The organism is Novosphingobium sp. AAP93, assembly GCF_001296055.1.
Classification (GTDB): domain Bacteria; phylum Pseudomonadota; class Alphaproteobacteria; order Sphingomonadales; family Sphingomonadaceae; genus Novosphingobium.
Window position 1 is genome coordinate 1 of sequence record NZ_LJHZ01000065.1, and the last position, 54,087, is coordinate 54,087.

At 66.5% G+C, this 54,087-nt stretch carries 59 protein-coding genes (1 of these 59 only partly in view); 24 read left to right on the plus strand and 35 right to left on the minus strand.

Features of this window, described 5'->3' with window-relative positions:
• Nucleotides 1–201: 201 nt before the first annotated feature.
• Nucleotides 202–729 carry a hypothetical protein gene (locus IP83_RS10680; RefSeq protein WP_054122205.1) on the minus strand — a complete coding sequence of 176 codons (528 nt, stop codon included), beginning with the start codon at nucleotides 727–729 and terminating at the stop codon, nucleotides 202–204.
• Between the two features lie 212 nt (nucleotides 730–941).
• Between IP83_RS10680 and rplU the strand changes: the two genes are divergently transcribed.
• From rplU to IP83_RS10700, 4 genes are all read left to right on the plus strand, one after another.
• Nucleotides 942–1,238: a 50S ribosomal protein L21 gene (gene rplU, locus IP83_RS10685; protein WP_054122206.1), complete on the plus strand. Its 297-nt coding sequence runs from the start codon at nucleotides 942–944 to the stop codon at nucleotides 1,236–1,238.
• A gap of 25 nt (nucleotides 1,239–1,263) precedes the next feature.
• Entirely contained in the window at nucleotides 1,264–1,533 is a 270-nt protein-coding gene (rpmA, locus tag IP83_RS10690; protein ID WP_054122207.1) for a 50S ribosomal protein L27, read from the plus strand.
• Between the two features lie 222 nt (nucleotides 1,534–1,755).
• A complete protein-coding gene (locus IP83_RS10695; protein ID WP_054122208.1) occupies nucleotides 1,756–2,325 on the plus strand; it encodes a GNAT family N-acetyltransferase in 570 nt (189 codons plus the stop codon).
• Nucleotides 2,326–2,425: 100 nt separating this feature from the next.
• A complete protein-coding gene (locus IP83_RS10700; RefSeq protein ID WP_054122209.1) occupies nucleotides 2,426–3,013 on the plus strand; it encodes a TetR family transcriptional regulator in 588 nt (195 codons plus the stop codon).
• 113 nt (nucleotides 3,014–3,126) lie between these two features.
• On the opposite strand, the gene IP83_RS10705 is transcribed toward IP83_RS10700, so the two are convergent.
• Nucleotides 3,127–3,852: a folate-binding protein YgfZ gene (locus tag IP83_RS10705; protein ID WP_054122210.1), complete on the minus strand. Its 726-nt coding sequence runs from the start codon at nucleotides 3,850–3,852 to the stop codon at nucleotides 3,127–3,129.
• Nucleotides 3,853–3,891: 39 nt separating this feature from the next.
• Between IP83_RS10705 and pyrC the strand changes: the two genes are divergently transcribed.
• Nucleotides 3,892–4,935 (plus strand): dihydroorotase, encoded by a 1,044-nt coding sequence (gene pyrC / locus IP83_RS10710; RefSeq protein ID WP_054122211.1) that lies wholly within the window; start codon nucleotides 3,892–3,894, stop codon nucleotides 4,933–4,935.
• Here the strand turns inward: pyrC and rarD are convergent.
• The gene (gene rarD / locus IP83_RS10715; RefSeq protein WP_082364647.1) at nucleotides 4,912–5,832 is read right to left on the minus strand and encodes an EamA family transporter RarD; all 921 of its coding nucleotides are present in this window, start codon (nucleotides 5,830–5,832) and stop codon (nucleotides 4,912–4,914) included. The genes pyrC and rarD overlap by 24 nt on opposite strands.
• Nucleotides 5,833–5,941: 109 nt before the next feature.
• On the opposite strand from rarD, the gene IP83_RS10720 reads away from it, so the two are divergent.
• Complete coding sequence (locus tag IP83_RS10720; protein WP_231625006.1) at nucleotides 5,942–6,181, plus strand: hypothetical protein; 240 nt, start codon at nucleotides 5,942–5,944, stop codon at nucleotides 6,179–6,181.
• Between the two features lie 398 nt (nucleotides 6,182–6,579).
• Here IP83_RS10720 and IP83_RS10725 read toward each other — a convergent pair whose 3' ends face one another.
• Both IP83_RS10725 and IP83_RS10730 read right to left on the minus strand, forming a co-directional pair.
• Nucleotides 6,580–7,995 carry a succinylglutamate-semialdehyde dehydrogenase gene (locus IP83_RS10725; protein WP_054122214.1) on the minus strand — a complete coding sequence of 472 codons (1,416 nt, stop codon included), beginning with the start codon at nucleotides 7,993–7,995 and terminating at the stop codon, nucleotides 6,580–6,582.
• Nucleotides 7,996–8,105: 110 nt separating this feature from the next.
• On the minus strand, nucleotides 8,106–9,503 hold the full coding sequence (locus IP83_RS10730; protein ID WP_054122215.1) for a protein adenylyltransferase SelO family protein: 1,398 nt from the start codon (nucleotides 9,501–9,503) through the stop codon (nucleotides 8,106–8,108).
• A 79-nt stretch (nucleotides 9,504–9,582) separates the two neighbouring features.
• On the opposite strand from IP83_RS10730, the gene IP83_RS10735 reads away from it, so the two are divergent.
• From IP83_RS10735 to IP83_RS10755, 5 genes are all read left to right on the plus strand, one after another.
• Nucleotides 9,583–10,470, plus strand: a complete 888-nt coding sequence (locus IP83_RS10735) for an alpha/beta fold hydrolase (RefSeq protein WP_054122216.1) — start codon at nucleotides 9,583–9,585, stop codon at nucleotides 10,468–10,470.
• Between the two features lie 10 nt (nucleotides 10,471–10,480).
• The gene (locus IP83_RS10740; RefSeq protein ID WP_054122217.1) at nucleotides 10,481–11,647 is read left to right on the plus strand and encodes a glycosyltransferase family 4 protein; all 1,167 of its coding nucleotides are present in this window, start codon (nucleotides 10,481–10,483) and stop codon (nucleotides 11,645–11,647) included.
• Between the two features lie 97 nt (nucleotides 11,648–11,744).
• Nucleotides 11,745–12,500 (plus strand): tetratricopeptide repeat protein, encoded by a 756-nt coding sequence (locus tag IP83_RS10745; protein ID WP_054122218.1) that lies wholly within the window; start codon nucleotides 11,745–11,747, stop codon nucleotides 12,498–12,500.
• 14 nt (nucleotides 12,501–12,514) lie between these two features.
• Nucleotides 12,515–13,852, plus strand: a complete 1,338-nt coding sequence (locus tag IP83_RS10750; protein ID WP_054122280.1) for a PQQ-binding-like beta-propeller repeat protein — start codon at nucleotides 12,515–12,517, stop codon at nucleotides 13,850–13,852.
• 69 nt (nucleotides 13,853–13,921) lie between these two features.
• A complete protein-coding gene (locus tag IP83_RS10755; protein WP_054122219.1) occupies nucleotides 13,922–15,280 on the plus strand; it encodes an isoprenylcysteine carboxylmethyltransferase family protein in 1,359 nt (452 codons plus the stop codon).
• A 155-nt stretch (nucleotides 15,281–15,435) separates the two neighbouring features.
• Here IP83_RS10755 and IP83_RS10760 read toward each other — a convergent pair whose 3' ends face one another.
• From IP83_RS10760 to IP83_RS10775, 4 genes are read right to left on the minus strand one after another with little or no spacing between them, the layout of a single operon-like run.
• Nucleotides 15,436–15,726, minus strand: a complete 291-nt coding sequence (locus tag IP83_RS10760) for a putative quinol monooxygenase (protein ID WP_231625009.1) — start codon at nucleotides 15,724–15,726, stop codon at nucleotides 15,436–15,438.
• Nucleotides 15,727–15,731: 5 nt separating this feature from the next.
• On the minus strand, nucleotides 15,732–16,031 hold the full coding sequence (locus IP83_RS10765; protein ID WP_054122221.1) for a putative quinol monooxygenase: 300 nt from the start codon (nucleotides 16,029–16,031) through the stop codon (nucleotides 15,732–15,734).
• A gap of 25 nt (nucleotides 16,032–16,056) precedes the next feature.
• Nucleotides 16,057–17,442, minus strand: coding sequence for a glutamate--cysteine ligase (locus IP83_RS10770; RefSeq protein ID WP_054122222.1), 1,386 nt, complete (start codon nucleotides 17,440–17,442; stop codon nucleotides 16,057–16,059).
• 46 nt (nucleotides 17,443–17,488) lie between these two features.
• Nucleotides 17,489–18,247 carry a 16S rRNA (uracil(1498)-N(3))-methyltransferase gene (locus IP83_RS10775; protein WP_054122223.1) on the minus strand — a complete coding sequence of 253 codons (759 nt, stop codon included), beginning with the start codon at nucleotides 18,245–18,247 and terminating at the stop codon, nucleotides 17,489–17,491.
• On the opposite strand from IP83_RS10775, the gene ubiA reads away from it, so the two are divergent.
• Nucleotides 18,246–19,214 (plus strand): 4-hydroxybenzoate octaprenyltransferase, encoded by a 969-nt coding sequence (ubiA, locus tag IP83_RS10780; RefSeq protein WP_054122224.1) that lies wholly within the window; start codon nucleotides 18,246–18,248, stop codon nucleotides 19,212–19,214. The two genes, IP83_RS10775 and ubiA, sit on opposite strands and share 2 nt — an antisense overlap.
• On the opposite strand, the gene IP83_RS10785 is transcribed toward ubiA, so the two are convergent.
• On the minus strand, nucleotides 19,205–19,579 hold the full coding sequence (locus IP83_RS10785; RefSeq protein WP_054122225.1) for a VOC family protein: 375 nt from the start codon (nucleotides 19,577–19,579) through the stop codon (nucleotides 19,205–19,207). The genes ubiA and IP83_RS10785 overlap by 10 nt on opposite strands.
• A gap of 97 nt (nucleotides 19,580–19,676) precedes the next feature.
• Here IP83_RS10785 and soxR point away from each other — a divergent pair, with 97 nt between their 5' ends.
• Nucleotides 19,677–20,135 carry a redox-sensitive transcriptional activator SoxR gene (gene soxR, locus IP83_RS10790; protein ID WP_054122226.1) on the plus strand — a complete coding sequence of 153 codons (459 nt, stop codon included), beginning with the start codon at nucleotides 19,677–19,679 and terminating at the stop codon, nucleotides 20,133–20,135.
• Here the strand turns inward: soxR and IP83_RS10795 are convergent.
• The 4 genes from IP83_RS10795 to IP83_RS10810 form a co-directional block, all read right to left on the minus strand.
• Entirely contained in the window at nucleotides 20,132–23,614 is a 3,483-nt protein-coding gene (locus tag IP83_RS10795; protein WP_054122281.1) for a chromosome segregation SMC family protein, read from the minus strand. The two genes, soxR and IP83_RS10795, sit on opposite strands and share 4 nt — an antisense overlap.
• A 62-nt stretch (nucleotides 23,615–23,676) precedes the next feature.
• Entirely contained in the window at nucleotides 23,677–24,471 is a 795-nt protein-coding gene (locus IP83_RS10800; protein ID WP_231625007.1) for a thioredoxin domain-containing protein, read from the minus strand.
• A 75-nt stretch (nucleotides 24,472–24,546) separates the two neighbouring features.
• Nucleotides 24,547–25,254 (minus strand): thioredoxin domain-containing protein, encoded by a 708-nt coding sequence (locus IP83_RS10805; protein ID WP_231625008.1) that lies wholly within the window; start codon nucleotides 25,252–25,254, stop codon nucleotides 24,547–24,549.
• A 14-nt stretch (nucleotides 25,255–25,268) separates the two neighbouring features.
• Nucleotides 25,269–25,829, minus strand: coding sequence for a DUF721 domain-containing protein (locus tag IP83_RS10810; protein WP_054122229.1), 561 nt, complete (start codon nucleotides 25,827–25,829; stop codon nucleotides 25,269–25,271).
• Between the two features lie 29 nt (nucleotides 25,830–25,858).
• On the opposite strand from IP83_RS10810, the gene IP83_RS10815 reads away from it, so the two are divergent.
• Genes IP83_RS10815 through IP83_RS10830 form a run of 4 tightly spaced genes read left to right on the plus strand, consistent with a single transcriptional unit; the run spans nucleotide 25,859 to nucleotide 29,837 of the window.
• Nucleotides 25,859–26,920 (plus strand): A/G-specific adenine glycosylase, encoded by a 1,062-nt coding sequence (locus tag IP83_RS10815; protein ID WP_054122230.1) that lies wholly within the window; start codon nucleotides 25,859–25,861, stop codon nucleotides 26,918–26,920.
• Nucleotides 26,921–26,923: 3 nt separating this feature from the next.
• Nucleotides 26,924–28,234, plus strand: a complete 1,311-nt coding sequence (locus IP83_RS10820) for a serine hydrolase (RefSeq protein WP_054122231.1) — start codon at nucleotides 26,924–26,926, stop codon at nucleotides 28,232–28,234.
• A gap of 5 nt (nucleotides 28,235–28,239) precedes the next feature.
• Nucleotides 28,240–29,145, plus strand: coding sequence for an NAD(+) diphosphatase (gene nudC / locus IP83_RS10825; protein ID WP_054122232.1), 906 nt, complete (start codon nucleotides 28,240–28,242; stop codon nucleotides 29,143–29,145).
• Nucleotides 29,142–29,837, plus strand: coding sequence for a DsbA family oxidoreductase (locus IP83_RS10830; protein ID WP_054122233.1), 696 nt, complete (start codon nucleotides 29,142–29,144; stop codon nucleotides 29,835–29,837). The genes nudC and IP83_RS10830 overlap by 4 nt, the downstream gene beginning before the upstream one ends.
• Here the strand turns inward: IP83_RS10830 and IP83_RS20200 are convergent.
• The 6 genes from IP83_RS20200 to mgtE all read right to left on the minus strand — a co-directional run bounded on the left by IP83_RS20200 (nucleotide 29,821) and on the right by mgtE (nucleotide 36,029).
• Entirely contained in the window at nucleotides 29,821–30,237 is a 417-nt protein-coding gene (locus IP83_RS20200) for a hypothetical protein (RefSeq protein WP_156309673.1), read from the minus strand. The genes IP83_RS10830 and IP83_RS20200 overlap by 17 nt on opposite strands.
• 261 nt (nucleotides 30,238–30,498) lie before the next feature.
• The gene (locus IP83_RS20205; RefSeq protein ID WP_156309674.1) at nucleotides 30,499–30,819 is read right to left on the minus strand and encodes a hypothetical protein; all 321 of its coding nucleotides are present in this window, start codon (nucleotides 30,817–30,819) and stop codon (nucleotides 30,499–30,501) included.
• Between the two features lie 462 nt (nucleotides 30,820–31,281).
• Nucleotides 31,282–31,572, minus strand: coding sequence for a DNA-binding transcriptional regulator (locus IP83_RS10835; RefSeq protein ID WP_054122234.1), 291 nt, complete (start codon nucleotides 31,570–31,572; stop codon nucleotides 31,282–31,284).
• Between the two features lie 188 nt (nucleotides 31,573–31,760).
• Nucleotides 31,761–33,608 carry a beta-galactosidase family protein gene (locus IP83_RS10840; protein WP_054122235.1) on the minus strand — a complete coding sequence of 616 codons (1,848 nt, stop codon included), beginning with the start codon at nucleotides 33,606–33,608 and terminating at the stop codon, nucleotides 31,761–31,763.
• 414 nt (nucleotides 33,609–34,022) lie between these two features.
• On the minus strand, nucleotides 34,023–34,415 hold the full coding sequence (locus IP83_RS10845) for a DUF1489 family protein (protein ID WP_054122236.1): 393 nt from the start codon (nucleotides 34,413–34,415) through the stop codon (nucleotides 34,023–34,025).
• A gap of 168 nt (nucleotides 34,416–34,583) precedes the next feature.
• Nucleotides 34,584–36,029, minus strand: a complete 1,446-nt coding sequence (gene mgtE, locus IP83_RS10850) for a magnesium transporter (protein WP_082364643.1) — start codon at nucleotides 36,027–36,029, stop codon at nucleotides 34,584–34,586.
• Between the two features lie 105 nt (nucleotides 36,030–36,134).
• Between mgtE and IP83_RS10855 the strand changes: the two genes are divergently transcribed.
• On the plus strand, nucleotides 36,135–36,590 hold the full coding sequence (locus IP83_RS10855; RefSeq protein WP_054122237.1) for a peptidylprolyl isomerase: 456 nt from the start codon (nucleotides 36,135–36,137) through the stop codon (nucleotides 36,588–36,590).
• A gap of 4 nt (nucleotides 36,591–36,594) precedes the next feature.
• On the plus strand, nucleotides 36,595–37,038 hold the full coding sequence (locus tag IP83_RS10860; protein ID WP_054122238.1) for an N-acetyltransferase: 444 nt from the start codon (nucleotides 36,595–36,597) through the stop codon (nucleotides 37,036–37,038).
• 7 nt (nucleotides 37,039–37,045) lie between these two features.
• Here IP83_RS10860 and IP83_RS10865 read toward each other — a convergent pair whose 3' ends face one another.
• The 4 genes from IP83_RS10865 to IP83_RS10880 all read right to left on the minus strand — a co-directional run bounded on the left by IP83_RS10865 (nucleotide 37,046) and on the right by IP83_RS10880 (nucleotide 40,596).
• Nucleotides 37,046–37,927: a LysR substrate-binding domain-containing protein gene (locus IP83_RS10865; protein ID WP_054122239.1), complete on the minus strand. Its 882-nt coding sequence runs from the start codon at nucleotides 37,925–37,927 to the stop codon at nucleotides 37,046–37,048.
• A gap of 6 nt (nucleotides 37,928–37,933) precedes the next feature.
• Nucleotides 37,934–38,872, minus strand: coding sequence for a hemolysin family protein (locus IP83_RS10870; RefSeq protein WP_054122240.1), 939 nt, complete (start codon nucleotides 38,870–38,872; stop codon nucleotides 37,934–37,936).
• A gap of 20 nt (nucleotides 38,873–38,892) precedes the next feature.
• Nucleotides 38,893–39,393 (minus strand): rRNA maturation RNase YbeY, encoded by a 501-nt coding sequence (gene ybeY, locus IP83_RS10875; RefSeq protein ID WP_054122241.1) that lies wholly within the window; start codon nucleotides 39,391–39,393, stop codon nucleotides 38,893–38,895.
• 129 nt (nucleotides 39,394–39,522) lie between these two features.
• A complete protein-coding gene (locus IP83_RS10880) occupies nucleotides 39,523–40,596 on the minus strand; it encodes a PhoH family protein (RefSeq protein WP_054122242.1) in 1,074 nt (357 codons plus the stop codon).
• Nucleotides 40,597–40,830: 234 nt separating this feature from the next.
• On the opposite strand from IP83_RS10880, the gene IP83_RS20210 reads away from it, so the two are divergent.
• Nucleotides 40,831–41,085: a hypothetical protein gene (locus IP83_RS20210; protein ID WP_143146683.1), complete on the plus strand. Its 255-nt coding sequence runs from the start codon at nucleotides 40,831–40,833 to the stop codon at nucleotides 41,083–41,085.
• 22 nt (nucleotides 41,086–41,107) lie between these two features.
• Here the strand turns inward: IP83_RS20210 and miaB are convergent, their stop codons facing one another.
• Together miaB and IP83_RS10895 are read right to left on the minus strand one after the other, a co-directional pair.
• A complete protein-coding gene (gene miaB / locus IP83_RS10890; protein ID WP_054122244.1) occupies nucleotides 41,108–42,448 on the minus strand; it encodes a tRNA (N6-isopentenyl adenosine(37)-C2)-methylthiotransferase MiaB in 1,341 nt (446 codons plus the stop codon).
• A gap of 40 nt (nucleotides 42,449–42,488) precedes the next feature.
• Nucleotides 42,489–43,070: a TetR/AcrR family transcriptional regulator gene (locus IP83_RS10895; protein WP_054122245.1), complete on the minus strand. Its 582-nt coding sequence runs from the start codon at nucleotides 43,068–43,070 to the stop codon at nucleotides 42,489–42,491.
• Between the two features lie 50 nt (nucleotides 43,071–43,120).
• Here IP83_RS10895 and IP83_RS10900 point away from each other — a divergent pair, with 50 nt between their 5' ends.
• Both IP83_RS10900 and IP83_RS20215 read left to right on the plus strand, forming a co-directional pair.
• Nucleotides 43,121–44,269, plus strand: coding sequence for an L-dopachrome tautomerase-related protein (locus tag IP83_RS10900; RefSeq protein ID WP_054122246.1), 1,149 nt, complete (start codon nucleotides 43,121–43,123; stop codon nucleotides 44,267–44,269).
• Between the two features lie 414 nt (nucleotides 44,270–44,683).
• Entirely contained in the window at nucleotides 44,684–46,120 is a 1,437-nt protein-coding gene (locus tag IP83_RS20215) for a VWA domain-containing protein (RefSeq protein ID WP_054122247.1), read from the plus strand.
• A gap of 9 nt (nucleotides 46,121–46,129) precedes the next feature.
• Here the strand turns inward: IP83_RS20215 and IP83_RS10910 are convergent, their stop codons facing one another.
• The 9 genes from IP83_RS10910 to IP83_RS10950 all read right to left on the minus strand — a co-directional run bounded on the left by IP83_RS10910 (nucleotide 46,130) and on the right by IP83_RS10950 (nucleotide 51,595).
• Complete coding sequence (locus tag IP83_RS10910) at nucleotides 46,130–46,819, minus strand: class I SAM-dependent methyltransferase (protein ID WP_156309675.1); 690 nt, start codon at nucleotides 46,817–46,819, stop codon at nucleotides 46,130–46,132.
• Nucleotides 46,816–47,688 (minus strand): 1-acyl-sn-glycerol-3-phosphate acyltransferase, encoded by an 873-nt coding sequence (locus tag IP83_RS10915; RefSeq protein WP_054122248.1) that lies wholly within the window; start codon nucleotides 47,686–47,688, stop codon nucleotides 46,816–46,818. Before IP83_RS10915 ends, IP83_RS10910 begins: the two co-directional genes overlap by 4 nt.
• Nucleotides 47,660–48,082: a Fur family transcriptional regulator gene (locus tag IP83_RS10920; protein ID WP_054122249.1), complete on the minus strand. Its 423-nt coding sequence runs from the start codon at nucleotides 48,080–48,082 to the stop codon at nucleotides 47,660–47,662. The genes IP83_RS10915 and IP83_RS10920 overlap by 29 nt, the downstream gene beginning before the upstream one ends.
• A 176-nt stretch (nucleotides 48,083–48,258) precedes the next feature.
• Nucleotides 48,259–48,702 (minus strand): MucR family transcriptional regulator, encoded by a 444-nt coding sequence (locus IP83_RS10925; protein WP_054122250.1) that lies wholly within the window; start codon nucleotides 48,700–48,702, stop codon nucleotides 48,259–48,261.
• A gap of 176 nt (nucleotides 48,703–48,878) precedes the next feature.
• Entirely contained in the window at nucleotides 48,879–49,367 is a 489-nt protein-coding gene (locus IP83_RS10930) for a GNAT family N-acetyltransferase (RefSeq protein WP_054122251.1), read from the minus strand.
• A 27-nt stretch (nucleotides 49,368–49,394) separates the two neighbouring features.
• Nucleotides 49,395–50,012, minus strand: a complete 618-nt coding sequence (gene tsaB, locus IP83_RS10935; protein WP_054122252.1) for a tRNA (adenosine(37)-N6)-threonylcarbamoyltransferase complex dimerization subunit type 1 TsaB — start codon at nucleotides 50,010–50,012, stop codon at nucleotides 49,395–49,397.
• A 13-nt stretch (nucleotides 50,013–50,025) separates the two neighbouring features.
• Nucleotides 50,026–50,616 (minus strand): malonic semialdehyde reductase, encoded by a 591-nt coding sequence (locus IP83_RS10940; protein ID WP_054122253.1) that lies wholly within the window; start codon nucleotides 50,614–50,616, stop codon nucleotides 50,026–50,028.
• 28 nt (nucleotides 50,617–50,644) lie between these two features.
• Nucleotides 50,645–51,226: a NifU family protein gene (locus IP83_RS10945; protein WP_054122254.1), complete on the minus strand. Its 582-nt coding sequence runs from the start codon at nucleotides 51,224–51,226 to the stop codon at nucleotides 50,645–50,647.
• 54 nt (nucleotides 51,227–51,280) lie between these two features.
• The gene (locus tag IP83_RS10950; protein WP_054122255.1) at nucleotides 51,281–51,595 is read right to left on the minus strand and encodes a hypothetical protein; all 315 of its coding nucleotides are present in this window, start codon (nucleotides 51,593–51,595) and stop codon (nucleotides 51,281–51,283) included.
• A 129-nt stretch (nucleotides 51,596–51,724) separates the two neighbouring features.
• Here IP83_RS10950 and IP83_RS10955 point away from each other — a divergent pair, with 129 nt between their 5' ends.
• On the plus strand, nucleotides 51,725–52,369 hold the full coding sequence (locus tag IP83_RS10955; RefSeq protein ID WP_054122256.1) for an FKBP-type peptidyl-prolyl cis-trans isomerase: 645 nt from the start codon (nucleotides 51,725–51,727) through the stop codon (nucleotides 52,367–52,369).
• Nucleotides 52,370–52,440: 71 nt separating this feature from the next.
• Nucleotides 52,441–54,087, plus strand: the 5' portion of a protein-coding gene (locus tag IP83_RS10960) for a pitrilysin family protein (RefSeq protein WP_082364645.1). It continues 1,266 nt past the right edge of the window; only the first 1,647 of its 2,913 coding nucleotides appear in the window; the start codon lies at nucleotides 52,441–52,443; the stop codon falls past the right edge of the window.

The window sequence follows — 54,087 nt, forward strand, 5'->3', positions numbered from 1 at the left end:
GGAGGGAGCTATGCTGGCATATAGTGACCGACGAGCAACGCTGCGATGGGCCAAAATCGGCCCGCCCCTCGGGGTTGCTCTTGGAAGCCCCTCGGACATCGTCGCGCCGTTTGCACGGGCTACCAGCCCGCGCTGCTCGGCGTTCCTTGCCGAGAAGCTTCCAAGAGCAATCCCGGTGAGCCAGATTGGTCGGAAAGTGCTCTAGCTGCCCAGCTTGTCTCTCAGCGCGGCGATCGTCTGGTCCTCTTCGCCCAGCAGCGCGGCGACATCGCGGTGCGCCAGAGCAACGACCTTGAGGTCATTGTCCGGTCCGGTCGCGGCGGTCTCGGTTGCGGCGATCAGCAGCCGGTCAAGATCGGAGAGCGCTATCATGCCTTCGCCGCGCGCGGAGGTGAGCCCGGCCAGTGCGATGGCGGCGCGGCTCCAGGTATCGGTACCGGGCGCGGAACCCTTTGCGGCGGTGATCAAGGCTGTCGCGGAGGCCTGTTGCGCGGTGAACCGGGCATGCGACTTGGCCGCCTGTTCGCGCAGGGTAGCCACGCGGGTCGGAAGATCGGCAGTTGCCGCTGCGCTCGGTGCCGGGGTCGGCGCGGCCTGCTGGCGGGTGCCATAGGCACGCTCCGCCGGGCGAATCGCCAGCGAGGGAAAGCGCGAGCGGTTCGCGTTGCAGGCCGAAAGTGCGAGCAGAACTGCCAGCGACGCGCCGATGCGGATGGACAGGGATGCCATGCCCGGGCCATAGAGGCTTTTGACTGACCGGGGAAGCGGCGGCAGGCGTCATTTCACCGCCCGGTGGCGTTGACATGGGGCGCCCATTCGATTAACCGCGCCACTCTTTCCGGGCCTCCGCATCCTTTGCGGAGATTCGGCCATGCCGTTTGATGGTGCCCGATTCGCGGGCTCATAGGGCGGCCAGACACTTGAAACGGATAGCAGAGACCATGTTCGCAATCGTGCGCACGGGCGGCAAGCAGTATCGGGTTGCCGCCGGAGACAAGATCGCGGTCGAGAAGCTGGCGGGTGAAGCCGGTGAAACGATCACGCTGACCGACGTCCTCCTCGCGGGGAACGAAGGCGTGCTTGCGGATGCCAAGTCCGTGACCGTTTCGGCCGAGATCATCGCGCAGGCGAAGTCCGAGAAGGTGATCGTGTTCAAGAAGCGCCGCCGGCACAACTATCGTCGCCGCAACGGCCACCGCCAGCAGATGACCCTGCTGCGCATCCTCAGCGTCGCCTGACCGCAAGTTCTCGGAGTAATCTGACATGGCACACAAGAAAGCAGGCGGCTCTTCGCGCAACGGTCGCGATTCGGCTGGCCGCCGCCTCGGCGTCAAGAAGTTCGGCGATCAGCACGTGATCGGCGGCAACATCATCATTCGTCAGCGCGGCACCAAGGTCTACCCGGGCGCCAATGTCGGCATGGGCAAGGACCACACGCTGTTCGCGCTCGCCGAAGGCAAAGTGCGTTTTCACTCGGGCAAGCTTGGTCGCAAGTACGTCTCGGTGGATATGCTGGCCGAGGCCGCAGAGTAATCGGATGGTCATCACGGGCCATCCCACGGGATGGCCCCGCCGACCTTTACCGGCCGGCTGAATGAGGGAGAGGGGCCAACCCGTCTCCCTTTTTTATTGTCTCCCTCACCCGAGCCACGTCCTGACGCATTAACCGCGCGAGACCTGGCCAACCGCAATATGCCTGTCATTTCCTTTGGTTAGCAGCCAAGGGAAATTGAGGGGCGGATGAGGAGACGTTTGATGTTCATTCGCAGCGAAAGGCTGTTCCTGCGCCCTGCATGGCCCGAAGACTGGGCCGAACTGCACGCCGCGATCGACGACGCGGCGGTTGTGCGAAATCTCGCCCGCGCGCCATGGCCCTACCGGGCGGACGATGCGCGCTGGTTCGTCAGCCGCGAGGTTGATCCCAAGCATCCCGACTTTCTGGTGACCCTGCCCGGCGCCGATGGCACGCGCATCATCGGCTGTGCGGGCATGGCTCCCGGCGAGCAGGGCGCGGCCGAACTCGGTTACTGGATCGCCCGCGACCACTGGGGCCGCGGCTTTGCCACCGAGGCCGCGCGCGCGGTGCTCAGCATTGCGCGGGCGCTCGGACATGACCGGATCGAGGCGAGCCATTTCCTCGACAATCCCGCCTCCGGCCGCGTCCTGCGCAAGCTCGGCTTCATCCCCACCGGCGAACATCGCTCCCGCCGCAGCGAAGGACGCGATGCGATCGTGACGAGCGTCGTCTACCAGATTCATCTCGGTGAAGCCGGAAACGGCGATGATGGTGGCGACGATCAGGAGCCGATGCGCCGCGCGGCCTGAAGCCTTGTCCCTCTTGCCCCCCACGCCGCACAGTTCTAGGCGTGGGGACCATGGCGCGCGGGGGTAAGGGTGCGCCGCAAGGGGGAAATCGGCCCGTACAATGTCCGTTCGCAAGCGTCTCAGTCCCGAAGAAAGCCGTATTGCCGCCCTCGAAGCCGCGCGGGCCCTGCTGATCGAGGCCGGCCCGCAGGCCGTGACCTTGAAGGCCGTGGCAGGCCGGATCGGGCGGACCCATGCCAATCTGCTGCATCACTTCGGCTCGGCCTCCGGCCTGCAGAAGGAACTCGCGCGGCATCTCGCCGAAACGATCTGCGCGGTGATCCGCGAGGCGGTAATCGCCAGCCGCTCGGGCGTGGGCAGCCCGCGTGATGTGGTGGACCTCACCTTCGATGCATTTGACCGCGAGGGGGCGGGCGCGCTCGCTTCATGGATGCTGCTGACGGGCAACGAGGACGCCCTCGATCCCATCGTCGACGTGATCCACGACCTCGTGATCGAAGTCGGCGATTTCCATTCCGACGAAATGCGCGGCACCACGCTGACACTTGTGCTCATGGCCTTGGGCGATGCGCAGATGGGCGGCCCGCTCAGCCAGGCACTCGAACTGCCGCGCAGCGCGGCGCGCGATTATGCCGCGCGGATGCTCGATGCCGCGACCGAAGCGGCGAAGATCACGCAGGCGGGATAGACGTCCCGCTCAACTTCGCTGCCTTGCAACCCCGCTCACCCTGAGCTTGTCGAAGGGTGTTAGCGCGACCGCTGCGCATGATGCTTCGACAAGCTCAGCATGAGCGGGTCAAGTTACGGGGGCGACAATTCCATCCACGCCGGCGCCATGTCCGCGGAAATATCCTCCACTCGCCGGTGATCCACCGCCAGCCCCAGCTCCGGATAGGCCGCGCGCTGCCGGGCGGCATCCGAAGCGGCGAGTGGGACCACCACCAGCCGCCGGTTCACCTTCTGCCGCCAGTTCATCCGCGCGGTGTTTTCCTGCCCGACATAGCAGCCCTTGGTGAAGCTGACGCCGTTCAGCTCCACGGCATTGGTTTCCAGCCACAGCGTCTGCTCGCTGCCCAGTTCTGCGAGGCCCTCCGGCACGCCATGCGCCAGCCGGTGCGCGCGCCAGGCATCATCAACCGCCACGTCATCGGCGCTCACCGGCGCGATCCAGCGATGCCCCAGCGCAGGCAGGCGCGGGTCGGTCGGCTCGCCTTCCGCCTGCCAGCAGACCCCCAGCGTGCTGTCTTCCGCAATCGCGATCTTGCGGCGCAGGCGGTAGAGCGAAAGGCGCTTGGCCAGCGCAGCCGCAGCGGCGGCCTCGCAATCGAGCAGCAAGTTCTTTCCATCCGCCCACACGATGAAGTCGAACAGCGCTTTTCCCTGCGGGCTCAGCAATCCGGTCCAGACCGGCAGCGGTCCCTTCACGTCGCTCGTCACAAGGCCCTGCAGGAAGGCGGCCACGTCCTCGCTGTCGTCCAGTGGGGAGAGCCGTACTATGGTGCGATCGGTCAATCGAGGTGCGCTCATAGGTGACAGATAGGCACGGTCCGGCCTAAGGGGAAGGGCATGACCACACCTCTCTCGATCACCATCCGCCGCCCCGATGATTGGCACGTCCACCTGCGCGATGGCGCGCTGCTCGCGGGCGTCGCCCCGCATACCGCGCGGCAGTTCGCGCGCGCGATCGTCATGCCCAATCTCTCGCCGCCGATGACCGATGTGGCGGGCGTTTCGGCCTATCGTGACCGCATCATGGCCGCGCTCCCCGAGGGCACCGAATTTACCCCGCTGATGACGCTCTACCTCACCGATCACACCGATCCCGACGAGGTCGAGCGCGGCCATGCGGCGGGCGTCTTCGTTGCAGCCAAGCTCTACCCGGCGCACGCCACCACAGGCTCCGCGCATGGCGTGACCGACGTTGCGAACATCATGCCCGTTCTCGCGCGGATGGAAAAGATCGGCATGCCGCTCCTCATCCACGGCGAGGTCACCGACAACCACGTCGATATCTTCGACCGCGAGGCCGTGTTCATCGAGCGCACGCTGATCCCGCTCGTGAAGGCGCTGCCCGGCCTTCGCGTCGTGTTCGAGCACGTCACGACGAGCGAGGCGGTGCAATTCGTCGAGAGCGCGGGCGCAAACCTCGCCGCGACGATCACCCCGCAGCACCTCCACATCAACCGCAATGCCATGCTCGTCGGCGGCATCCGCCCGCATGCCTATTGCCTGCCGGTGGCCAAGCGCGAGCATCACCGGCTGGCACTGCGCAAGGCGGCGACGTCGGGCAGCCCGCAGTTCTTCCTCGGTACCGATAGCGCGCCACATGACCGGCGGCTCAAGGAAGCGGCCTGTGGCTGCGCGGGCATCTTCAACGCGCCCTTCGCGCTCGAAAGCTACATCAAGGTGTTCGAGGAAGAAGGCGCGCTGGACAAGTTCGAAGGCTTTGCCAGCGAGCACGGCCCGCGCTTCTACCGCCTGCCGCTCAACGAAGGCACGGTGACCCTGGAGCGCGCGCCGGTAACGGTGCCAGACGAGATCGACGTGGGCGAGACGATGGTCGTCCCGTTCCACGCCGGAGAGACGCTAGGCTGGCGCTTTAGTGTGTGAATTGAGCCGCGCCTGACGGAACATGTCCCAACTGAACAGGGCAACCGCAGTCCAGATCAGCACGAAGCACACGGTCCGCGCCTCATCGAGCGGCTCGCCGTAAAGGAAGTGGCCGAGCAGGAAGCCGATGCTCGGCGTGATGAACTGCGCAAAGCCCATGGCCGAAAGCGTCAGCCGCCGCGCCGCATAGCCGAACAGCAGCAGCGGGATCGCGGTGAACAGGCCGCCGACCATCAGCAGCCCGGCCATCTCCCAGCTCGCCGCAATGCTCGATCCGCCGCCGACGCCGCCGCCGGTCCAAGCATACCAGAGGACGACGGGAAGCGCCGGTATCAGGCTGATCCCGGTCTCGATCGTCACCGCCTCGAGCGCGCCGGCAGGCACCACCTTGCGGACGAAGCCGTAGAGCGCATAGCTCACCCCCAGCGCCATCGCGACGAACAGCATGTCGAGCTCGCCGAACGCGAGGAGGCCGATGCCGATGGCGGCGATCACCACGGCGGCCCACTGTACCCGGCTCAGCTTCTCGTGCAGGAAAACCGTGCCGATCAGCACGTTGATCAGCGGCATGATGTAATAGCCAAGGCTGGTCGCCAGCACATGGCCGGTGACGACGGCGATGAAGAAGATCAGCGAATTGGTCGCCGTCAGTGCCGCGCTGGTCGCGAGCCGCAGCACCACGGTCCGGTTGCGCAGCGAGGCAAGCAGCGAAGGGCCCTGCCGCTGCAGCGCGATGATCGCGAGGCAGATCGGCATGCTGCACACGATCCGCCACGCCAGCAGCTCAGGCGCCGGGACTTCGCCCAGCAGCTTGAAGTAGATCGGCATGACGCCCCAGAAGGCATAGGTCGCGATGGCGGCCATGGCACCGTTCTGGCGGGAGGTTGCAGCAGACATGGCGCGGCCCATGGCAGGATGGGCGCGCAGGACCAAGCATCAAAATGGCATGACCCGAAGTAACACCGGTGACGCGGATTTAACCATGGCCGGTGCATGGGAAGCGTTCATGCACGCCCTTCGCGCCTTGCCCTTGCTCCTCCTCGCCGCGCTCGCCGCCTGCTCGGCCGAAGCGCCGCGCACGCGCGGCGGCGAGGAAGGCCCCGCGCACGATCCGGTGATGCAGGCGGCGATCGAGGGCCAGCTGATGGTCGATCCTGATCTTTCGCAGGCCAACAACCGCAACCTCGCCATCGTCCCGGCCGCCCCGGCGGACGCCTCACTCCCGCTGCCTGATCCGAAGAGCTAGCACGCGGAGGCAATTCTCAAGGGCAGTTTGCGCCCTGTCGCCGTCACCCCGTGCTTGACACGGGGTTTGGCTGCTCTTCCAGCGCGGCGTCCGAAAAGAAGAGCCAAGGCCCGGATCAAGTCCGGGCCGACGATGCTATCGGGTGTCACCCAATTGCGGATGTTTAGCTAAGAACCAATACGACGAGACCAATTGCCATCGCCAAAACCATAAGTGGGCCGAAAATGGCGACTGCTGCCCATTTCCATCCCGAGCGTTTGTATATCCGATAGATGTACTCGTCCCAAATTTGCTCGACGAGGGATTCGATCAGCCAGCCCATGAGGCAACCTTACAGCTAGGTCTAACGGCAGCAACCCATCAGCCCCGGATCAACCCCATCCCGCGCCCCACACCTCTCACGTATCCCGCAGCCCCACGCCGATCGTCGCGCGCGGCTGCTCCATTTCCGCCGACGCCACCGGATAGGCGCACGAATCGGCCATGTAGTAGCCGCCCGGGCGGTTGTTGCCGGAAAGGCCCGTCCCGCCGAAGGGCGCGCCGGCGTTCTCGCCGATGGTCGGGCGGTTCCAGTTGACCACGCCCGCGCGGGCATTGGCCCAGAAGCGGTTGTAGTCCTGCGGCGATCCGCCGAGCAGGGAGGCGACGAGGCCGAAGCGGGTATTGTTGGCCTCGGCGATGGCTTCATCGAAATCGTCCACCGCGACGACTTGCAGCAGCGGGCCGAACAGTTCGACATCGGGCCGCTCGTCGATCTTGGTCACGTCGATGATCGCGGGGCTGACGAAGGGCAGGTCCTCGCGCAGCCGCGTCATGTGCTTGATCGCGCGGCCACCGTTGGAAAGCAGGTAGACAAAGCTTTCGGTGAGGCCGTCGGCGGCGACATTGTCGATCACCGGACCCATGAACGGCGTCGGCGTATCGAACGGCGCGCCGACGATCAGGCGCTCGGTGAGGCGGCGTACTTCGCTGATGACCGCATCGTACATCGTCGACTTGATGATCAACCGCCGCGCCGAGGAGCAGCGCTGCCCGGCGCTGGTGAAGGCCGATTGCACGACGATGGTCGCGGCATCGACGATCTTGGGCGTGTCCCACACCACGATCGGATTGTTGCCGCCCAGTTCGAGCGCGACGACCTTGCCGGGATTGGACGCGAGCTTGCGGTTGATCGAAACGCCCGCATGCGCCGATCCGGTGAACAGCACGCCGTCCACCCCGTCGTGCATGGCCAGCGTCTGGGCCTGCTCGGGGCCGCCCTGCAGCACTTGCACCACCGCCGCCGAAATCCCGCCGCGGTGGAAGCAGCGGACAAGGAGCTCGCCGGTCGCGGGCGCCTTTTCCGAGGGTTGGAATACCACGACATTGCCCGCGATCAGCGCCGGAATGATCTGCGCGGCCGGAAGCAGCGCGGGCATGTTGTAAGGGCTGATCACCGCCAGCACGCCGTGCGGCTTGTGGCGGACAGCGGAGGTGCCGTTGAGCGCGCTGTCGAGCTTGCGCTGCGAAGTGCGCTCGGCATAGGCGCGCACCGAAACCTCGACCTTGTCGATCACGCTGTCGACTTCGCCGCGCGCTTCCCACAGCGGCTTGCCCGTCTCGCGCGCGATCAGATCGGCAAGCTTGTCGGATTCCTTGCGCACTTCGTTGGCGAAGCGGCGCAGCAATTCAATGCGGGTGGAGAGCGGCTGCGCGGCCCAGAGCGGCCAGGCGCGGCGTGCGCGGGCGACCACGTCCTCGGCGTCGCCGATCCGGCCGCGCCACAGTTCCGACCCCGTCGCGGGTTCGAACGAGACGATTTCGCCGGTGGACACGAGTGCGCTTGGCCTTCCTCTGCCTTGCCGCTCACGCGGCGCGGGGCCGCTGCGGTGTGCGGCCTATGGCATGACAGTGGTAACCAAACAAGAAACCCTGGCCCGCAAAACTATGCCTTTCCGGCATGCCCCGCCGGCTGAGGTCGCGGCCCATGCGCCTCGCCCATGCGGCGCAGCGCGGCGATCTTGGCCTCGAGCAGCGACCAGTCATCGCTCTCTGCAATCGGCGCCCAGATCGCCTCGACTTCATCGATCAGCATGGATTGCGGCGCCGCGTCAGCCCAGTACGGATGCGTGTCGGCCACCGCTTCATACGCCGACAAGGCCCCGCCGAGCGCGCCGGTCGCAGCGCCCCAGCCGCCGCGGTGGCGGAAGAAGAACGCATCCGGCCCTTCGCCGCTCTCCGCCATCGCCGCCTCGCACAGCCCGATAAGCGCGGTATCGGCCTCGATCCCCTGCGACACCACGCCCAGCCGCCAGCACCAGCGCCTGGCCATGGCGGCACGGTAATGGTCCTCGAACGTGTTGAGCGCCGCAATCAGCGGCGGTGCTTCCTCGAGCGTGCGCAGCGCCACGGCGAGCTGTCCGCAGTTCCAGTGGATCGCCTGCACCTGCCGCCCGAAGGCATAGAGTCCGCTGCTGTCGAAATAGGCCGCCGTGAACGCCGGGTCCCAGCGCGGCAGCCAGCGCCACGGGCCATAGTCGAAGCTCTCGCCCGTCACGTTCATGTTGTCGGTGTTGAGCACGCCGTGGACGAAGCCCGCGACGATATAGCTCGCCGCCATGTCGGCCATGCGCTCCACCACCTGATGGAGCAGCCGCGCGGCGGGGCTCACGCCTTCCGGCCCCGCCGGTCCGGGGAAGTTGCCGAGGCAATAGCCGACGAGCTGCGCCATGTTGTCCGCCTCGCCCAGCGTCGCGAGCCGCTGGAACGTGCCGATGCGGATATGTCCATGGCTCAGCCGCACCATCACCGCCGAGCGGGTGGGGGAGGGTTCGTCGCCGCGCCACAGCGCCTCGCCGGTCTCGATCACCGAGAACGTCCTGCTGGTGTTCACCCCCAGCGCGCCCAGCATCTCGGTCGCGAGGATCTCGCGCATCGCGCCCTTCAGCGTCAGCCGCCCGTCACCCTGCCGGCTCCACGGCGTCTGGCCCGACCCTTTGGTGCCGAGGTCCATCAGGCGGCCCTCTGCGTCCAGCAGCTGCGCATAGAGGAACCCGCGCCCGTCACCGAGATCGGGGTTGTAGGTCTGGAACTGGTGCCCGTGATAACGCAGCGCCAGCGGCTGGGGGAGGTTGCCCTCCAGCGGCGCGAAGCGACCCATATGGCGCACCCATTCCTCGTCGCTCAGCCCCGCCAGACCCACCTCCGCAGCCGCGCGGTCGTTGCGGAAGCGCAGTTTGGTTTCCGGAAAGTCGGCCGGGGCGACCGGATCGCCGATCCAGCGCGCCAGATCGAGAATGCGCGGGGCGGGGCGGTAGATCGCGTCTTGCGGGCTTGCTTGCATCGCGCGATAGTGGGCACGAAGCGGGCGGCGTGCAAGCGCGCCCCTTTTGTTTATGCGCGGGGCTCAGGCAGTAGAGACGATGGCAGAGGCGCTGAAAGGCGGCGAAAAGCGCTGGGAAGATCGCAGCTGGACCAGCGGCGACGGCCTGAAACTGCATTTCCGCGACTATTCCGGAAGCGCGGAGCGGCCGCCGATCCTGTGCCTGCCGGGCCTCACCCGCAACGCCCGCGATTTCGAGGCGCTGGCCGAGCGGCTGGCGGGCCACTGGCGCGTGATCTGCCCGGACATGCGCGGGCGCGGTGACAGCGATTACGCCCGTGATCCGATGACCTACACGCCGGCGCACTACGTCGCCGATGTCGAACTGCTGCTTGCCGCGGAAGGGATCGAGCGCTTCGTCTCCATCGGCACTTCGCTGGGCGGGTTGATGACGATGATGCTCGCCGCTGTGAACCCGCAACGCATCGCCGGGGCGGTTATCAATGATGTGGGGCCGGAAATCGACCCGGTGGGCCTCGCGCGCATCCGCGAACATGTCGGGCAGGGGCGCAGCTACGAGACATGGGTCCACGCCGCCCGCGCGCTGCAGGAGACCAATCGCCAGATCTATCCCGGCTGGGACTTGCCCGCATGGCTGCGCATGGCCAAGCGCTGCATGGTGATCGGCTCCGGCGGGCGCATCACCTTCGATTATGACATGAACATCGCCGAACCGTTCGAGGCCGAGCAAGGCCCGGCACCCGCACCAGAAGTGATGTGGGGCATCTACGAATCGATCGCGCGCCGCCCGCTGCTGGTGCTGCGCGGCGCGCATTCGGATATCCTCTCCACTGAAGTCGCCGCGCGGATGAAAGTGCGCGGAGCGGCCACCGAACTGGTCACCGTCCCCGGTGTCGGCCATGCGCCCACGCTCGACGAGGACGAAGCCATCGCCGCCATCGACCGGCTGCTGGCCCGCGCGGGGTGATCGCATCGGCATGAGCAAGCCATCTTCGGCCAAGCGGCTCCATCTGCTTCACCTGCATTCCACCTTCGATACGGGCGGCAAGGAGCGGCGCAGCACCGGCCTCATCAACCGTTTCGGCAAGGCAGTCGATCACAGCATCGTCTCCGCGCAGCCGGGGGCACTCGGCGCGCGGGCGCTGATCGATCCAGGCCTCCCGGTCCATTTCCCGTTCGGCTTTCCCGCGCTGCAGGGCCGCTTCGGCGTGCGCCGCCTGCAGACCCTCGCCCGCGCGATGCAGGGCTTCGACCTCATCCTCACCTACAATTGGGGCGCGATGGACGCCGCGATGGCGCACGCGATGTTCGCGCCGACGATGGGCCTCGCCCCGCTGATCCACCATGAGGACGGCTTTCACGTCGACGAGGCGCAACGCCTCAAGCCCACGCGCAACTGGTATCGCCGCATCGCGCTGGCGCGGGCGAGCGCGCTGATCGTGCCCTCGCGGCAGCTTGAGAAGGCGGCGCTGGACGCATGGCACCAGCCCGCCGCGCGGGTCCACCGCATCGGCAACGGCATTCCGGTGGAAGACTACGATCCCGCCAAGGCCAGGCGCGTGCGCCCCGATGCCCTGCCGCGCGTGGTCAAGCGGCCGGGGGAGAAGTGGGTGGGTACGCTCGCCGGGCTGCGCGAGGTCAAGGCGCTGCCCCGGCTGGTGCGGGCCTTCCGCGCGCTGCCCGAGGAATGGCAGCTCGTCATCGTCGGCGAGGGACCCGAGCGCGAGGCGATCATGGCCGAGGCGCTGAAACTCGAGATCGGGCACCGTGTCCACTTGCCCGGCTATGTGGCCGATCCGGCGCAGGCGACCGCGCTGTTCGATCTGTTTGCGCTGTCCTCGGAAAGCGAGCAATTCCCGCTGTCGATCGTGGAGGCCATGGCGTCCGGCCTTGCGGTCGCGAGCACGGCGGTGGGTGACGTGCTCGAGATGGTCGCGCCCGAGAACACGCCATTCATCACCCCTGCGGGCGACGAGGCCGCACTCGGGGCGGCCTTGCTGCAGCTGGCGGGCGATGAAGCGCTGCGCCGCCGGATCGGCGCGGCCAACCGGCTGCGCGCCTGCGCCGAGTTCGATGAAGCGGTCATGGCGCGCCGCCACGCCGCGATTTATGCACAGGCTCTTGGCCTGCAAGTGTTTCCGTAAAGCTGCGGGACAGCATCGGCGTGTCAAAGCGGTTGAATTGGCGGGCCCCCCTCTCTAAACAGCCGCATTCGTTAACCAGCGACCTGAAAGCGCAGTCTTGGCTCTCACTCCGAACAGCCCGTCCGGCACCACCCCAGCAAACAGCAAGGATGCGGCCGCACAGGAAACCTTCCTGCGTGAGGTTGATGATGCCCTGCGCGAAGATCAGCTCCGCAAGCTGCTGTTCACCCGTGGCCGGCCGATCCTCGCGCTCGTGATCGGCGGCCTCGTCGGCCTCGGCGGCTGGCTGTGGTACAACGATCATCAGGCCAGCCTGCGCGATCAGCAGAGCGAAGCCTTCGTGACCGCGCTCGATGCGCTGCAGGCGGGCCGCAACCAGACCGCGAAGTCGGGCATGGATCCGCTCGCGAAGACGGGCAACCCCGGCTACCGCGCCGCGGTGCAGATCACCGAAGCGGGCATAGCTGAGCAGGCCGGCAAGGCTGCTGATGCGGCCAAGCTCTTCGCCGCAGTATCTGCCGACAGCGCGCTGCCCGGCGCCTACCGCGATCTCGCCACGGTGCGCGAGGTTTCGACCAATTTCGACAAGCTGGCGCCGCAGACCGTGATCGACCGGCTCAAGCCGCTCGCGGTGCCGGGCAAGCCGTGGTTCGGCAGCGCGGGCGAACTCGTCGCGATGGCCTATCTCAAGCAGAATAAGACCGAGCTGGCAGGCGCGCTGCTGGCTTCGATTGCCAAGGACAAAGCCGTTCCCGATACGCTGCGCCGACGCACCCGCCAGCTTGCAGGGCAGCTTGGCGTCGATGCCGTGGAAAACCCGGCTGCCGCAGCGAATGGTAGCGAAGCACAATAATGGGATTTGAGGATATGACCGGAGCCAAACTGATCCGGCACGCCGCCGTTTCTGCCATGGTCGTCGTCGCGCTGGCGCTCGGCGGCTGCGGCATCACCAAGAGCAAGCCCAAGTCGACCCCCACCGTGGGCGTGCGCATCCCGATCCTCTCGAAGATCGAGTCGGGCATGAAGGTCGACGAGGGCATGTCGGTGCTCGATGTCGTGCTGCCGCTCGCCGAGGCCAATCCCGATTGGGAGCAGGCGGGCGGCACCGCGTCCAAATCCTATGGCCACCTCGTGCTCTCGCAGCAGCCGCGCAAGGTCTGGACTTCGCGCATTGCCGGATCGAGCCCCAAGCAGCGCCTTGCAGCGGCTCCGGTCGTCGGTGGCGGCCGGCTCTTCGTGATGGATACCGAAGGCATGGTCCACGCCTTCGATGCCGCTTCCGGGCGCGAGCAGTGGAAGACCGAGTTCCGCCTGCCCGATGCGATGGCCTCGGTGTTCGGCGGCGGCGCGGCCTATAACGATGGCAAGGTCTTCATCACCACCGGGCTCGGCGAAGTCTCCGCGCTCGAAGCGGCGACCGGCAAAGTGCTGTGGCGCGTCAAGCCCGCAGGTCCGTTGCGCGGCAGCCCGACCATCGCGTTCGGCGGCGTCTATGTGATGACGCAGGACAACCAGATCGTCGCGCTCAACATCTCTGACGGCTCACAGCTGTGGACCGAATCCGGCTCCGTCGCGCAGACCGGCGTGTTCGGCGTGGCAGCAGCGGCAGCCGGGCAGGGCACCATCGTCGCGGGCTACAGCTCGGGCGAACTCGTCGCCTACCGCTATGAAAACGGCCGCCAGTTGTGGTCGGACGCCCTCGCGCGCACCAGCATCGCGACTTCGGTTTCGACGCTGACCGACATCGACGCCGATCCGATCATCGAGCGCGGCCGCGTCTATGCGCTCGGCCAGGGCGGGCGCATGGCCGCCTATGAACTCGTCACCGGCCAGCGCGTGTGGGAACTCAACCTCGCGGGCATCTCCACCCCGGCGGTCGCGGGCGACTGGATCTTCACGCTGACCGACGAAGCGAAGCTGCTGTGCATCGCCAAGGCCACCGGCAAGGTGCGCTGGATCTCGCAGATGAAGCCCTATCGCAGCGTCAAGAAGAAGAAGGGCAAGATCTTCTGGACCGGCCCGGTGCTGGCGGGCGATCAGTTGTGGATGGCAAACTCCGAAGGCGAACTGGTGGCCGCGTCGGTCACCGACGGCGCAGCCAAGCGCAAGGCCAAGCTCGGCGCGCCGGTCACGCTGGCGCCGGTCGTCGCAGGCGGCGTGCTCTACGTTCTCGACGACAGCGGCCATATCAACGCGTTCAAGTAAGCGCGGTGTCGCCGGTTCTTGCCGGCGCATAAACGATTTTCTCATAGGTCCCCGTTAACCCCGGAGGCCATGAGCGTGCGCCCTGCCAGACCTGCCAGCGATGTTTCCGCCGGAGTCGGCCTGTCCGGCCTCGTCGGCCTTGCGCTGTGGGTGATCCTCTGCCGCAATTGGGCCGGGATCGCCGATGCGCTCGCCTTGCCGGGCCCGCACGAGCCGCTCGCCGGCCCCAACGCGGCGTTGGCGGCCATGGTGTTTTCCGGTCTCCCCATGGTCGCGTGGTCGCTGATGGTCGACAAAGTCCATTTGCGGGCCTCGACCGGGATCGACTGGAGCAACCCACGTCCCTTGCGCGATGTGGTCGATGTCTCGATCACCAAGATCGCCGGCCTCTGGGCGACATGGTCGCTCGTCGGCTTCGTCTATTGCCTCTGCCGCTGGTACTGGCGCGGGCAGTACCTATTCGCGATGGACGTGATCTCCGGCCTCGCCCCGCTGCTGTTCCTTGGCGCAATCCCCTATGTGCTGTGGCTCGACCGCGTGCTGATCAACCCGCGCGATGCCTCGTGGCACTTCGGCGCGATGCTGATCGGGCGCGAGACTTACGACAAGGCCGAAGTCGCCCACCACTTGCGCGCCTGGGCGGTGAAGGGCTTCTTCTGCGCCTTCATGTTCTCGATCATCCCCGGCGGCTTCGGCGGGGTAGTCCAGATGAACTATGCCGCCATGCTCGGCGATCCGCTGGCACTCGGCAATGCGCTGATCGAGACGATGTTCCTCGTCGACGTGCAGATCGCCATGGTCGGCTATCTCCTCACGATGAAGCCGCTCGATGCGCAGATCCGCAGCGCCAACCCGTTCCTCGGCGGCTGGGTCGCGGCGCTGATCTGCTATCCGCCGTTCATCCTGATGGGCAGCGGCGGCGTGCTCGACTATCGCACCAACGGCGCCGAATGGACCTTCTGGCTGCAGGGCATGCCGGTGCTCGAATGGATCTGGGTGGTGGCCATGGTGCTACTGACGGGCATCTATGCCTGGGCCACGGTCGCGTTCGGCCTGCGCTTCTCCAACCTCACCTATCGCGGCGTCCTGACCAACGGGCCCTATGCCTTCACCCGGCACCCGGCCTACCTCTCCAAGAACGCGTTCTGGTGGATATCGACCCTGCCCTGGCTCACCACCACGCATTCGATGGTCGATGCCATCCGCAACACCGTGGTGCTCGGCCTCGTCAGCGCGGTCTATTTCTGGCGCGCCAAGACCGAGGAAGCGCACTTGCTGGCGGAAGACGCCAAGTACCGCGAATACCACGCATGGATGGCCGAGCATGGCCTCGTGACCGGCACCCTCAACCGCATCGGCCGCCTGCTCACGCGCGGTCGCCCGCGCGTCGAGCCACCCGCCATCGGCGCGGTGCACCCGGCGGAGTAGAAGATCATCGGCAACAAACCCGTTCGCCCCGAGCGTAGTCGAGGGGGCCGTTCGAGCGAAGCCGAGAACCAACCAAGCGGGAGGCCTCGGCTACGCTCGGCCAAGATCCCTCGACTTCGCTCGGGACGAACGGAATTGGGGTTTGGCGTACCGCGCTAAATCGCCTCGCCCTCGTCCGTCTCATAGAGGCGGATCACCCGATCATGAAACCCGAGCCCGGCGCGCGCAGCCACCCACTCGGCCATATGCGCGGACTTCGCATGCGCCATCAGCGCCGCGCGGTCGGTCCAGCGCTCGGCGACGTGAAACAGCGCCGGATCATCGATATCCTGCGCATAGCCATACTGGATGCAGCCCTCTTCCGCCCGCGTCGCCTCTGCCACCTTGCGGGCCAATGGCAGCAGCGCCTCGATATGCTCCGGCGCGACCCGGAACGTCCCCATCACGACGATCAAAGGTCCTCGCCTTCGTCGGTATCGTAGAGCTTGATGTGGCGCTCCTTCATCGTCATGCCCGAGAGCACGCCGATCCACTCCGCCACATGCGGCGTCTTGAGATGCGCGCCCAGCGCCTCGCGGCTCGTCCAGCGCTCGGTGATGTGGAACACTTCCGGATCGCTGATATCGCGGGAATAGTCGTACTGCAGGCAGCCTTCTTCCTGCTGCGTCGCCGCGACAACTTTCCGCGCCGCCGGCAGCGCCGCCTCGATCGCCGCAGCATCGATCCGCAGCTTGCCCATCACGATGATCATGGTCTTCTTCCTCTCCCTCGGTCCGTCAGAAGCTCTTGGCCTCGTAGATCGGATCAACCTTCCCGCCCCATGCGCTGTGATACAGCTCCAGCAGCCGCTCGGCCGGCGTCTTGCCGCTGCTGACGATCTCGTCGAGCGGATGGAGATACCCGGTTTCGTTGTCCCCCGCATCGTTGAGGCGCCCACGTGCCGCCAGCCCGCCGCGCGCGATGGCGAGCACTTCCGCCGCAATGTCCCGCAGCTTGCCCCCACCCGGCAGCGGCGCATCGAGCCCCAGCTTGGGGACTTCGGCGCGCAGCCGTTCGCGCCCGTCCATGTCCCAGCCCTTCACGAGGTCCCACGCCGCATCGAGCGCAGTCTGGTCATAGAGCAGCCCCACCCAGAGCGCCGGCAACGCGCAGATCCGGCTCCACGGGCCGCCATCCGCGCCGCGCATTTCAAGGAAGCTCTTGAGCCGCACTTCGGGAAACGCGGTCGAAAGGTGGTCGATCCAGTCCGAACGCGTCGGCTTTTCGCCTGGCAGCGCGGGCAGCTTGCCTTCAAGGAAATCGCGGAACGACTGGCCCGCCGCATCGATATAGCGCCCGTTGCGGAACACGAAATACATCGGCACGTCGAGCATGTAGTCGACATAGCGTTCGTAGCCGAAGCCCTCGTCGAACACGAACGAGAGCATGCCCGTGCGCGCCGGATCGGTGTCGGTCCAGATGTGGCTGCGATAGGAAAGGTAGCCGTTGGGCTTGCCTTCAAGGAACGGCGAATTGGCAAACAGCGCCGTCGCCAGCGGCTGCAATGCCAGCGATACGCGAAACTTCTGCACCATGTCCGCCTCGCTCGCATAATCGAGGTTGGTCTGGATGGTGCAAGTACGCAGCATCATGTCGAGGCCCATCGTGCCCACGCGCGGCATGTGGCGCAGCATGATGTCGTAGCGGCCCTTGGGCATGATCGGCAGCTCTTCGCGGGTCTTGTCGGGCCACAGCCCCATGCCGAGGTAGGCAAGGCCCAGCTTGTCGCCGATGGTCTTCACCTGCGCGAGGTGGCGGCCGGTTTCGGCGCAGGTCTGGTGCAGGTTCTCCAGCGGCGCGCCCGAAAGCTCGAGCTGGCCCGCCGGCTCGAGGCTCACCGCACCGTCCGTGCCGCTCATCGCGATCACGTTGGGGCCGGTGTCGCTGTCTTCCTCGATCGTTTCCCAGCCATAGTCCCGCAGCGCCAGCAGCAGGTCGCGGATCCCGCCCGGCTCGCTGTACGAAGGCGCGGCGCGGTCCTTGGTGCGATAGACGAACTTCTCGTGCTCGGTGCCGATCCGCCAGGCTTCGCGCGGCTTTTCGCCCTTGGCCATCGGCTCGATGAGCTGCGCGCGGCTCTCGATGACGGGATCGTTGCGATTCGAAACTTGTCTCGTGCTCATGGAATCGCGTTAGTGTCCCGAGCGGCGGCGCGCCAGCCGAAAACACTCAAGTTGCCGCAGCGTTCCAATCCCCGCGCATGCCCATCCACAGCACAGTTCCGGCAATAGCGGCGGTTTCTGCACGCAGGATACGGGGCCCAAGCGTGATCGCCACCGCCGCCGGATGTGCGCGGATCGCCGCCCGCTCGGCATCGTCGAAGCCGCCCTCCGGCCCGACCAGCAGCGCAGCAGGCCCGTCATGCGCGGCAAAGGCCTCGGATGCCGGCGCACCGCCTTCCTCATCGGCAAAGTAGAGCCGCCGTTCCTCCGGCCAGTCGCGCAGTAGCGCGTCCAGCTTCACCGGCTCGGCCAACCCCGGCAGCGCCGTGCGCGCGCATTGTTCCGCCGCTTCGGTGACAATCGCCCGCGCCCGCTCCGGATTGAGCTTGTCCGCCACGCAGCGCCGCGTCAGCACCGGGCGCACCGCCGCGACCCCCAGCTCGGTCGCCTTTTCCAGCACCAGATCAAACCGGTCCTTCTTGATCAGCGCCGCGCAGAGCCAGAAGTCCGGCACCGCCTCGCGCCCGCGCAGCCGCCGGACGACCGAAAGCGTGACATCCCGCTTCGCCGCCGCACTCACTTGCGCCAGCCACTCGCCCGTCAGGTCATCACACAGGATCACCGCGTCGCCCGGCCCCACGCGCATGACCTTGCCCAGATAATGCGCTTGCCCCCCTTCCAGCGAGACTGACGTCCCCTCAGCCAGCGGACCGGGGACAAACAGGCGGGGCGCGGACTTTGGCGGCCAGGCGGGAGTTGCAACCATGTCTGCGGCTCTAGCCGATTGCCGCCGCCGGGGCTATGCAGCGCAAATGACGACAACGCCGCAGATCGTGCCCGACAGCGAGTACCGCGGCGTGCTCACCGTGCTCCCGCCCACCTTGCGTGATCTCGCGCTCATCGCCCGGTTCGATCGACCCATCGGCTGGTGGCTGCTGTTCTGGCCCTGCGCGTGGGGGCTGTTCCTTGCCGGGGGCACCGGGCGCTGGGGCATGGTGCTGTGGCTGCTGCTCGGCTCCATCGCGATGCGCGGGGCGGGCTGTGTCTACAACGATATCGTCGATGCCGATCTCGATGCCCGCGTCGCGCGGACGGCAGCGCGGCCCATCGCCAGCGGGGCGATCTCGAAAAAGGTGGCGTGGGTCTGGCTGTTGGCGCTCTGTGGCGTTGGCCTCATCGTTCTGCTGCAATTGCGCTGGCAGGCGCAGCTCGTGGCGCTTGGCAGCCTCGGCCTTGTCGCGGCCTATCCCTTCATGAAGCGCATCACCGGCTGGCCGCAGGCGTGGCTCGGCCTTGTCTTCACCTGGGGCGCCCCCGTGGGATGGATCGAGGTCACCGGCTTTGACCGCCTTGCCCCGCTGGCTGCGCTCTATGCCGGGTGCTGGGCCTGGTGCATGGCCTATGACACGATCTACGCGCTGCAGGACCGCGAGGACGACGCCATGGTCGGCATCGGCTCCTCCGCGCTGTCGTTCGGCAAGCATGTCCGCACCGGCGTTATCACGCTCTACACCATGGCGATTGCCTGCTGGGCGGGGGCGGTCTGGCTGGCGCGGCCCGATCCGGTCGCGCTGGTGGCGCTGCTCCCGGTCGCGCTGCACTTCGCCTGGCAAGCCCTTACGCTCGATACCGCAGACGGCCTCAGCGCGCTCGCGCGGTTCCGGTCAAACCGATTCGCGGGCGCGCTGATGGCCGCTGCCTGCTTCGTCATCGGCGCCGCCAGTCAGCTGTAGCTGACAAGTTCCCACTCGATGCCGTCCCAATCGAAGACATAGAACCGGCGGCCCGGCTCGTAGTCCGCGTGGTTGAACGGCACCAGTCCTTCAGCGATCACGACCCGCTCCGCCGCATCTAGATCGTCCACCACAAGGCCGATATGCTGCAGCGGCTGGCCCTTGGCGAACCTGCCGGGGATCGGCTCATCCCCTTGATAAAGCGCGATATAGTCAGTGTTTGCGCCGAGATGGATGGTCCACCCGCCAAGGGCCGACGGCCCGCGCCAGCGCTCATGCCAACCGCATAGTCGGGCAAGAAAAGCAGCAGTGCGGTCGGGGTCGCTGACGCGGATATTGACGTGCTCGAGGCGCGCGGCAGGCATAGCTATTTTTGATTACTCCATTCTGGAATATTTACGCGCTATTCCTTATGCAACCTTAAGCTGACTTGAGGTCAAGGGAATTTTGCGAGGGGTCGCGATGCTTGCCAAACCGGCCAAGGGCCGCAACGATCTGGTGCCGATCGGGGTGCTCGCACAGCGCACCGGGCTCGCCGTCTCCGCCATCCGCTACTACGAGGATCGCGGTCTGATCGCCTCTGTGCGCACCGACGGCAACCAGCGCCGCTTCCTCCGCTCCGATATCCGCCGCCTCAGCTTCATCCTGATCGCCCAGCGCCTCGGGCTGGGTCTCGCCGAGATCGAGCGCGAGATGGCCGCGCTCCCCCATGGCCGGACGCCCACCGTGCTCGACTGGCAGCGCATCAGCCGCTCCCTGCGCAGCGAGATCGACACGCGCATCCAGTTGCTCACCCGCACGCGCAACAAGCTCGACGAATGCATCGGCTGCGGCTGCCTCAGCCTCGACCGCTGCGCGCTCTACAACAAGGAAGACCGCGCGGCGGCAGCAGGGCCGGGGCCGCGGTTCGTGCTGGATTAGACGGGCGCACTCGCCAGCAGGCTCTCCGCCCCGCCCAGATCGACGCTGACCAGCCGCGATACGCCGCGTTCCACCATCGTCACGCCGAACAGGCGGTGCATGCGGCTCATCGTCACGGCGTTGTGCGTCACGATCAGGTAGCGGGTGGTGGTCTCGCCCGCCATTGCATCAAGCAGGTCGCAGAAGCGCTCGATATTGGCGTCGTCGAGCGGCGCATCGACTTCGTCGAGCACGCAGATCGGTGCGGGGTTGGTGAGGAACAGCGCGAAGATCAGCGCGACGGCGGTCAGCGCCTGCTCGCCGCCGGAGAGCAGTGTGAGCGATTGCAGCCGCTTGCCCGGCGGCTGGGCGAAGATTTCGAGCCCGGCCTCCAGCGGATCGTCGCTGTCGACCAGCGCCAGATGCGCCTCGCCGCCGCCGAACAGCCGCGCAAACAGGCGCCGGAAGTGCGCGTCGACCGCCTCGAATGCCGCGCGCAGCCGCTCGCGCCCCTCGCGGTTCAAGGCGCCGATCGAGCCGCGCAGGCGGTTGATCGCCTCGGTCAGTTCCGCCTGCTCGGTGACGATGGCGGTGTGCTGCGCCTCGGCTTCGGTCAGCTCGGTCGCGGCGACGAGGTTGACCGGCCCCAGCCTTTCGCGCTCGGCGATCAGGCGGTCGTGCGCGGCGGATTCCTCGGGCGCGGCGGACACATCGCTGCCGGGAAAGCCGATGCGTTCGGGCAGCAGCGGCGGCGGGCACTGGAACCGCTCGCCCGCAATCCCGGCCATTTCCTGCCTGCGCTGGTCCTCGTTCTCGGCCTTGGCGCCCAGTGCAGCACGAGCCTCGCGCGCGCTGGCGAGCGCTTCGTTGGCCGCAGCCAGCGCGGTCTCGGCATTGCGCGCCTCGGTCTCGGTGCGCGCCAATGTGGTCTCGGCCTCGGCCAGCGCTGCGGCATAGCGCACCCGCAAGGCCTCGGCTTCCGCCAGATCGCGGGCGAGGGCAGGGGGCTTGGCGGCGACGACATTGCGCTCCTGAGTCAGATCCTCCACCTGCCCCGCCATCGCCGCGAGCCGCCGGGCGGCGTCCCCGGCGCGCGCCTGCCAGCCGCGGATGTCGCCGCGCAGCGCCACCAGCCGCTCCTTGCCGACCGCCAGCGCCTGCCCGTGCGAGGCCACCGCCGCCATTGCGGCCTGATAGGCGGCGCGCGCGCGGTCGTTCTTCTGGCGCTCGGCCTCCACGCCCGCGCGGCCGACGGCAGGATCGGGCAGCGCCGCGCGGCGCGCTTCGGCTTCGGCAAGATCGGTCCCGGCGGACTGGCGCTGCGCGGCGAGATCGGCAGCCGCACGGTCCAGTTCCTCCCGCCGCGCCGCAATCCGGGCGCGCGCGGCCTCGGCCTGATCGAGTGCCCGCAAGGCGCTGCGTTCGGCATCGGAAGCAGCGGCCAGCGCGCGCTCATTGGCGGCGAAATCGCTCTGCAAGCGGGCAAGCTCCGCCTGCAGACCCGCCAGCTCTGCCTGCGCCGCAGTGCTGGCAGCCTCGGCAGCCTCGGCAGCGGCGCGGCGTTCGGGCAGCGCCGCTTCCAGTTCGGCAAGGCGGTTCTCGGCAGCGAGGATCGCCGCTTCCGCCCCGCCTTCGCCGCGCGCCACAAACCCGTCCCAACGGCGGAGATGCCCCTCGCGCGTCACCAGCCATTCGCCGGGCGCCAGCGCCTCGCCGGCGTCCGCCTCTGCCACGCGCACCAATGCCAGGCGGGCGGCCAGTTCCGGCGGGCACTTCGTCACATGATGGAGCAGCGCATCGGCGCGTGCGTCTGGCGCCTCCGCCCCCGTCCAGAACCGGCCATCGCCCGCAGGCGCCGCCCCCAGCGGAGCCCCCGCATCACGCCCCAGCACGGCCGCCAGCGCGCGCTCATAGCCCGGCGCGGCGCGTGCGGCACCCAGCGCGCTCGGTCCCTTGCCGGTGCGCGCCGCCGCCGCCTCGCGCGCCGCCTTGTCGCGGGCGAGCGCCGTCAACTCGCGCTCGAGCCCGACCAGATCGGCCCGCGCCGCCGCGAGTTCGGACGAAGCCGCCTCGCGCGCCGCCGCAAGGCCTTCCCGCGTCGCTGTCAGCCGCTCGCGCTCGCCCGTCAGCCGCTCCCGCGCTTCGCCGATCTCGGAAAGCTTGGCGGCAGCTTCGGCCCGGCGCGCTTCGGCAGCGGCCATCGCCAGCGCCGGATCCGGCTCCGCCTCGAGCGCGCGCCGGGTTGCCGCCAGCCGGGCATCCTCGCCATCGAGCCTGGCAAGCCGCTGCCGCGCCGCCGTCAGCGCGGCCTCCGCTACACGCAACTCCGCTTCGATCCCCGCCTGCTCGGCCACCATCGCCGCCAGCGCCAGTTCGGCTGCCCGCGCCGCCTGCTCCGCCGCCGCCTCCGCCGCCTTCAGCCCCGGCCCCTCCGCCGTCTGCTCCGCCAGCGCCGCTTCCGCAGCCGCCAGATCAGCCTCGAGCCGCGTCAGCGCCGTCGCGGCATCCGTGGTCAGCCGATCCGCCTCGCTGCGTTCGGCTTCGATGCGGCGGATCTGGCGGTCGATATCGGCGAGGCGTTGCGCCGCCGCCTCGGCCTGCGCGGTCAGCGCCGCAATCCGCTGACCCTGATCCGCCGCATCCTGCCGCCGATCAAACAGCGCATCGCGCGCCGCACTCTGTGCGGCAGCTGCGGCGTGCTGGGCCTCCTGTGCGCTGCGGGCTGCGCCCTGCGCCACACTCACCGCGTCCTCGGCCTTGCTCGCCGCCGCCCGCGCTGCTTCCGCTGCCGCCGCCGCATCGCGCCACCGCGCAAAGATCAGCCGCGCCTCGGCCACCCGGATGCGTTCCGAAAGCTGCTTGTAGCGCTCCGCTGCCCGCGCCTGCCGCCGCAGCGTGCCGACTTGCGCTTCCAGCGTCACGATCAGATCGTCGAGCCGCGCCAGATTGGTCTCGGTCGCGCGCAGCTTCGCCTCGGCATCCTTGCGCCGCACGTGGAGCCCGGCGATCCCCGCCGCTTCCTCCAGCATCGCGCGCCGCTCCGCCGGGCGCGCCGCGATCACCGCCGCGATCCGCCCCTGGCTGACCAGCGCCGGGCTGTGCGCCCCGGTCGCCGCATCGGCAAACACCAGCGCCACATCCTTCGCCCGCACATCGCGGCCATTGACGCGGTAGGCGCTGCCCGCACCGCGCTCGATCCGGCGCACCACTTCCAGCTCGCCGCCAAACGGCCCGGAGGGGTCCGTCTCGGCAGAAAGCATCACTTCGGCAAAGTCGCGCGCGGGCCGGCTCGCGGTCCCGGCGAAGATCACGTCTTCCATCCCGCCGCCGCGCAAGGACCTAGCCGAGCCTTCGCCCATAACCCAGCGGATGGCCTCGAGCAGGTTGGACTTGCCGCAGCCGTTGGGGCCGACGACGCCGGTCAGCCCGGGTTCGATGCGCAGTTCGGCAGGCTCGACGAAGCTCTTGAATCCGGAGAGCTTCAGCCGCGTGAACTGCATCGGCACCCGCTCTGCCATGCTATCCGCCCCCGCGTTGCATGGCCTGTGTCAGCGCCTGCCGATCAACGCGCGCCGGCCTGCTTCAGGATCGGTTCGAGCGCATCCCAGGTCGCCACTTCCACGTTCTTGCCATTGACGAGGAAGGTCGGCGTCCCGGTCACATTGTAGGCGTCGGTCGCCTTGGACGTGGCGTCCGCCAGCTTGGTCGCGGTCGCGCTGTTGGCGAGGCACTGCGCCGCCTGATCCTTGGCGATGCCGCGCGCCGCGAAGAAGTCGATCAGCCCGCCGCGCTCGCCGATGGCGGCAAAGATCTTGTCCTGCGGCAGATTGGCAGCCTGCAGCTGCGCGCCGATCGGCTGGAGCTGGTCGAAGATCGCCTTCTGGTTCGAATAGACCTGCTCGGTCAGCGCAAAGAAGCTCTCGGGCGTACCGCAGTGGGTCAGCATCGCCATCGTGGTATCATAGGGATCGCGCACGAAGTTGCGGAATTCGAAGCTCACCGTCCCCTTGGCGACATATTCGTCGCGCACGTGGGGAAAGCCCTTTTCCTCGAACTCGGCGCAGTGCGGGCAGGTCAGCGAGCCGAACTCGACCACCTTGATCGGCGCATTGGGGTTGCCCATCACATAGCCGCCTTCGGGCGTCACCGAAACGACATCGGCCCAGGCCTTGCCCGCCGGTGGCGCCACGGCATTGAGCGGCGCACCGACCGGACCCGCTCCCGCGGCATCGTCCTTCTTGCCGCATGCGGAAAGGCCGAGAGCCAGCGGCAGCGCGATCAGCGCGAGGAGAAGGCGGGCGGGGGTGAACAGCTTGGTCTGCATGGGGTCTGGGTTCGCTTCGCTCGTGAAAGACATGAGACAGATCAGTGCTAGCCGATTGGCCGGCGGGATTGAAGGGCCGCCATCAGCAGCCCGTGGATTATCGGGCGCTCAGCGCAGCCGCGCCTCGATCTGCGGCTTGAGCGCATCCCACGAGTACGTCCCGCTCAGCGGCACGCCATTGAGCAGGAAGCTCGGCGTGCCGTTCACGAAATCCTTCTCGGTCGCTTCCTTGGTGTGCTGGGCCAGCCGCTCGGCCAGCGCCTTGTCGGCAAGGCAGCGGTCGACTTCGGGCCGGTCATACCCGCGCGCTTCCATCAGCGCATAGAGCCCGAGATCGCCGGCGATGGCGCGGGTGCGGGTGGCGAAATCGGGGCTCGACCAGCGTGCCTTCTGCCCGTCGGTCAGGCTGGCGATCGGGGCCATCCACGTCGTCTGGTGGCGCAGGAAGGTGCTGTGATTGGCGAAGAACTTGGAAGGCGGTCCGCAATGCGTAAGCAGCGCGACGGTGAGGTCGATGCCGTCGCGCACATAGCTGCGCACCTCGATCGAGCCCTTGCCGGTGGCAATGAAGCCGATGCGCAGCTGTGCATCCGATTCCTGTTCGAAATGCGCGCAATGCGGGCAGGTATAGCTGATGTATTCGACCAGCTTCACCGGCGCATTCGGATTGCCGACAATATGGCTGTCGATCGGCGTGCGCGTGACCATCCCGGCCCAGTTGGCCTTCGGCGGCGCCGGTTTCGGCGCGGGTTTGCTCGCCGCGGTCAGCAGCATCGCACCGCACAGCGCGGCAAGCAGCAGGCCAAACGTCTTCATCAGGTTGCGCATCGTCAGTCTTGCTTCCCGTTCACTTCACCCAAGCTACGCGCCAGCGATTCCAGCACTGTCCGCAGTTCCGGGTCGCCGATATCGCGCAGGCTGTCGCCAAGTTCCATCGGAATCGGCTTGAGCGAGGGCGGGGCGGCCCGGAGCGGACGCTGCGCATCACTGGCGGAGGGCGGCTGAACCTCACCTTGCCGCAGCTTTACCCGCGCAACGGCGCGGTAGCCGAAAAACTGGTTCACCCGCTCCATGATCTCCGGGATCACGTGCTGGATCAGCGGCGCGTGGGCCGGGGTGACCACAAGCTGCAGAATTCCGTCCGACTTTTCGCCGGGCGGAAAACGGATCGATTCCGGCGCGCAATGCCGGGCATGCGCGGGGCCAACGATCTCGCCCCAGCGCGAGACGACCGAGCTTTGCACGAAGCCGAAGCGGCGGAATGCGGTGCGCCCGATCGCGGGCATCAGGTCGGCAATCGCGCGCGCCTCCCCGCCACGCGGCCGCTCATAGGCGCGCGCACCGGCAGGTGCCTTGGCGCTTTTGGGAGGGGAGGTGGGATCGCGTTCCATTGTCCGCGCCGCCATGCCATAGCCGCGCCATGCAGGCCAGTGGCGAGACGGTTCGGATCGGGGATGAGAGCGACGTGGCGGCGGCGCTGCTCGCTTGGTACGACCTCAATGCAAGGCGCCTGCCATGGCGCGCCTTGCCCGGCGAACCCGCGCCCGATCCCTACCGCGTCTGGCTCTCCGAAGTCATGCTTCAGCAGACCACCGTCGCGGCGGTGCGCGCCTACTACGCCAGGTTCCTCGATCTCTGGCCCACGGTGGAGGCGCTCGCCGCCGCCGAGGACGCCGATGTCATGGCCGCATGGGCCGGGCTTGGCTATTACGCCCGCGCCCGCAATCTGCTCGCCTGCGCCCGTGAAGTGGCCCGGCGAGGCGGTTTCCCGCGCACCGAAGCAGGCCTGCGGGAGCTTCCCGGCCTTGGCGCCTACACTGCCGCCGCCGTCGCCGCGATTGCCTTCGGAGAGCGCGCCGTCGTCGTCGACGCCAATGTCGAGCGCGTCGTCTCGCGGCTCTTCGCGATTCCCGAACCGCTCCCCGGCGGGCGCACCGCGATCCGCGCAGCGACGGACCCGATCACGCCCGATGCCCGCTCCGGCGATTTCGCGCAGGCGATGATGGACCTCGGCTCCTCGATCTGCACGGTGAAATCCCCGCGCTGCCTGCTCTGTCCGCTGTCACAGCACTGCGCCGCTCGCGCCGCCGGCACGGCGGAGGCCTATCCGGTCAAGGCCGCCAAGAAGGCCAAGCCCACCCGTACCGGCACCGCCTTCTGGATCGAGCGCGAGGGCGCGGTGCTCCTTGTCCAGCGCGAAGGCAAGGGCATGCTCGGCGGGATGCGCGCGCTGCCCGATGATGGCTGGTCCGCCCGCGCGGATGGGCATGGCAACCCGCCCATACCCGGCAATTGGCGCCCGGCAGGCGTGGTCCGCCATGGTTTCACGCATTTCGATCTCGAACTGCAAATGATGCTTTGCGCAGGCGCCGATTGCGCTACTCTGCCGCCGGGAGAGTTCTGGCCGGTCGAGGGGATCGAGGCCGCGGGGCTGCCCACCGTATTTGCCAAGGCCGCGCGCCTGGCGCTTGCTCACAGGTAGATCATGCCAGATCAGACGCTTCTGCTTTCCCGGCGTTCCCTGCTGCGGTCTGCGGGCTGGCTCGGTGCGGGCCTCGCCGGATCGTCGCTCCTGCCGGGGCGGCTCATGGCCCAGCCCGCCGTCGAGCAGATCTACCCCACCGTGACCAACCTCGTGTACGAATACGTCGCCTCGGGCAAACTGGCAGGCGCCGTCGCCGCGATCGGCTTTGGGAGCGAGGCACCCGCCCTGATCGCACGCGGCACTCTCGCGTTCGATTCCGACGTTCCGGTCGATCTCGACAGCCTCTACCGCATCTATTCGATGACCAAGCCGATCACCGGCATGGCCGCGATGATCCTGGTGGACGAGGGCAAGATCGGGCTCGACCAGCCGATCAGCGATTTCCTCCCCAAGTTCGCGCAGATGCAGGTGCAGGTCACGCCGGACGGCTCGATCACCGACCTCAAGCCCGCCCAGACCGCGATCACCCTGCGCCACCTCCTCACCCACACCGCGGGCCTCGGCTACACGATCATCCAGAAGGGCCCGATCAAGGAGGCCTACGAAACCGCGGGCCTCGTCCCCGCGCGCGTCAGCCGCTCGGCCATCCCGGTGCTCGGCACGGTCAAGACCGTCCCCACTCTCACCGAATTCGCCGACAAGCTCGCCGAAATGCCGCTCGTCTACGAACCCGGCACGAAGTTCAGCTATTCGGTCAGCCTCGATCTCCTCGGCCGCCTGATCGAAGTCGTCTCGGGCAAGAGCTTCGATGTGTTCCTCGCCGAGCGCCTGTTCGGCCCCTGCGGCATGGCGAGCACCGGCTGGCAAGTCAGCCCGGCGCAAGTCTCGCGCCTCACCACCAACTACTACCTCCACGATGGCAAGGCCGATCCGCTCGATCCCGCCGCCACCTCGGCCTATCTCGATCCGCCGGCCTTCGCGTTCGGCGGCGCCGGCCTCGTCAGTTCCCCGCGTGATTACGACCGCTTCCTGATGATGCTGGCGGGCGGCGGCATGATCGGCACCGCCCGCGTGATGAGCGAAGCCGCCATCCGCCTCGGCACCAGCAATTTGCTCCCCGCCGCCGTGCCCACTGCCGGCACCTGGATCGAAGGCGCCGGCTTCGGCGCTGGCGGCCGCGTCGGCCTCGGCGCCGATGCGGGCACCTATGGCTGGTCGGGCGCCGCGGGCACCGTCGGCTTCGTCAACACGCGGATCGGCCTGCGCGCGGGCCTCTTCGTGCAGTACATGCCCTCCTCGGGCCTGCCCATAAACGAGGAATTCCCCAAGTCGGTGCTCACCGATATCTCGGCCATGAAGAAGGCGGCCTGAACCCCATGCTCTATCGTCCCGATCCCCCGATTTCCTTCACCGGCGCCGTGCTCGACCGCGCCGATCACATCCGCGCCGATGCCGACAAGCTCGCCGAACTGATGAACTGGCGCGCCCGCCTCCTCCGGCTCGATGGCCTCGATCCCGTCATCGGCGATGATGGCACGCTCGTCTGGGGCACCCTCGCCGATGCGGGCGAGCACGACGAACTGGTCTTCCTCGGCCTCGACGAGAGTGGCCGCGCCTGCTTCGCTCCCGTCTCCCCTGCCAACAAGGGCAACCCCGGCCCCGCCAACCCCCGCCTCTGGGGCGCCATGGCCTCGCTCCCCACAGGCGATCTGGCGACTTACGGAGGCGCCCGCGCGCTCGTCGATTGGCACGCCCGCCACCGCTTCTGCGCGCGCTGCGGCTATGCCACCAAGCTCGGCAAGGGCGGCTGGCAGCGCAAGTGCGTCAACATGGATTGCAAGGCCGAACACTTCCCCCGCGTCGATCCCGTCACCATCATGTCGGTCGAATGGCAGGGCCAGCTCCTCCTCGGCCGCCAGCCGCGCTTCCCGCCCCGGCGCTATTCGGCGCTCGCGGGCTTCGTCGAACCCGGCGAGTCCATCGAGGAAGCCGTCGCCCGCGAAGTCTTCGAGGAAGCCGGCGTGCGCGTGCGCGATGTGCAGTATGTCGCCTGCCAGCCCTGGCCGTTCCCCTCCTCGCTGATGATCGGCTGCCACGCCCACGCCGATGATCCCGCGATCACCATCGACAAGACCGAACTCGACGACGCCCGCTGGTTCACGCGCGACGAAGTGGTCTACGCGATGGAAGCCCTGAAAACCGGCGCCGAGGACGGCGCCTTCATCGCCCCGCCGCCTTTCGCGGTGGCCCATCACCTCCTGAAATGGTGGATCGAGCAATGAGCGCACCCGTACCTGTCACCGTCGATATCTGGTCCGATGTCATGTGCCCGTGGTGCGTGATCGGCCACAACCAGTTGGAGAAGGCGCTGGAGGGCATGGCAGGCGAAGTCACCGCCACCATCCGCTTCCACCCCTTCGAACTCAATCCTGACATGCCCGAACAGGGCGAGGAAAGCGCCGCGCACATCCAGCGCAAGTACGGCCGCACGCCTGACCAGGCCGCCGAAGCCCGCGGCCGCATGTCACAGGCCGCCGAAGCCGCCGGCTATTCCTTCCAGTACACCGGAGAAGGCGATCCGCCCCCCGCGATGATGTGGAACACCCGCCTCGCCCACCGCCTCCTCGTCCACACCCTGCGCGAACACGGCGCCGAACTGCAGGTCAAACTCAAGCGCGCCCTGTTCGACGCCCACTTCCAGCAGCGCCGCCGCATGAACGACCCCGCCGTCCTCACCGACATCGCCGCCTCCGTCGGCCTCAGCCGCACCGAAGCCGCCGCCGCGCTCACCGATCCCGAAATCGACGCCGTGGTCGAAGCCGGCGAACAACAAGCCTGGGACTGGAACATCAGCGGCGTCCCCGCGATGATCATCAACGGCAAATACATGATCCCCGGCGCACAGGACCCGGCGACCTATGCCAACATGCTGCGGCGTGTGGTGGCGAAGGAAGCTGTCAGTTCCGCATCTTGAATGTCGCGGGAAAGCGCTTTCGCAGCCAGATCAGCCGTTTGGCATATTCGGCGAGATAACAGTCAACCAACTCCAGTCCTGGTTCGGAATCGGACCGAAAGAGACCCAGCCCATCGTGCAACTGACAGTAGTTGAAAAGGCCATTCTCCCATAGCTGCTCGGCTGCCAAGAATTGTCGGCGTGGGGTTGGGCTTAGATTGAGAGCAATACGCTTTTGATATGCTTTCAAACTGTCGGAAAGAAAGTCGGCTTCACGATCCGCGCATGAGCGCAATGCCTCATGGATTCCATTTGCGCGCTTCACACAGGCATTGAAATTGCGCGAAAATTCACCCGCAGGGTGCGCTGACCTAACCGAACCCTGCGCCGCTGCTTCGCCGACAGAAATTAAGATGGCCAAAAATCCAATTGAATGACAAACGATTCGGCAGAAAAATGTGGAGGTCGAAGATATCATTGCCCTGCCAAAATAGGATTACGGTGACACTTTACTGAATTTCCAAATTTCCCTCTCGTCGGCCCGTGCTTGACACGGGCCTTGGCTTTACTTGGCGGGCAAAAGCCCAGCCCCGTGTCAAGCACGGGGCGACGAAGGGATTTTCTGTGCCCAGAATGTATGCCGTGAGGGGCGTATTCAAGCGTCGCGGTGCCACCGCGCAGATCAAAAATCGGGTGACATATCACCATTCAGCAGCTTCCTCTGATCCTTTGCAACCTTTTTAGCCAAATCGAGCGTTTCTTGCAATTTATCACGGAGTTGCTCATCCTTCTTTTCTTGTAAGCACTGACGCAAATTTCCATCAAGCATTGAACCTTCAGAGCTAAATGCAGGTGACCCTTGATTATAAACTGTGTAGGTGAAATTTTTTTCAGTAAAATTCCCAGAAGCGCTTGATAGAAGTCCTTTATAATTTTTCATTAATTTTCTTATTGGGTCTCCATCGTAATTTACAGATCTACAGTCCTGCTCAATATCAATCACCCCGTTATCAGACGAGTTCTTATTTATCTTGCATCTTATATCCAGCGGGTAGCCATAGAATCTCTTGCTTTTTTATGAATTTATCTCAGATGCGGAAAGGCAAACTGTATTCGTAACTATGTTATTTTCGTCGTATTTCTGGGTTATTAGCCACTTTCCTTCAGATATACTCTGTGGTCCACCACAGGATCATAGAACCAAACTGATGGACGCCAGGGCTGCAGCTTTAATTTGACCAGTGATCATTGCTGGAAATTCCTCACACTCTTGTAGGTGATCGATGAGTTAATAGCGCTTTCAATCTCGATAATAGCACAATTGTCGTACTTACCCACCCTGTCTGGACAGCACTCTGCGATCAAGGGTGAATTTGGTGTGAAGTAACGGTATCCGGGACGGAGTTCCGGTGGAGTTCCGGTGGTGGAGTTCCGGTGACACGTGCAACTCCCCCAAATCCCCCGCTCACCGCAACAACTCCCGCACCAGCGAGGGCCTCCGCGCAATCATCGCCAGCAGCACTTGCGCCGGGCCAGTAGGCCGGCGGCGGCCCTGTTCCCAGTTCAGCAGCGTCCCCTTGGCCACGCCGATGCTGCGCGCGAAGGCGCTTTGCGAAAGGCCGGTGCTGGCGCGGATCGCCGCGACATCCAGTTCGGGAACCGCGACATGGTGGACCACGGCCACTGTCTTCTCGCCACGCGCGAAGGCCAGCGCCTCGTTCAGCCCTTTCATCAGGCTCTCGTAAGCTTCGCTCATGATTGGCTTCCATAATTCGGGAGAAGCAGTTGGCCGAGGGCGATTACTTCCGACAGCCCGGTTCAATACATACACTACCATCGTCGGCCCGTGCTTGACACGGGCCTTGGCTTTTCTTGGCGGCAGAAGCCTAGCCCCGTGTCAAGCACGGGGCGACGGAGAGGGTGGTTGTAGGCAGGCGCGACCAATCATCCCCCCGCCCGATCCCAGATCATTTCCCCCCGCCCCGAAAGCACCGTCTCGGTCGGCCCGAACAGGTCCAGCACCACCACTTCGTTCGCGCCCACCTTCAGCCACGGCGCGGGGACGAACACGCCCCGTTGCGGCCCGGCGGACCAGTACCGCCCCAGATTGCGCCCGTTCACCCAGACGTAGCCCTTGCCCCAGCCGCGCAGGTCGAGGAAGGTGAAGCCCGCCTCGCTCGCGGTGAACGAACCGCGATAGAACGCAGGCCCCGTCTCCCCGCCGCGCCGCGTGGTGAAGGTCAGCTTGGCCACATCCTCCAGCAGCACCGGGCGGTGTTCCCAGCCCTTCAGGGCTGCGCCGTCCACGGTAACCGGGCCGATCAGCCCCTTCTGGTCCTTGCCGAGCCCCATGCCGTAGTTGGCATGGCCCATCGCATCGACCAGCACTTCGATCACCGCCCCCGCCGGTGCGTCGATGGCAAAGCCCTTGTCCCCCCGGCGGCGGTCGAGCGTTGCGGCGGGCTTGCCGTCCACGCTGACCAGCGCCAGATCGCGCACTTCGGTCAGGCTCAGTTGACCCTTCGCGGCCTGCGCCAGCCGGTGCCGATAGAGCAGCATCCCCGCCGCCCGGCCGCAGCCTTCCAGCGTCTGCGGATCATGCGCCACCTGTGCCGGGCCCAGCAATTGCGGCAGCGGTGCCACTTCGCCCAGCGCGAAGGGCGCGACGGTCAGCGCCTTCTCCGGCGCGGGCAGCTCGCGGAAACTGTCTGCGGGCAAGTAGTCCGCCAGCAGCTTACGAACTGCCGCATACTTCGCCGTCGGCCGCCCCGCCTCATCCAGCAGCGCGTCGTAGTCGTAGCTCGAGATATCGGGCTCGTAGACATTCTTCTCCACATCGAGATTGGCGCCCGCCCAGGTCCCGAACGAAGTGCCGCCGTGGAACATGTAGAAGCTCACCGACATCTTGCGGTCCAGCATCCATTTGAGGTTGGCGATCACGTTCTCGGTGGTCGTCGTCGCCTGCGTCTCGTGCCAGTGATTGAACCAGCCCGCCCAGAACTCCGAGCAGAACGCCGGACCGCCAAAGCCCTTGTCCGCACGCTCCTTGAACGCCTTCTCGGCCTCTCCGGGCGTGAACGTGCCGAAATTGATGCCCGAAGGAATGCCGGGGATCGAACCCTTCTCCATCACCGAAGCGCCGTCCACGGTATAGAGCTGGCCCGTGAACCCGGCGGCGCGCGTCGCGTCCACCAGCGCGCCGAGATAGCGCTGGTCGCTGCCGAACGCGCCGTATTCGTTCTCGATCTGCGTCATGATGATCGGCCCGCCGCGGTCGATCTGGAGCGGCGCCAGCTCCTCGCCCAGCCGCTTCAGCCAGCGCGCGGTGGGCTTCATGAAGCGCGGATCGGCGGACCGCACCGGCGCGGCGGCATCGGGCAGCAGCCACGCCGGCAGCCCGCCGCCATCCCACTCCGCGCAGACATAGGGGCCGGGCCGCAGCAGCACATGCAGCCCTTCCTCCTGCGCCATCCGGACCCACGCCGCGACATCGAGATTGTCCGTGAAATCGAACGTGCCCGGCACCTGTTCGTGGATGTTCCAGAACATGTAGGCGCTCAGCGTATTGAGCCCCAGCGCGCGCATCTTGCGCAGCCGGTCCCGCCACAGCGCGCGGGGGATGCGCGGATAGTGCATCTCGCCCGCAAGGATTTGCAGCGGCTTGCCGTCCAGCAGGAAGTCGTTGCCCTTGACCTGAAAGCGCGAGCCTGCGGGCGCAGCGAAAGCGGGCAGGGCGAACGAGGCGAGCCCGGCGGCTCCGATCCCCATGGCAGTGCGGCGGTCGAAGGTCATCCGGCAGGTCCTCTCCAAGCGATGTTGTCGAAGGCTGATTTATCAGACTTATTGTTCATCGCAAAACTGGGCGGCCCAGCTTTCCATTCCTCTAGACGTTCGCCCCATTCGTCCACGCCTTCGTCCCATCCTCCATACCTTCGTCATCCCCGCGAAGGCGGGGATCCAGAGCGGCCACAACGCCACGCTCGCCAACCGATAAATAACAGACGCGTCTGTTATTTATTATCCGCTGTCCTACAGCGTCCGACCTGCGCTATGTTCACTAAATGTTCGCCTCGACCCACGCAAATCTGCCACTTCTGATCCTGCTGCAGGTCGCGTGGCGGGGGCTGACAGTTTTTGCTCTGGACTGTGTCAACCGTGTCAACCTTGCCCCGCATCCCCGGGATGCGAATCCGTCTTCAACCGGGTTCAGGCCAGCCCCAGCTTGGCCAGTTCCCCCGCCAGACTCGGCGGCAGCACTTCGGCGCTTTCGCCATCCGCAAGATCGGCGGGCGCTTCCGCTTCTTCCAGATAGCGCCAGCCCTGATGCGCGCGCTTGGGCTTGGGGTGGACGTCGATCAGTTTCGTGGAGATCACGATGTTGGTCCGTCCGCCTTCGGCTTCCTCGAAGCCGAGGATCTCGCTGCGCGCCACAAGCTGGTGCTTGAAGATCCAGTAGAGCGAGCCGCCGATCATCTCCTCGTGCCGCTTGGGCAGGTAACGCGTGGTCAGCCGCGCCTTGTCGCCGCGTGTCCGGAACCAGCCGTGGAGGTCTTCGAACGATGTCGCCCCATAGGCGACCTTGGTCATGTGGAGAGGCATTGGCGCTTTTCTGTTTCTACGCGGTTCAACATTCCACCGTTCGTCCCGAGCGAAGTCGAGGGACAAAGGCCGAGCGCAGTCGAGGCTTGCAGCATGCGGTTCCCGGCTTCGCTCGAACGGGCCCCTCGACTTCGCTCGGGGCGAACGGGACTGGGGGCATCGAACGCCTCAAGCAAGCCCGCTCAGCACGGCGAGGCCGAGGAAGGAGAAGAAGCCCATCACGTCGGTCGCCATCGTCACGAATACGGCGGAGGAGACGGCTGGATCGACTTTCAGCCGGTCCAGCGTGACGGGCACCATGATTCCGGCGAGGCCTGCGACAAGGTTGTTGATCACCATCGCCGAGCCGATCACCGCGCCCAGCAGCGGGTTCTGGAACAGCACCCAGGTGCCCGTCCCGATCAGCGCGCCGAGTGAAATGCCGTTGGCGAGCGCGATGCGCAATTCGCGCAGGATCATGCGGATGGTGTTGGAACTGGTCAGCTGGTTGGTCGCGATGGCGCGGACCACCACGGCCAGCGTCTGCGTCCCCGCATTGCCGCCCATGCCCGAGACGATCGGCATGAGCACCGCCAGCAGCGCCAGCTTGGCGATCGCGCCCTGGAACATGCCGACGACCGAGGAGGCGATGATCGCGGTGCCGAGGTTCACCACCAGCCACGAAAGCCGCGTGCGCACGGTGAGGTGGATCGGCTCGTTGATGTCGCCGTCGCCCGCACCGGACAGGCGCAGGATGTCCTCGCTCGCTTCTTCCTGGATGATGTGGACCACGTCGTCCACGGTGATCTGGCCGACCAGCCGTCCGCTTTCATCGACGACGGCGGCGGAAATCAGCGCGTATTTCTGGAAGCGCAGCGCGACTTCTTCCTGGTCCATCGCCACCGGGATCAAGGTCTGGTCGCGCTTCATCACGTCGGTCAGCGCGATAGAGCGCGGGGTGCGCAGGATCCACGAGAGCGCGCAGGTGCCGATTGGCCGGTGCTTGGGATCGACGATGAAGACTTCCCAGAACTCGGTCGCGAGGTCCTGCTCCTCGCGCATGTAGTCGATGAGATCGCCGACCGTCATGTGCTCGGGCACCGCGATCACGTCGCGGCTCATGATGCGGCCGGCGGAGTCCTCCGGATAGGCGAGCGCGCTTTCGATGGCGGCGCGGTCTTCCGGCTCCATCTCGGCGAGGACGGCCTGCTGGTCCTCCTCGTCGAGGTCCTGGATCAGCGCGACCGCGTCGTCCGTTTCCATGTCGCCCGCAAGTTCGGCGACTTCATCGGGATCGAGCTCCTCGACGAGATCGTCGCGGACGTAGTCGTTGAGCTCGGCGATGACCTCGGAGCCGAGCAGGTCGTTGATCGCGCGGGCGAGGGGGGCGCGGTAGTCGGGGCCGATCAGCTCGAACAGATCGGCGACGTCGGCGGGGTGGAGCGGTTCGACGAGGTTGTAGACGGTCTCCTGATCGTCTTCATCGAGCGCTTCGGTCACCCGGCGGATGAACGAGGGGCGCAGCGTGTTGTCCTCGTCGTCGAGGCTGTCGGCGTTGCGCGCGGGTTCCTGCTCCGTGATCACGGAGACGGCATCCGCCAGGGCGGAGTCGTGCAGGTCTTCATCGCGCGCCATGGCGTGAGGCGATACGCAAGGGGCGCGCAAAAGCAACCTCTAGAGGTATACATTAGCGGGCAAGAGCTTATATGCGGGGCCAATCAATCAGAGGATTTGCAGACGATGTCGGATGAAAAACTGGTTCTCACGCTCGATGGCGGCGATGTGGTGATCAAGCTGCGGCCCGATCTGGCGCCCGGCCATGTCGAGCGCATCAAGGAACTGGTCGGCGAAGGCTTCTACGACGGCGTGAAGTTCCACCGCGTGATCCCCGGCTTCATGGCGCAGGGTGGCTGCCCGCAGGGCACTGGCATGGGCGGCTCCTCGAAGCCCGACCTCAAGGCCGAGTTCAACGCTGAACCGCACGTGCGCGGCGTCTGCTCGATGGCCCGCACCAGCTATCCGCATTCCGCCAACAGCCAGTTCTTCATCTGCTTCGACGACGCGCGCTTCCTCGACAAGCAGTACACCGTGTGGGGCGTGGTCGAGAGCGGCATGGAACATGTCGACGCGCTGCCGAAGGGCGAGCCGCCGGCCAAGCCCGGCGTGATCCACAAGGCGGCGATTGTCGCGGCCTGACCGCATGGCGCTGGTGCTCAAGGCCCCCGGTGCGGCTGACCGCGCCGCGTGGGAACACCTCTGGCAAGGCTACCAGCGCTTCTACAACGTGGAGATCCCCGCCCGAGTGAGCGACCTCACCTGGGCGCGGTTGCATGATCCTGCCGAGCCGATGTGGGCTTGCCTCGCATGGCAGGGCGCGCGGGCGATCGGCATGGTCCACTGGATCTACCATCGCTCGACGTGGACCGACGGGCCCTACTGCTACCTGCAGGACCTCTATGTTGACGAGGACGTGCGCGGCACCGGCGCCGGCCGCGCCCTGATTGCGCATGTCCGTACCGAAGCCGAGGCCGCCCGTGCCTCACGGCTCTACTGGCTGACCCACGAAACCAACACCGACGCGATGCAGCTCTACGACAAGGTCGCGACGCGCTCCGGCTTCGTGCAGTACCGCGTGGTGCTGTAACGGGGGCCTAGAGCCCAGCCTTGATCATCCAGTCGTGGAACAGCCGCACCGGGCGCGATTGCAGCGCGCGGGGGCGGCAGACGAACCAGTAGGAATAGGGGCTGTCGACTTCGATGTCGTAGAGCCGGGCCACGCGCGGATCATGGCTGCGCTTGTAATGGTCGTCGTGCATGATCGCGATGCCGAGGCCCTGTGCGGCGGCCTCGAGGATCAGCTGGCCGGAATCGAAGTGGTCGATCGCGGCGGGCTGCAGCGCTTCAAGATGGAGCGTGCGCTTCCACGCCTCGAAGCTCATCGGCAGGTCGTTATGGACGAGGAAGGTCTGCTTGTTGAGCTTTGCGAGATCGGGCCGCGAGCCCAACTCGGCCACGATCTCGGGCGTCGCGATGGCATAGACGCGGTTGTGATCGAGCCGCACCGAATGGAGCGAGCCTTCCGGCCCCTCTGACAGGATGATCGCCGCGTCGATGGTGTCGCCCAGCTTGGTCTCCGCGGCGGCCGAGCTGTCGATATCGATATGCAGCTGCGGGTGCAGCTTGCGCAGCTCGCCGAGACGGGGGAACAGGCGCTGGCTGCCAAACAGCGGCAGCACGCCGAGGCGCAGGCGCAGGACCTGCCCGGTATCAATGAGGCGGTCGATGCGGTCGGCCATCTCGTCGATCAGCGGTGCAACCGCGTCGTAGAGCTGCTGACCTTCCTCGGTCAGCTTGAGGAGCTGATGCTTGCGCTCGAACACCGGCTTGCCGATGAATTCCTCCAGCGCGCCGAGCCGGCGAGACAGCGCCGACGGGCTGAGGGCCAATTCCGCCGCCGCCGTCTTGGCCGAACCAGCGCGCACGACGCGGATGAAGGCTTCCAGCGAGCGGAGCGGGGGCAAGCGGCGAATCATTGAAACTCAGTCTTCCTCGATACTCTCGGGCACGGGCGCGTGGAGCCTCAGCCGGGTGAGCCTGCGCTCGTCCCCCGCCGTCACCTCGATCCGCCACCCGCTGTCATGTTCCAGCACGCGGCCTACGGGCGGGACTTCTCCCGCCAGCACCACCGCGAGCCCGCCCAGAGTATCCACGTCCTCGTCTACCAGCGCAAGACGGGGATCGATCCGCTCGCCGACATCATCAAGCTCGGCGCGGGCATCCGCTTCCCAGGTCAGCTCGTCGATCTGGCGCATGAGCTCCTGCGGTGCGTCGTCGTGCTCGTCCTCGATCTCGCCGACGATTTCCTCGACGAGGTCCTCAATGGTGATGATCCCGTCGGTGCCCGAATACTCGTCGATCACGATCGCGAGGTGGGTGCGGCTGGAGCGCATGTCGGCCAGCACATCGAGCGCGCCGCGCGCCTGGGGAACGAACAGCGGCTGGCGCATCAGGCCGGTCCAGTCCTTGGGCGCGGGCTTGCCTGAGAGCGCCATGCCCGCGACGATCGGGAACAAGTCCTTCACGTGGAGCATGCCGACGACTTCATCGAGCGAGTCGCCATAGACCGGCAAGCGGCTGTGGCCATGCTCGGCGAAAGCATCGACGACTTCTTCGAAGGTGGCTGATGACGGAATGGCGATGATTTCGCCGCGCGGGATGGCGACGTCGTCCGCATCATTCTCGCTGAAATGGAGCAGGTTCTTGAGCATCTGGCGTTCGAGCGGCAGAAGATCGCCGTCCGCGCCATTGCTGCCGCCCGCATCGCATTCGTGCTCCTCGATCGCTTCCTCGATCTGCGCACGCAGCGACTGGTCGTGATCCGACCCCCGGAAGAACCCCTTGAGCGCGCGCCACAGCGCGCCGCTACTGTCCCCTTCGCCCGACCGGCTTTCGCCGCCGGACCCGTTGCCCTCAGGCACTGCCCAACACTCCTTGGTCGCTAATTGGCCGCATATGGGTCCGCAAGGCCCATCAGCGCAAGCGCCTTTGTCTCCAAAGCCTCCATTTCCGCCGCGTCATCCTCGCCGGTTTCGTGGTCGTAGCCGGCGAGGTGGAGCAGGCCGTGGACGATGAGGTGCGCGGCATGCGCCTCGACCGCGATGCCTTTCTCCGCCGCTTCGCGCATGCAGACACCGTGCGCGAGGATGAGATCGCCGAGCATGCCCGGGGCATTGGGTGCGGCGGCGGCAGCCAGCACTTCCTCGCGGCTGAGCATCGGGAACGAGAGCACGTTGGTCGGCTTGTCCTTCGCGCGCCATTGCTTGTTGAGTGCGTGGACTTCCTCGTCGTCGGCCATGACGAGGCTGACGAGCAGGTGTTCATGCGCCAGTTCCGGCGCGACAGCTCCGGCTGCCTCCGCCGCGCGGGCGGCGAGGTCCTCCCAGTCGGTGGAAGATGGCCAGACGGGATCGATATCGAGTTCGAGCGTGGGGGCGGTCACGAGGCAGTGCAGTGCGGCGCAAGTTGCGTGAAGTGCTTCGACAGGCTCAGCACGAGCGGCTTCTTGTGGAATGGGTACAAATCAAACCTCGCTCATCCTGAGCTTGTCGAAGGATGCGTGAACGCTCTCTCACCCGTCCTTGCCCTCGTAGGCCTCGACAATGCGCCCGACGATCGGATGGCGCACCACGTCCGCGACGTTGAAGCGCACCATCCCGATGCCCTCGACACCCTCCAGGCGCTTCACCGCGTCGTTCAGCCCGCTCGCCGCCGTGCCGCCGGGCAGGTCGGTCTGCTTGGGGTCGCCGCAGATCACCATGCGGCTGTTCTGGCCGAAGCGGGTGAGGAACATCTTCATCTGCATCGGCGTGGTATTCTGCGCCTCGTCGAGGATGACGAAAGCATCCGCCAGCGTGCGCCCGCGCATGAAGGCGATGGGTGCGATCTCGATCTCGCCCGAAGCGAGCCGCCGCTCGACCTGTTCGGGCGGCATGCAATCGTAGAGCGCGTCGTAGATCGGGCGGAGATAGGGATCGACCTTCTCCTTCATGTCGCCGGGCAGGAAGCCCAGCCGCTCGCCAGCCTCGACCGCGGGGCGCGAGAGGATCAGGCGCTGGACGCTGCCGCTGATGAGCTGCGCGACCGCCTGCGCGACCGCCAGATAGGTCTTGCCGGTGCCCGCCGGCCCCAGCGCGAAGATCAGATCATCGCGGACCAGCGCGCGCATGTATTCGATCTGCGTCGCCGAGCGCGGGACAATCGTCTTCTTGCGGGTGCGGATCATGATCGGCGGCGCGCCATCGGGCGCGCCGGTGATGATCCCCTCGAGCGTCGGCTCGTTCGACATCATGATCAGCGATTCGACAGCGCCCGAGTCGACCTCATGCCCAGCGAGCAGCCGTTGGTGCATGCCTTTCAGCACATCGCGCGCGCGGGCGACAGCATCGTCCGGCCCTTCGATCACCGCCTTGTTGCCGCGCGCCGAGATATAGACGCCCAGCCGGTTCTCGATCTGCACCAGATTCTGATCGAACTGGCCGAACAGCGCGCCGAGCACGGTCTGTTCCTCGAACGCGATCTCGATCCTTGCCCTTCGTTGCTGGTCGCTGCGCGCGGCCTCGCCCTTTTGCGGATCGTTGCGGAAGGCGCCCTGCCAATCGCTGCGGGGACCTTCATCGTGCGAGCGGGAAAACTTGCGGGCCATGCGCTCCTTTCAGGATAGCTGTGCCCAGATTAGGCACCGATGCGACAGGCGCAAGACAGGTGGGGCCGAAATCGGATGATTTGCACTGTCCTGTGTCCGCAGGAGCTGATCTTGCGACACTTTGCGACCAAGATAACGGCTCGCTTAAGCAGCTGTTCCCGGCCTGTTAAGCTGATCAGGGGCAATGTGCATCGGTGGTCGCAAGCCATGCGAACCCGCTTGAAGGAGAATCCGATGCGCAAGTTTCTGCTGGCAGCCGCGTTCCTCGCGCTGACCCCTGCCATTGCCCCCGCTGCCGCCTCGGCTCACGCCGGTCCGGATGCGCGAGTCCATGCCATCCACCGCGAAGTGGTGCAGGACCGCCGCGAAGTGCGCGAGGAGCGCCGCGAGCTTCGCCATGCCCGCCGCGAGCTGCACCGCGATCATCGACAGCTTCACCGGGCCCGGGTTGCCCGTGCCCGAGCCTGGCATCGCCACCACCACGGCTGATCCTTGAGGTCCGCGCCGCCGTTCAGGCGGCGGCGCGCGCCACGAGCCGTCCACCCATCGAATTGGGTCCGGCTTCGACCAGATCGACCTCGACGAGGTCGCCCAGCGCGGCATCGCCGGTGAAGTGAACCGATTGCAGCCAGGGCGATTTGCCGAGCCACTGCCCGACTTGACGGCCCTTGCGCTCGACCAGCACTTCGCAGCGCGTGCCGACGCTGGCCTTGTTGAACGCGAGGCTGTCACGTTGGAGTGCCGCAATCAGGCGCTGCAGGCGGTCGTCCATCACCTCGGAGGCGATCTGGCCGTCCATCGTGGCGGCGGGCGTGCCGGGGCGGGCGGAGAACTTGAAGCTGAAGGCCTGCGCGTAGCGGGCCTCGGCAATGATCTGCAGCGTCTCCCCGAACTCGGCCTCGGTCTCGCCGGGGAAGCCGACGATGAAATCGCCCGAGAGCGCGATGTCAGGCCGGGCGGCGCGGACGCGCTCCAGAATGCGCAGGTAGCCCGCGGCGGTGTGGCTGCGGTTCATGGCTTTCAGCACGCGGTCGCTGCCCGATTGCACCGGCAGGTGGAGAAACGGCATGAGCTTGGGATTGAGCCCATGCGCCTCGATCAGCGCGTCGTCCATGTCCATCGGGTGGCTGGTCGTGTAGCGGATGCGGGCGAGTTCATCGATCTTTGCGAGTTCCTCGGCGAGGCCCGCGAGGCCAACCTTGCGGCCCTTGTCGTCTTCACCCGACCACGCATTCACATTCTGACCCAGCAGCGTGATCTCTCGCGCGCCGCCTTCGACGAGGGCGCGCGCTTCGCTGACGAGATCGGCCCAGGGGCGCGAAAGCTCGGCGCCGCGGGTATAGGGGACGACGCAATAGGTGCAGAATTTGTCGCAGCCTTCCTGCACGGTGAGGAAGGCGGACGCGCCCACCTTGCGGCGCTTGGGCAGCGCGGCAAACTTGGCTTCCGCCGGCATGTCCGTCTCGGTCGCGCGGCCACCGGCGGCGGCCTGCGCGACCATCGCGGGCAGGTGGTGATAGGCCTGCGGGCCGACGACGACGCGCACCGAGGGCGCGCGGGCCATGATTTCCTCGCCCTCCGCCTGTGCCACGCACCCGGCGACCGCGATCAGCGGCACGGCGCCCGCCTCGCGGCCATCCTTCACGATGCGGCCGATGTCCGAATAGACCTTCTCGGTCGCCTTCTCGCGGATGTGGCAGGTGTTGAGGACGACGAGATCGGCCGCAGAGCCTTCGTCGGCGGCGCGCATGCCTTCGGCGGTGAGCAGCTCGGCCATGCGCTCGCCGTCATAGACGTTCATCTGGCAGCCGAAGCTCTTGACGTGGAATGTGCGGGGCGGGGTCGCGGTCATCGTGGGCGCTTACGCCAATTTGCCCAAGGATAGAAGGGGGTCAGGCGGCCACGACGGCGCGGACCAAACGGTCGATCCTAGTGGTGAGCACATCGGCATCGGCCGCGCGATTGGCGATGCCGTTCGCGGCGGAAAACAGCAGCTGTGCGGTCTCCGCAGCCCATGCGCGTTCTTGTCCGGCTCGGACCAAAGCTTCGGTCAGGCCGGTCAGGATCGCCTCATCAAGCGCGGCGAAGCGGCGGGTGACGTGGGCGGCCTTGGCCTGAAACAGCTCGCCAGCGAAGGCGGAGCGCTGGACCCGCTCCTGCACGATACGGTGCTTGGCGGTGAGCGCGGCGGCGAGCGGCGCGGGGAAGGGCGCGTCTGCCGCGAGCGCGGTATGAACCGCGCTTTCCAGCGCATCCGCGATGCGTTCCGCGACCGCGACGAACACCGCCTCCTTGTCGCGGAAATAGCCGTAGAGCGTTACTTTGGACATGCCCGCCGCTTCGGCGATGGCTTCGATCGAGGTGGCCCGGAAACCCTGAGCTACGAACAGCGTTTCGGCGGCATCGAGCAGCCGTTCCCGGCGCGCGGCGCGGACCGGGGTGAGGGTGTCTTGCGTAATTGAACGATTAGGCATAGAAACGTTCATATCGTAAGAATCATGCTCCTGCAAACGGGATTGCTGCCATGGTCCGGGTTCTGCTGCGTATCGTTGCCGCGGTCGGCATTCTCCTCGGCCTCTTCGTGGTGTGGTTCTATGCGAGCTATGGCGGGACAGGGCAGCCGTTCCCGCGCATCGGCGATCCGAAACCGCGCCTGCAGGCCGAACTGATCGCGACCCTGCCCGAACCGCCCGGCAACATTGCCGTCTCCGCGACGGGCCGCGTGTTCTTCACCTATCACGCCGAGGGGCACCCGGCGATCAAGGTGCTCGAGCTGGTGAACGGCAAGCCGATCCCCTACCCGAACATGGAAATGCAGAGCGGGGATCGCAGCAAGCCCTCCTACGGCGCGGTGTTCAACATCCGCATCGACAGCCGGAACCGCCTGTGGAGCATCGATCACGGCGAGCACGGCCTGCTCGGGGCCCGGCTGGTCGCGGTCGATCTGGGCACGAACAAGCCGATCAAGCAGATCTGGCTGCCGCGCTCGGTGGCGGGGATCGGCTCTTACGTGCAGGACATGCAGATCGATGCGGCGGGGCGGATGATCTACATCGCGGATATCGGCGTGTTCAGCGGGCATCCGGGACTGATCGTGGTCGACAGCGAGACCGGCAAGGCGCGCCGCCTGCTCGACAGACATCCGGCGATCATGCCGGAGCCTTATGCCGTCAAGGCGCAAGGGCGGTTGATGCAGCCGCTGGGGAACAGCCTGTTCTGGTTCCACCCCGGCTTCGATCCCATCGCGCTCGATCGGCAGGGCACATGGCTCTACATCGGCCCGATGTCGGGCAAGATGCTCTCGCGCGTGCGGGTGGCGGATTTGGGCAACGAGAGCCTTTCGCCCACTGAGCTTGCGGCCCGCGTCGAGCCTTATGCCGAGCGCCCGCAGGCGGACGGCCTGACTATCGACAACGAAGGCAATATCTATCTGACCGGCATCGAGGACGGCGTGGTGTGGAAGCTGGGGCCGGACCGCAAACTGACGGCACTCGCGGGGCATCCGAAGATGCGCTGGCCCGATGGCCTGAGCTTCGGGCCGAACAACATGATCTACGTGGCCGACAGCGATATCCCCGACGTGATGATGCAATCGAAGGCGCACATGCGGGAGAAGGCGCCCTACTACCTGTTCCGCTTGCCCGCGGACGGGACCGCAGCAGCGGGGCAATGAGCGTGCCGGTGCGGCGTTGAAAAGCGACAAGAGCGACACTGTGTCGCTTTCAGCGTCACGCTCGAAGCAATTGTTCCAGAAGGATAAAATCTCCAAAATGGTCAAAGGCGACACAGCGCCAGAAAAGCGCTGCGGATGATCTGGCCAGACGATGCGAAAGAGCGACCTGCCCCGTGAAGGGGCCTGCGCACTGATCGCAGATCATGGCGATGTAGGAAACTCCTGCCTTGCCGCAGTGCCGCACGGCAGCGCGCGGACCAGGTCCGGAATCTGGCAGAAAATGCTTCAAAATCAAACAGTCTGAGCAGATGCAGCAGCCGAAGTGAACACGATATGTGGCGCCATGCGCGGAATCCGGCTTGCAATCCAAACTAAATAAGTAGAGTTTTGCAAACCCCATAGGGAGGTTTGCCCATGCATCGCCACGTCGTTGTTCGGAGCGTTTCCACCGTCATTCTGGGAGGCAGCCTGCTGGCACTGGCCGCCTGCAGCGAGAAAGCACCTGAGTCCGCCGCTGCGCCACAGAACAAGTATGCCATTGCAGCCGAAGAGCCCGCCACCGATGTTGCAGCGGCGCCGCCGCCAGCGATGATTCCGGCACCGCGCGCGGTCACGAAGAAATCGGAATGGAATGTCGGCGGTCTGGTCACCGGCAAGACCGAGACGACCACGACCGAACCCGTCGCCCCGCCGCCGGTCGTGATCGAACCGCCGGCCATGCCCCGCAGCAAGGTCCAGCCCCAATCGGGCCTGCTCACGGCAGGTGATGTCGATGATCTGCTCAACCCGCAGCAATATGCCGCCTATGCCGGGCGCTTCCTGCAGGCGAGCGGGCAATCGCTGCCGTTCTACGATACGCGCAGCCGGGTCGTGATCCGCGTGGTCGATGCGCGCGGGCGGCCGGTTCCTTTCGCCAGGACCGAAGTGGGCCGCCCCGGCGCACCGCTCCGCCTCGTGACGGCGGCGAACGGGACGGCCTCGTTCTACCCCCGCGCGGACCGCATCCCGCAAAAGACGACAGTCGCCGTCAACGGCAGTGCAGGTGCGGCGCGCAAGGCCGTCGCCTTGTCCAACGGACGCCTCATCGACGTGACACTGCCCGGCCTCGCCGCCGCGCCGCGCGCGATGGATCTGGCGCTGGTGATCGACACCACCGGCAGCATGGGCGACGAAATGGACTACATCCAGGCCGAGCTCGACACGATCGTCGCGCGGCTCAAGCGCAATGCCGGCCAGCTCGATCTGCGCATCGGCGTGGTGCTCTACCGCGATCAGGGCGATGACTATGTCGTCCAGTCGGCGCCCCTCACCGAAAACATCGGTTCGATCCGCGCCCTGCTTGCCCGGCAGGACGCGAATGGGGGCGGCGACATGCCCGAGGCGATGGACCGCGCCGTGGCGGAGGCGGGGCGCCTGCAGTGGCGCCCGGATGCGGCCAAGGCGGTGCTGCTGGTGACCGACGCGCCGCCGCATGAAGATGCGATCGGCGCCACGCTCGACGCGACGCAAGTGCTGCGCAGTCGGGGCGTGCAGATCGTGCCGGTCGCGGCGAGCGGGGTGGAAGACAGCGCGCAATATGTCATGCGCTCGATGGCTGCGCTGACGCAGGGGCGCTACATCTTCCTCACCGACGACAGCGGCGTGGGCGACAGCCATTCCGAACCCGATGTTGCCTGCTACCTTGTCAGCCGGCTCGATACGCTGGTTGCCCGCGTGCTTTCCGGCATCGCGACCGGGCGGCGGGTCGAGCCTCGGGAGGGCGATGTCATCCGCGCGGTCGGCGATTACGATCGGGGGCGCTGCGCCATCGCGCGGCAAGGCGATGACAAGCAGCGGCGACAGCAGGGCTGACCGTGCCGATCAGTCCCGAACGATGCGGTAAACCGAAGCGGGGGGCACGTTGCGCCAGATGCGCGTGGTGCGCTGCGCCGACAGTCCCAGCTCTGCACGGATCGCCTTGCTGACCGGGCACTTCGGGCCATACGTGAACTGGTAGAGTGCCGCTTCGGGCGTGCAGACCGCGAAGGCGGCGGCGATGATCCGCTCGACTTCCTCATCCGGGAAATTGAGCAGAGGCAACCCGCTGACGACGGCGACCGGGCGGCGGCCTTCGAGGAGGTCTGCCGTCACGCTTCCGGCCTTGCGGCACAGGACGAGCGCCTCGGGGAAAGCGGTTCGCAGGCGCTCGGCCAGCTTGGGATCGAGCTCGACGAGGATGAGGTCGCGCTCTGCCACGCCGCGGGCGATGAGGGCGCGGGTGAACACGCCGGTCCCGGGGCCAAGCTCCAGCACGGGGCCGGCGGCCGGTTCGATCTCGCGGGTGATCGCCTCGGCGAGGGCTGGGCCGCTGACGAAGCCGCCGAAGCGGCGGGGATTGGCGACGAAGCGACCGAAGCCGAGCAGGGCCTCGGGCGGGCCCTTGCGCAGCGGCTTGGGCTTGCCGCGGCGCCGGGGCTTCTTGAGCTTGATCTTGCGGCGCACCGCACTTGCCAGCTTGTCCACGACCTGGCGCGGCTTCTGCGCGATGCCGGGCTTCAGCTTCAGCTTCACGCCGCGCTCTTGGCCGCTTCGTAGCGAACCGGCGCCACATCGAAGGCGAAGGGCCGCAGCGGCTCACCCAAAGCGGCTTCGAGCGCGGGCTCGATCCGGCGGCGGGCTTCGGCAGCAATCGCTTTGCGCCCGGCGAGGCCCTGCGGATCGAACGGTTCGAGGAAGTGCACCTCGAGCCGGAACGAGCCGCGCCGCGACATGATGCGCTTGCCGTTGGAGACGCCGTCCTCGGTGCCGATCCAGCCGATCCATTCGGCGACCCGGCCGTAATCTAGCACCACCGGCTGCACCATCACGCCCGGCGGCGGCGGCTCGAGCACGCGCAGCATCGAGGTCTTGAACGGCAGCAGCGACTTGCCATCGGTGCAGGTGCCTTCGGGGAACACGGTGATCGACCAGTTGTCGGCCAGCGCTTCCTTGAGGCGATTGATCTGGTCGGCCACGCCCATGCGGTCTTCGCGGCTGACGAACACGGTGCGGTTGATCCGCGCCAGCCAGCCGACAACCGGGGCCTGCGACAATTCAGCCTTGGCGACAAAGGCGGTCCCGCTTGCCCCGCCGAGCGCGAGGATATCGACCCACGAAAGGTGGTTGGAAATGTAGAACACGTCGCGCTTGAGCGGCACGCCGTGGACCCGCACCCGCGCGCCGATGATGCGCGCGGCGCAGAACAGGAACAGCTTGGGGAAGGGCGAGCCATAGTGCACGATGCGGTAGAGGTAGTGCAGCGGCACGCAGACCAGCATCAGCAGCACGAGCAGCACGCCGCGCAGGCAAATCCGGCCCCAGCCCATCCAGGTGACGGGAGCACCGCGTTCCGGGCCGACCTTGCGGCGGGCCCTACGCCTCGCGATCAGACTTGACACCATAGAGCTCCATGCGGTGGTCGACGAGGCGGTAGCCGAGCCGTTCGGCGATCTGGCGCTGCAGCGCTTCCAGCTCGGGATCGACGAATTCGATGACCTTGCCGGTCTCGACGTCGATCAGATGATCGTGATGAGCCTCGGGCGTCGCCTCGTAACGGGCGCGGCCATCGCCGAAATCGTGGCGGTCGAGGATGCCTGCCTCTTCGAACAGGCGCACGGTGCGGTAGACCGTGGCGATGGAAATGCGCGGGTCGCGCGCGGAGGCCCGCTCGTGCAGCTTCTCGACGTCCGGGTGGTCGTCGCTCTCCGAGAGCACCTGCGCGATCACGCGGCGTTGCTCGGTGATCCTCAGACCCCGCTCTGCGCACAGCGCTTCAATGTCGATTGCCTGATGCAAGCTTGCGGCCCATCCCGGTTAGGTTGCGCGCAGCATAGTTTGCTGCGCCAATTCTTCAACCGCTGCGCAGCCGATTTGCCGGATGGATCGCGCCCGGATCGGGGAAAAGTGAACGCAGCGAGGCCCGGGGCTGGCCCGTTTCGGGCCTCGCTGGTTCTGGACCGTGTGCCGTCTGTTCAGCCGGCGGCCTTGGCGGGGCGGCCGCGCTTGGGCGCGGGCTTGCGACCGAGGCCGATCTTCTTGGCCAGTTCGCGGCGCTTTTCGGCGTAGGCGGGGGCGACCATCGGGTAGTCCGCCGGCAGGTTCCAGCGGGTGCGGTACTGTTCCGGGGTCATGTTGTAGCGCGTCATCAGATGACGCTTGAGCATCTTGAGCTTCTTGCCGTCTTCCAGACAGACGATGTGGTCGTTCTTGACCGAAGCGCGGATGGACACCGCAGGTTCAGGGGCCGGTTCTGCAGCCGGTTGCGCGGGATTGAGACCAGAGAGCGCGGCATAGACGTTGCTGATGAGCACCGGCAGGTCGTTTACCGCGACACTGTTGTTGCTCACGTGAGCGGCGACGATGTCCGAAGTGAGCGTGATCAGCGTTTCCCGCATATCGTTTTCGATTTCACTCATTGTACCCATACCTTTTACGGTTGTTATCTTCTTTTTTGCCCAGTCAAGGCTCGGTGAGTCTAGAGTAGACTGCTCCGCATATACGCTTGTGCAACAGGGATACAAACATTCCGGAGCATTCCGGTCCCTTTTCTGTCAGAAACTTCGCAAATAAGGCTTCTGACAGGTAAATATGACTAGTTATCTGCAAGATGCAGTTCCTGACTGAGGGCGTCGAGGCGTTCTCCGCTCGCTGTCCGATAGTAGCCGGGGCGAACACCTACCGTCCTGAAACCAAATCCTGTGTATAACTTGCCGGCAGGATTGTTCCGCCGCATCTCGAGAAAAAGGCGCCGAATGCCGCGCCGGCGGGCGCGAGCGATCACTTCGGTCAGCAGCGCGGCGCCGAGGCCCCGGCCGCGGTACTGGGGCAGGACTGCGAAGAGCAGCAGTTCTTCCTCGTCGAATATTGATCGGGTCAGCGCAAAACCCGCAGTCGCTGCTTCGGGATCGGGATCGATCGAGCCCTCGGCGCCAATCAGACAATAGGCGGTGCCGGTGAGCAGCAGCGAGTCAGAAACCTGACGGCGGTTCCATGCCTCGCCGAATTCGGGAGCAAAGGCACCGGCCATGACTTCCATGATCCGGTCGATATCATCGCTGCAGTCGGGTGGGACGCGGCTCATCGCGGGGCGGACCTCAGGCTGCCGCCATCATGCCGCCGGCAGCCGCGCATCGGGGGCACGGCCATAGCGGGGTACGGGATCGGCGCGCAGGCTGTCGCGGCCGAGAAGGCCAAACGCGCGCGCATCAGGCCATAGCGGATGGGCCGAGGGTTGGCTGCCACGCCGCGCTGCGAGCGCTTCGGCCTGGCTGCCGACCACGACGGGGGCCTGCGAGCGAGCCGCGACGGCCTCCGGCAGCAAGGACGCCGGTTCTGCCAGCGCCGTGCCATCGGCTGCGAAGGGCTGGAAGAACCATTCGCCGTGCCCGCCGCTCATCACCACGTCGATCGCCGCGCCGCGATGCGCCGCGCGGGCCATCGCGCCGACGAGGGCGAGGCAGGCATAGCCTTCGATCGGTACGCCCCATGCCAGCGCCAGCGCGCGGGCAGCGGCAAGGCCGACGCGGATGCCGGTGAAGCTGCCGGGGCCGGTGTTGACGGCGATGCAATCCGCGCGGCCTTTGCCGGGCAACGCGGCGATCATCGGCACGAGTTGCTCCGCGTGCCCGCGCCCGAGCATCGCGTGGGTGCCGGCAACCATGTCGCCATCATCGAGCAAAGCGACCGAACAAGCCTCTGTCGCGCTGTCGATCACCAGCCTGCGCAACCCGCGTCTCGCCTCAGGCCAGCGTGTTGAACGTGGCGAAATCGGGGCGGGGGCTGCGCGGGAAGATAGTTGCCGGATCGCCGTAGCCCAAAGTCGAGATGAAGTTCGACTTGACGCGCGTGCCTGCGAAGAAGACCTCATCGACGGCGGCATTGCTGAAGCCCGACATCGGACCCGTATCGAGCCCGATCATGCGCGCGGCGATGATGAAGTAGGCGCCCTGCAGCGTCGCATTGCGCATGGCCGATACTTCGCGCAGCGCTTCGTTGCCTTCAAACCAGCTCTTCGCATCGGCATGGGGAAACAGCCAGGGGAGCTGTTCGTGGAAATCGATGTCCATGCCGATGATGACGCTGACGGGCGCCTTGCGGATCTTGTCCGGATTGGTGCCGCCGGCGCAGGCCGCCAGCTTTTCCTTTGCCTCGCCGCTCACGCACCAGACGAGCCGCGCGGGCATCTGGTTGGCCGAGGTCGGCCCCATCTTCATCAGGTCCCAGATCGCGTGGAGCTGCGCCTCGCTCACCGGCTTGTCGAGATAGCCGTTGTAGGTGCGGGCGGAGCGAAACACCTGATCGAGCGCGGCGTCGTCGAGCGGCTGGGACATCGGTGGGAACTTTCGCGGGAGAGGCGGATCAGGCGGCGCGGACTTCGTTCACTTCAGGCACATAGTGCTTGAGCAACTGTTCGATGCCGTTCTTGAGCGTCGCGGTGGACGAGGGGCAGCCCGAACAGGCGCCCTGCATCTTGAGATAGACCACGCCCTCGCGGAAGCCGCGGTAGGTGATGTCGCCGCCGTCGTTCGCCACGGCGGGGCGCACGCGCGTCTCGATCAGGTCCTTGATCTGCTCGACGATGTCCGCGTCGGCGGGATCGTCGCCATAGTCCACATCGTCGTCGGCCTCTCCGGGGACCACGAAGTCCGCGCCTGCCGACGTGAACAGCGGCGCCTGCGCCACGAAATGATCGAGCAGCAGTGCGAGCACCTGCGGCTTGAGCGGCGCCCATTCCGATCCCGGCGCGATCGTCACCGCGATGAAGTCGCGCCCGTAGAGCACGCCCGTCACATCGCCCAGCGCGAAGAGCGCTTCGGCCAGCGGCGAGGCGGCGGCAGCTTCGGGCGAGGTGAACTCGCGCGTGCCGGAGGCCATGACGATCTCGCCCGGAAGGAACTTCAGCGTGGCGGGGTTCGGGGTGGTTTCGGTTTCGATGAACATGCCCCAGCATGTAGGCCGCCAAGGCCGGGGGTCAAGGGTTCAATCGGCCCGGTTTCACGCGCTGCGGGAGACGAGCGAGCCGCCTGAGGGCGCCAGCGCGCCGGCATAGGCGGCAGCGATGGGCGAGACTGGGGCGGCGCGCCGTTCGCGGTAGAGCGCTTCGAGGCGCTCGGCATCGCGGGCTTCGGCGGAAAAGTGATTGGCGGGTTTTGCGGTCTTGCCCGGCTTGTGGCTGCCGTTGACGCCGAACGGGCCGGCGGCGGGGTCCGCCGGATCGATATGGCGCTTGGCCCGGTCGACGTCGCTGCAATTGCGGCAGACGAAGCCGTTGACCGTGACCGGGGAGGAGTAATCGCCACTGATCGCCATGTCGACCGCAGTAGCATGCCCCCTGTCGATGGCCGGTTGGCAGGCCTTAGGCGTTAATGCGTAGGCTCTTGGCGGCGTGCAGCGTTCCGTGCTGGCACGTGTAACAAGCCTCGATTAAAGAAGCGCGCCATGATCATCATCCATCGCGGCCTCAGCCGAATCGCCCTTTCCCTGTCCCTTGCCGCGCTGGCAGCCGTGCCGGCGCTGGCCGCGCCCGCGCCGGATCCCGCTGCCGAGATCCTGCCGGTGCCGCTCACCCCGGCGATTCCTGCCGTGCAGCGCGTGTGCAATGCCACCACCGCGTCGGGCCTCGGCACGCGCGTGCTCAAGGATGCCCAGGGCCCCAAGCCCGGCGCGACGGACTACGTGCTCGTGAATTACATCGGCTACCTTTCCGCGAACGGCAACGTGTTCGATCAGAACACCTCGCAGGCGTTCCGCGCCTCTGGCGTGATCAAGGGCTTTTCCGAAGGCCTGCAGCTGATGAGCAAGGGCAGCGTGTGGCGCTTCTGCATCCCGGCGGCGCTTGGCTATGGCGACAAGGGCACCGGGCCGATCCCCGCGAATTCCGATCTCGTGTTCCAGGTCGAACTGGTCGATTTCAAGACCGAGAACGAAATCGAGGCGATGCGCGCCGCAGCTACCAAGCAGGCGGAGCAGCAGGCCGCAGCGCAGCAGGCGGCCGAGAAGCAGGCCGCTGAAGCACAGGGCGCCGCTCCGGCCGCTCCGGCAGCAAAGAAGCCCGCTCCGGCGGCGAAAAAGCCGAAGACGTAATCTTCGCTAGGGCACGGGAATGAGGGACCAATTCACTGGTCCTTCATTTCTTGCCGTCCTATACAGCGTTCATGGCTTTTCTGTCCCGGTTCGCCCCGCGTTCGCCCCGTGCTCTCGCTCCCGTTGTTTCCGCCGTCCTGATCGGCCTGCTCGGGGTTCCTTCACAAGTCCTTGCCAAGGCCCCCGCACGGCCCGCGGCGGCCCCGAAAGCGGCGACCGGCTCCGTCCCCTGGCTCTATCGCGGCAGCGATGTGCCGCAGGACAAGGCGTGGATCTTCGGCGTCCTCCCCAATGGCCTGCGCTATGCGGTGCGGCGCAACGGGGTGCCGCCGGGCCAGGTCTCGGTGCGCGTGCTGGTCGATGCGGGCTCGCTTTACGAGACCGATCCGCAGCGCGGTTATGCCCACCTGATCGAGCACCTCACCTTCCGCGATTCGAAGTATCTCAAGGCGGGTGAGGCGATCCCGGCATGGCAGCGGCTGGGCGCCACCTTCGGCAGCGACACCAATGCCGAGACGAGCCCGACGCAGACCGTCTACAAGCTCGACATTCCCGATGTTTCGCCCGCCAAGCTGGATGAAACCTTCCGCCTGCTTTCGGGCATGATCACCGCGCCCATCTTCACCGACGTGGGCGTCAAGACCGAAGTGCCGATCGTGCTCGCCGAGATGCGCGAGCGCTCCGGCCCGCAGACGCGCATTCTCGACGGCACGCGCGCGGTGTTCTTTGCGGGGCAGCCGCTTGGCGTGCGTTCGCCCATCGGCACCGAGGAAACGCTGAACGCGGCGACCCCGGCCAAGGTCAAGGCCTTCCACGATGCGTGGTACCGGCCCGACAATGCGGTGGTCGTCGTCGCCGGCGATGCCGATCCGCAGGCGCTGATCGCGCATATCAAGCAGTGGTTCGGCACGTGGAAGGGCACTGGCAAGCGCCCGCCGCTGCCCGATTTCGGCGCGCCCAAGCCTCCCGTCGGCGGTGATCCGGCCAATCCGGTGGGCGAGGCCAAGGTCATGGTCGAGCCCGACCTGCCGCGCGTGTTCAACTATGCCGTGCTGCGTCCGTGGCACAAGGTGAACGACACGATCGTCTACAACCAGGGCCTGATGATCGACCGCCTCGGCATCGCGATCATCAACCGCCGCCTCGAAGGCCGCGCGCGCGCCGGGGGCAGCTATCTGGCTGCCTCGGTCGAACAGCAGCGCATCAGCCGCTCTGCCGATGCGACGCTGGTGACGGTGACGCCGCTGACGGACGACTGGAAGGCGGCGGTCAAGGATGTCCGCGCGGTGATCGCCGATGCGCTCGCCACCCCGCCGACCGAGGAGGAAATAGCCCGCGAAGTCGCGGAGTTCGACGTCGCTTTCAAGGTGCCGGTCGAGACGCAGGAGACGCTCGCCGGATCGAAAGTGGCCGACGACATCACCGATGCGGTCGACATCCGCGAGACGGTGGCCAATCCCGATACGGTCTACAGCATCTTCCGCTCGTCGATCCCGCTGTTCACGCCTGCCGCCGTGCTCGAACACACCCGTACATTGTTCAAGGGTACGGTCGTCCGCTCGGTGATGATCACGCCCAAGGCGTCGGACGGGACCGAGGCGGACTTGCGCACCGCGCTGCTGGCGCCGGTCGCGCCTTCGTCGGCCAGCCGTCTGGCGGCGAGTTCTTTGAGCTTCAAGGATCTCCCGGCGATCGGCACGCCGGGGACCGTGACCAAT

What these genes read in the sequence shown, in the direction of transcription:
- IP83_RS10680 (WP_054122205.1), bottom strand. Translation starts at nt 729, where the DNA reads ATGGCATCCCTGTCCATCCGCATCGGCGCGTCGCTGGCAGTTCTGCTC.
- rplU (WP_054122206.1), top strand. Translation starts at nt 942, where the DNA reads ATGTTCGCAATCGTGCGCACGGGCGGCAAGCAGTATCGGGTTGCCGCC.
- rpmA (WP_054122207.1), top strand. Translation starts at nt 1,264, where the DNA reads ATGGCACACAAGAAAGCAGGCGGCTCTTCGCGCAACGGTCGCGATTCG.
- IP83_RS10695 (WP_054122208.1), top strand. Translation starts at nt 1,756, where the DNA reads ATGTTCATTCGCAGCGAAAGGCTGTTCCTGCGCCCTGCATGGCCCGAA.
- IP83_RS10700 (WP_054122209.1), top strand. Translation starts at nt 2,426, where the DNA reads ATGTCCGTTCGCAAGCGTCTCAGTCCCGAAGAAAGCCGTATTGCCGCC.
- IP83_RS10705 (WP_054122210.1), bottom strand. Translation starts at nt 3,852, where the DNA reads ATGAGCGCACCTCGATTGACCGATCGCACCATAGTACGGCTCTCCCCA.
- pyrC (WP_054122211.1), top strand. Translation starts at nt 3,892, where the DNA reads ATGACCACACCTCTCTCGATCACCATCCGCCGCCCCGATGATTGGCAC.
- rarD (WP_082364647.1), bottom strand. Translation starts at nt 5,832, where the DNA reads ATGTCTGCTGCAACCTCCCGCCAGAACGGTGCCATGGCCGCCATCGCG.
- IP83_RS10720 (WP_231625006.1), top strand. Translation starts at nt 5,942, where the DNA reads ATGCACGCCCTTCGCGCCTTGCCCTTGCTCCTCCTCGCCGCGCTCGCC.
- IP83_RS10730 (WP_054122215.1), bottom strand. Translation starts at nt 9,503, where the DNA reads ATGCAAGCAAGCCCGCAAGACGCGATCTACCGCCCCGCCCCGCGCATT.
- IP83_RS10735 (WP_054122216.1), top strand. Translation starts at nt 9,583, where the DNA reads ATGGCAGAGGCGCTGAAAGGCGGCGAAAAGCGCTGGGAAGATCGCAGC.
- IP83_RS10740 (WP_054122217.1), top strand. Translation starts at nt 10,481, where the DNA reads ATGAGCAAGCCATCTTCGGCCAAGCGGCTCCATCTGCTTCACCTGCAT.
- IP83_RS10750 (WP_054122280.1), top strand. Translation starts at nt 12,515, where the DNA reads ATGACCGGAGCCAAACTGATCCGGCACGCCGCCGTTTCTGCCATGGTC.
- IP83_RS10755 (WP_054122219.1), top strand. Translation starts at nt 13,922, where the DNA reads ATGAGCGTGCGCCCTGCCAGACCTGCCAGCGATGTTTCCGCCGGAGTC.
- IP83_RS10765 (WP_054122221.1), bottom strand. Translation starts at nt 16,031, where the DNA reads ATGATCATCGTGATGGGCAAGCTGCGGATCGATGCTGCGGCGATCGAG.
- IP83_RS10770 (WP_054122222.1), bottom strand. Translation starts at nt 17,442, where the DNA reads ATGAGCACGAGACAAGTTTCGAATCGCAACGATCCCGTCATCGAGAGC.
- ubiA (WP_054122224.1), top strand. Translation starts at nt 18,246, where the DNA reads ATGTCTGCGGCTCTAGCCGATTGCCGCCGCCGGGGCTATGCAGCGCAA.
- IP83_RS10775 (WP_054122223.1), bottom strand. Translation starts at nt 18,247, where the DNA reads ATGGTTGCAACTCCCGCCTGGCCGCCAAAGTCCGCGCCCCGCCTGTTT.
- IP83_RS10785 (WP_054122225.1), bottom strand. Translation starts at nt 19,579, where the DNA reads ATGCCTGCCGCGCGCCTCGAGCACGTCAATATCCGCGTCAGCGACCCC.
- soxR (WP_054122226.1), top strand. Translation starts at nt 19,677, where the DNA reads ATGCTTGCCAAACCGGCCAAGGGCCGCAACGATCTGGTGCCGATCGGG.
- IP83_RS10795 (WP_054122281.1), bottom strand. Translation starts at nt 23,614, where the DNA reads ATGCAGTTCACGCGGCTGAAGCTCTCCGGATTCAAGAGCTTCGTCGAG.
- IP83_RS10800 (WP_231625007.1), bottom strand. Translation starts at nt 24,471, where the DNA reads ATGTCTTTCACGAGCGAAGCGAACCCAGACCCCATGCAGACCAAGCTG.
- IP83_RS10805 (WP_231625008.1), bottom strand. Translation starts at nt 25,254, where the DNA reads ATGAAGACGTTTGGCCTGCTGCTTGCCGCGCTGTGCGGTGCGATGCTG.
- IP83_RS10810 (WP_054122229.1), bottom strand. Translation starts at nt 25,829, where the DNA reads ATGGAACGCGATCCCACCTCCCCTCCCAAAAGCGCCAAGGCACCTGCC.
- IP83_RS10815 (WP_054122230.1), top strand. Translation starts at nt 25,859, where the DNA reads ATGCAGGCCAGTGGCGAGACGGTTCGGATCGGGGATGAGAGCGACGTG.
- IP83_RS10820 (WP_054122231.1), top strand. Translation starts at nt 26,924, where the DNA reads ATGCCAGATCAGACGCTTCTGCTTTCCCGGCGTTCCCTGCTGCGGTCT.
- nudC (WP_054122232.1), top strand. Translation starts at nt 28,240, where the DNA reads ATGCTCTATCGTCCCGATCCCCCGATTTCCTTCACCGGCGCCGTGCTC.
- IP83_RS10830 (WP_054122233.1), top strand. Translation starts at nt 29,142, where the DNA reads ATGAGCGCACCCGTACCTGTCACCGTCGATATCTGGTCCGATGTCATG.
- IP83_RS10835 (WP_054122234.1), bottom strand. Translation starts at nt 31,572, where the DNA reads ATGAGCGAAGCTTACGAGAGCCTGATGAAAGGGCTGAACGAGGCGCTG.
- IP83_RS10840 (WP_054122235.1), bottom strand. Translation starts at nt 33,608, where the DNA reads ATGACCTTCGACCGCCGCACTGCCATGGGGATCGGAGCCGCCGGGCTC.
- IP83_RS10845 (WP_054122236.1), bottom strand. Translation starts at nt 34,415, where the DNA reads ATGCCTCTCCACATGACCAAGGTCGCCTATGGGGCGACATCGTTCGAA.
- mgtE (WP_082364643.1), bottom strand. Translation starts at nt 36,029, where the DNA reads ATGGCGCGCGATGAAGACCTGCACGACTCCGCCCTGGCGGATGCCGTC.
- IP83_RS10855 (WP_054122237.1), top strand. Translation starts at nt 36,135, where the DNA reads ATGTCGGATGAAAAACTGGTTCTCACGCTCGATGGCGGCGATGTGGTG.
- IP83_RS10860 (WP_054122238.1), top strand. Translation starts at nt 36,595, where the DNA reads ATGGCGCTGGTGCTCAAGGCCCCCGGTGCGGCTGACCGCGCCGCGTGG.
- IP83_RS10865 (WP_054122239.1), bottom strand. Translation starts at nt 37,927, where the DNA reads ATGATTCGCCGCTTGCCCCCGCTCCGCTCGCTGGAAGCCTTCATCCGC.
- IP83_RS10880 (WP_054122242.1), bottom strand. Translation starts at nt 40,596, where the DNA reads ATGGCCCGCAAGTTTTCCCGCTCGCACGATGAAGGTCCCCGCAGCGAT.
- IP83_RS20210 (WP_143146683.1), top strand. Translation starts at nt 40,831, where the DNA reads ATGCGCAAGTTTCTGCTGGCAGCCGCGTTCCTCGCGCTGACCCCTGCC.
- miaB (WP_054122244.1), bottom strand. Translation starts at nt 42,448, where the DNA reads ATGACCGCGACCCCGCCCCGCACATTCCACGTCAAGAGCTTCGGCTGC.
- IP83_RS10895 (WP_054122245.1), bottom strand. Translation starts at nt 43,070, where the DNA reads ATGCCTAATCGTTCAATTACGCAAGACACCCTCACCCCGGTCCGCGCC.
- IP83_RS10900 (WP_054122246.1), top strand. Translation starts at nt 43,121, where the DNA reads ATGGTCCGGGTTCTGCTGCGTATCGTTGCCGCGGTCGGCATTCTCCTC.
- IP83_RS20215 (WP_054122247.1), top strand. Translation starts at nt 44,684, where the DNA reads ATGCATCGCCACGTCGTTGTTCGGAGCGTTTCCACCGTCATTCTGGGA.
- IP83_RS10915 (WP_054122248.1), bottom strand. Translation starts at nt 47,688, where the DNA reads ATGGTGTCAAGTCTGATCGCGAGGCGTAGGGCCCGCCGCAAGGTCGGC.
- IP83_RS10925 (WP_054122250.1), bottom strand. Translation starts at nt 48,702, where the DNA reads ATGAGTGAAATCGAAAACGATATGCGGGAAACGCTGATCACGCTCACT.
- IP83_RS10930 (WP_054122251.1), bottom strand. Translation starts at nt 49,367, where the DNA reads ATGAGCCGCGTCCCACCCGACTGCAGCGATGATATCGACCGGATCATG.
- IP83_RS10940 (WP_054122253.1), bottom strand. Translation starts at nt 50,616, where the DNA reads ATGTCCCAGCCGCTCGACGACGCCGCGCTCGATCAGGTGTTTCGCTCC.
- IP83_RS10945 (WP_054122254.1), bottom strand. Translation starts at nt 51,226, where the DNA reads ATGTTCATCGAAACCGAAACCACCCCGAACCCCGCCACGCTGAAGTTC.
- IP83_RS10950 (WP_054122255.1), bottom strand. Translation starts at nt 51,595, where the DNA reads ATGGCGATCAGTGGCGATTACTCCTCCCCGGTCACGGTCAACGGCTTC.
- IP83_RS10955 (WP_054122256.1), top strand. Translation starts at nt 51,725, where the DNA reads ATGATCATCATCCATCGCGGCCTCAGCCGAATCGCCCTTTCCCTGTCC.